This window comes from Rahnella sp. PD12R (assembly GCF_019200965.1).
Taxonomy (GTDB): Bacteria; Pseudomonadota; Gammaproteobacteria; order Enterobacterales; family Enterobacteriaceae; genus Rahnella; species Rahnella laticis.
On the sequence record NZ_JAHTMS010000017.1, the window covers coordinates 1 to 57,671 of the forward strand.

The following is a 57,671-nucleotide window of genomic DNA, read 5'->3' on the forward strand; positions in this document are numbered from 1 at the left end:
TGGCTAAAGGCAATCTGGCCGGGCGGAAGCAGGTGGAAGCGTCCGTGGAATGATTGATTTGAAGGTGGGGTATCCATTGTTTTATTCATCAAATAAATACAACAAAATCAGAGTGATGACAGAAGCTAAACCTTAAAAGGCGTGCGCGTTGTGAGGCGGTTCACAGGTATGAGGAATGCAGAATAAGTGAAGCACATTAAAAAATGTTCACCGGCGCACGTTCGGACTGGTTTCACCACGCTTTGAGATGGTGGGAAAGAAAGGCTGATTGCCATGAAAGTTCGGATGTAATCAATTAAGAGTAAAAACAAAAAAGCCCTGACGGCAACGTCAGGGCGGTGGCCATTACTGCACCAATTTTTTTGAATCTGACGGCTACCGAACCAGACAAGGTTTCTTCGGATCAAACTTCCAGTCCGGCACCAGGAACTGCATGCCCTGAGCATCATCGCGCGCGCCCAGCCCCATCCCTTTGTAGAGTTCGTGAGCTTTCATCACCTGATCCATATCCAGCTCAACGCCCAGCCCCGGTTGTTCCGGCACGCGCACTTTACCGCCTTTGATTTGCAGCGGTTCTTTGGTCAGACGCTGATTGCCTTCCTGCCAGATCCAGTGCGTATCGATGGCGGTGATTTTGCCCGGCGCAGCGGCGGCAACCTGAGTGAACATCGCCAGCGAGATATCAAAGTGGTTATTGGAGTGAGAACCCCACGTCAGGCCCCATTCGTGGCACATCTGCGCCACGCGCACCGAGCCCTGCATGGTCCAGAAATGCGGATCCGCCAGCGGAATATCCACAGATTTCAGCTGGATGGTATGGCCCATCTGACGCCAGTCGGTGGCGATCATATTGGTCGCAGTCGGTAAGCCGGTGGCCTGACGGAATTCCGCCATCACTTCACGGCCTGAGAAGCCCTGCTCTGCGCCGCACGGATCTTCCGCATAGGCCAGCACGCCACGCAGTTGTTTGCCGAGCGCGATGGCTTCATTCAGCGACCACGCGCCGTTCGGATCCAGCGTGATGCGCGCCTGCGGGAAGCGTTGCGCCAATGCGGTCACCGCTTCGGCTTCTTCACTGCCGGCCAGCACGCCGCCTTTCAGTTTGAAATCATTGAAGCCGTATTTTTCATACGCGGCTTCGGCCAGACGCACCACGGCAGCAGGCGTCAGGGCTTCTTCGTGGCGCAGACGATACCAGTCGCAGTTGTCGCCGGGCTGGCTCTGGTAGCCGAGCGACGTTTTATTGCGGTCGCCAACGTAGAACAGGTAGCCAAGCATTTCGACTTCGTCGCGCTGCTGACCGTCGCCGAGCAGAGACGCGACGGTGACGCCCAGATGTTTGCCGAGCAGATCCAGCATCGCCGCTTCAATCGCGGTCACGACGTGGATTGTGGTGCGTAAATCGAAAGTTTGCAGCCCGCGGCCGGAGGCATCGCGGTCGGCAAATTTTTCGCGCACGGCAGTCATGACATTTTTGTATTCGCCCAGCGTTTTGCCGATCACCAGTAAGGAGGAATCATCCAGCGTCTGGCGGATTTTCTCGCCGCCCGGGACTTCGCCCACGCCGGTATTCCCGCTGCTGTCTTTGAGGATCAGGATGTTACGGGTGAAAAAAGGTGCGTGCGCCCCGCTGAGGTTGAGCAACATGCTGTCGTGCCCGGCCACCGGGATCACCTGCATGGAAACAATTTTTGGTGTAGATGAAGAGGTCATGCTAACTCCTTAGTGAATTCGGATTCCGTAATCAGCGGCCCATCGCCGGGCGCTTGCGATCGAATGTCCAGCCGGGGATCAGGTACTGCATCGCCGCCGCATCGTTGCGTGCGCCGGTCGGCAGCTTTCTGTGCAGCTCATGGGCGCGGTGGATCTGATCCATGTCGATCTCAATCCCTAACCCCGGTTTCTCCGGCACTTTTATTTTCCCGTTGACGATTTGCAGCGGCTCTTTGGTCAGGCGCTGATTGCCTTCCTGCCAGATCCAGTGCGTATCAATCGCCGTCGGTTTACCGGGCACGGCCGCGCCAACGTGGGTAAACATCGCCAGAGAAATATCGAAATGGTTGTTGGAATGGCAGCCCCAGGTCAGGCCCCACTCATCGCACAGATGCGCCACGCGTACCGCGCCGTGCATGGTCCAGAAGTGCGGATCCGCCAGCGGAATATCGACGGACTGCAACATCACGGCGTGCTGCATCTCGCGCCAGTTGGTGGCTATCATGTTGGTGGCGACCGGCAAACCGGTGGCGCGGCGGAACTCGGCCATCACTTCGCGGCCTGAAAAACCCTGCTCCGCGCCGCACGGATCTTCCGCATAGCTGAGGATCCCGTGCAGGTTTTTACACAAATCAATCGCTTCATCGAGCAGCCACGCGCCGTTCGGATCGACGGTAATCCGCGCATCCGGGAAACGTTTTGCCAGCGCTTTCACCGCGTCAATTTCCTGCTCACCGGGCAGTACACCGCCTTTGAGTTTGAAATCTTTAAAGCCGTAGCGATCCTGCGCGGCTTCCGCCAGCTGCACCACGGCGTCGCTGTTCATCGCTTTCTGATGACGCAGGTGATACCAGTCGTGAACGCCGCGCGCGCCTTCCTGATACGGTAAATCTGTTTTCTGCCGGTCGCCGATATAGAAGAGATAACCGAGCACCGTCACTTCGTCGCGCTGTTTGCCCGGCCCGAGCAGTTCGCACACCGGCACGCCGAGGAATTTGCCCATCAGATCCAGCAGCGCAGCTTCCAGCGCCGCCACCGCATTGACGCGCAACTCGAACGTCCACGCGCCTTTACCAAACGAATCGAAATCCGACGACTGATTACCCACGTGAATCTGATGCACCAGCCGGTTCATCCGCGCCACTTCCTGGCCTTTGACCTGCGCGATAGCTTCCACCAGCGTGTTGTAAATCACTTCACCGCCCGGCGCTTCGCCCACGCCGGTGTTCCCGGCGCTGTCCGTCAGAATCACGATGTTACGGGTGAAGTAAGCGCCGTGTGCGCCGCCGATGTTCATCAGCATGCTGTCGTGCCCGGCCACAGGAATAACCTGCATATCAGTGATGACCGGAGAAGATTGCGTACTCATCGTGAGGCTCCTTTTCCTGCGGTGGCAGATACGAGAGGTTTCAACTGGATACGTTCAATTTTGCCGACAATGAAGACGTAGCTGATGACGGCGAGCAGGGCGTGGATCCCGACGAAAATCAGTGCGCCGTTAAACGAACCGGTGGTACCGATAATGTAGCCGACCGCAATCGGGGTGATGATGCCGGAAACGTTACCGAACATGTTGAACAACCCGCCGCTCAGCCCGCTAATTTCTTTCGGTGCGGTATCGGCCATAACCGCCCAGCCCAGCGCGCCCAGCCCTTTGCCGAAGAAGGCGAACGCCATAATTCCGACGACCATCCATTCGGTATCGACGTAGTTGCAGGCAATCATCGACATCGACAGCAGCATACCGATAACGATCGGCGCTTTGCGTGACAGCGTCAGGTTGTTGGTTCTGCGCATCAGCCAGTCGGAAATAATCCCGCCCAGCACGCCGCCGAGGAAGCCGCAAATGGCCGGAACCGACGCCACCATGCCCGCTTTAAGAATGGACATTCCGCGTGCCTGAACCAGATAAACCGGGAACCAGGTGATGAAGAAGTAAGTCAGCGCATTGATGCAATACTGGCCGATGTAGATGCCGATCATCATGCGCGATTTCATTAACTGTTTGAGCTGTGAGGCTTTCTCGCCTTTGACTTTCGCCTTTTTAGTAGCTTTCTGATCCATATTGATCAGCGCGCCACCGGCTTCCATGTAGTCGAGTTCGGCCTGATTGACGCCCGGATGATCTTTCGGATCGTGGATCACTTTCAGCCAGATAAAGCTCAGGATGATCCCCAGTCCGCCCATGAAGAAGAAGACGTGTGACCAGCCTACGGCCTGTGTCAGCCAGCCCATAATCGGGGCAAAAATCACAGTAGCGAAATACTGTGCGGAGTTAAAAATCGAAACCGCTGTTCCGCGTTCCTGTGCCGGGAACCATGCCGCAACAATCCGGCTGTTGCCCGGGAAAGAAGGCGCTTCAGCCAGGCCGACCAGGAAACGTAATACGAAGAGGGAAACTACGATGCCGAAGCCGCTGAATATATCGACGAACCCTTGCAACAATGTGAATAATGACCAGATGAAAATACTGTAGAAGTAAACTTTTTTGGAACCGAATTTATCCAGTAACCAGCCACCGGGTATTTGTCCGATAACGTAGGCCCAGGAAAATGCCGAAAATATATATCCCATCCCGACAGAATCGAGACCGATATCTTTCGCCATTGCCGACCCTGCAATAGATAACGTCGCGCGGTCGCCGTAATTAAATGATGTGACGATAAATAACATCACCACGATCCAGTAGCGCGCATTAGTTCTTTTTTTCACGGCACTGGCTGATGAAACGATTGTTTCCATGATGTTCTCCGGAATTGAGAGTGATGCAAATACCCCAAGGTATAAGTCATTCCAGCCAGCCACAGAACTGTAGGGTTCAGAGAGGAAGGAAGAATGCCAGTATAAGAACAACCGGAAACCAACTCATTAGGCAAAGTGACAAGCATGGAAAGCGGTTTGCATTTATCTTGAGGCGAATGCCCAGTACCATGCGAGTCAGTTCACGAAAAGAGAATGGCTTGTGATTGACGTCACGTTTAATTAAATTCGGCAATTTCGTCCTGAAAATATCCGCTAAAGAAATACTTTCAGGACGCACAGATTAATTAAACCTGATCGTTATCTAATTGAAGTGCCACATACAACAACAGGCGATCGTCAAAATTTCCCAGATCCAAACCGGTTAATTCCGAAATACGGTTTAAACGATATTCCAGCGTATTACGGTGAATATAAAGTGCCTTAGACGTTGCCGTGGGTTGCACATTATTATGAAACCACGACGCCAGTGTACGCCGCAGTAATCCGTTGCCGTCGGTGGCCTTCAGACGCGCCAGCGGCCGCACCAGTTCATCGGCCTGCCAGCCGCCGCGAAGGCTGTCGAGCAGCACCGGCAAAATCAGATCCTGATAGAAGTAGCAACGCTGCTCGGGCATGCGCTGTTTGCCGACGGTCATGGTGGTTCGCGCGGTGCGATACGACCGGGCAATACTGCCGGGGCCGCTGAAGAAGTTGCCGAGGGAAATACGGACGCGCAGACGACCGGTTTCGGTCATGCGCGACAACAGATGATCGATTCGCTGCCGGTGACCGTCCGGATCCCAGCGATCGTAGCTGTTCAGCGCCGGTTTCAGCACCACCATTTCGGTGAGCGAAACAATCGCGATCAGGTTATCGCGCTCCGGCGTGGTCAGTAAGGTTTGCAGCTGTTGCAGCTCCGCCATCGCGGAATCCACGCCGAGCTGACCGCTGTCGACTTCGACCACCGCCGCCACGCGCGGGCGGTTCAGGTCAATGCCCAGACGCTGCGCCCACTCCATTAATGCAGGAGAAAGTTCGTCCACGCGGATCAGGTTCAGCACCAGTTCTTCGCGCAAACGGCTGTCCTGCGCGAGCATATGTAACAAACGCGCCTGCTCAAGCATCATTTCGGCGGTCATGCAGACCAGTTCGCCGTACTGACGCAGCTGCGACGGATTGCCTGTCAGGCCAATCACGCCGACAATCTGGCCATCTATGCGCAGCGGCAGGTTGATCCCCGGACGCACTCCGTGCAAATGCCGTGCAACACCTTCATCGATATCGACAATACGTTCCTGCGAAATGGACAACAGCGCACCTTCGTGCAATTCGCCAAGACGCTGATCGTCACCGCTACCGATTATTCTTCCCCGTCCATCCATGACATTCACATTACTATCAATGATTTGCATTGTTCGGGCAACAATCTGTTGCGCCAGCTTTGCATCGAGATGATACGCTGACATGATCCCCTGCCTTGCCTGTTTTATCGTTGTCAGACCAGCATACCCAGCGGCTTACGCCGACACATTATGCAAATGCCCAAAGAGCGAAAGCACCTATTGAAGTTGCGGGTAAGGTCACATTTTTAAGCAAATGCCCAAGAAAATTCAGGCGCGGATCGGGAGAAAAAAGCATAAAAAAAGGCACGCCGGAGCGTGCCTTGTGAGGACTGCCTGCGGATTATTGCGCCAGCAGGTAGATTGAAGAGTCACCACGCTGAATATCCAGCGCCAGTACAGACGGCTTGGTATCCAGAATTTTACGCAGCTCGCCTAAGTTAGCGACTTTCTGCTGGTTCACGCCCAGGATCACATCGCCTTTTTTCAGGCCAATGCTCGCAGCTTTTGAACCCGGTTTCACTTCGTCAACTTTCACGCCTTTCTGGTCGCCCGCGGTGCCATTGCTCAGCTCAGCACCTTCAATGCCGGTGAAAATGTTGCCGGATTCCACTTTAGGCGTTTGCGTGCTTTGCTCAATGGTCACGTCAACGTTCACCGGTTTGCCTTCACGCAGCAGACCCAGCGTCACTTTGGTGCCGATTGGCATGGTGCCGATATCCGCACGGAACGACGCGAAGCTGCTGATTGGCTTGCCGTTCATGCTCAGGATCACGTCGCCCGCTTTGATGCCCGCTTTTTCTGCGGCAGATTTCGGCATGACCTGGCTGATGAATGCGCCGCGCTGTGCGTCTACTTTCATCGCTTTCGCCAGCTCGGAGTTAAGCTCGGTACCCATGATGCCCAGTTCGCCACGTTTCACCTGGCCGAATTCGATCATCTGTTTGGACAGGTTTTTCACCATGTTACTTGGGATCGCAAAGCCGATACCGATGTTGCCGCCGTCCGGTGCCAGGATCGCCGTGTTCAGACCAATCAGTTCACCGTTCAGGTTAACCAGCGCGCCGCCGGAGTTACCGCGGTTAATCGCCGCATCCGTCTGGATGAAGTTTTCATAGTTTTCGATGTTCAGGCCGGAACGTCCCAGCGCAGACACGATACCGGATGTCACGGTTTCGCCTAAACCATACGGGTTACCAATCGCCACGGTGTAGTCACCCACGCGCAGCTGCTCGGAATCGGCGATTTTAATCGCGGTCAGGTTTTTGGCGTTTTGCAGCTGAATAACCGCGATGTCAGAACGTGGATCTTTACCGATCACTTTCGCATCGAACTTACGGCCATCGTTCAGCTGTACGCTGATTTTTGTCGCGTTATCAACAACGTGGTTGTTGGTCACAACATAACCTTTATCCGCATCAATAATTACGCCGGAACCCAGCGCACGGAAATCTTCTTTCTGTTCAGGTGCTGGCTGACCGTCAGGTCCCTGACCGCCGCCCTGACAAACCGGGGAGCCCTGGAACGGCGAACCGTCCTGGCACAGCGGAGAGTTCTGACCAAAGAATTGCTGGAACTGCTGGCCCATACGCGGTGTTTTCACCGGCGCGCTGCCTTCCACGTTCACACTCACCACGGACGGCATCACTTTTTCAAGCATCGGTGCCAGGCTTGGCAGCTGTGTGGTGCTCGAAGATGCGGTTTCGGCAGCCAGAGCAGACGAAACCGGGGCCATTGCCATACCAACACTTAACGCTAAAGCGCTGAGGAATAAAGTCGATTTTTTCATTTTTCAGGATCTCTTAAAATTATTGTGGCAACCAAAATAGTCGCGTTGTTTGGTAGTCGTGATACTGAGATGGTATTAATAGCGTGAAGTTCATCAGGGTCATACTGACAATGGTAAAAAAGTATTGTCATTATTTACAAATGGCGCTTTTTCGGACAGTTTCGTAAAGAAAATAAAAGACGTTTAAATTTAACCCTTAACTTTTACCCTAAATAATTCGTATTGCAGGAAGGCGGCAATTGAAGAAGTCCCGATGAGCTGACTGTAGTCAGTGATTTGGGCGACTGAATGCGGCCAACGCATCTGCAATGCAAAGTATGACGGGTAAATTATTCTGCCGCCATCAGACGTCTATATTCATCGTACGCATAAAGATCTGTCATGCCGCTGATATAATCCTGAATCATTCTCGCCCGGTAATAGAACTCCTGCGCGGAAAATTCCGAAACACCTGCGCCTTCGAGCGCCACGACGGCATTGTTATACGCCAGACGGTGTTTGGCAGAAATCTTATGCAACAGACGGGTTTCTATAGGATATTTCCTGTGCGTATCCTCTTCAACCAGCTGGCTAAAATCAGACAATGGCATATCCAGCAACGGGCTGTAAATATCCAGTAATCCGCTGATCACCCGGTAACCCTGTAATTCCAGCTCCTCGACTTCTGGGTGGTTGAATACCTGTTTGAATGCGACGGATTTATAAATCTCTAACAAACGGTTCGCCTGACTGTCATCTTCGAGCAGCGCATGATTAAAGGTTCCCTGATAAACATCTTCTATATTATCAATGAATCTGCGCGCCGCGTGAGGCACCAGCTGTTTAACCGTCTGAACGCGAAGTTCCATAAAGAAATAATCCACCGGATTACGGAATGTTTTCGCTTTATCCATTTTTTCATACGCGGTGCGAACCACTTTATCGAAGATGTCATTCTTCTCAATGTCGCCCCATTCACGCGTCAGGTATTTATAGAGTTCTTCGACGCTGAAAATATTTTTCTCAACCGCATCTTCCAGATCGGCGATGCAGTAAGAAATATCGTCTGCGGCTTCCATAATGTAGGTCAGCGGGAAACGGTTGAACTCCCCTAATCCGAGTTCACTGCGCAGCTCTTTGATGAACGTTTCTTCAGCCAGATAAAAACCGGGCTTTTTCATCAGATAATCGTGCGAAGGCAGGCGGTTCATTGAGTACGCCGGACGGGTATATTTCAGGATGCAGGCGGTCTGGCTGTAAGTCAGATTGAGTTTGAGCAACGTAAACACCAGGCGAATGGCCTGAGCATTGCCTTCAAAATTGCTTAGGTCGTAACGGATTTTACTGCGCAGCTGATTCAGCTCCGCCTCGTCCGGCGTCAGCCGCAAACAGGCCACCAGACAGGAATCGGTTTCAGGCGGCGTTTCGCCACAGCTTTCGATATCCATGCGCTTTTTGAACCAGTTATTAATTGCCGACTCGCCGAAATGCCCGAAAGGCGGATTGCCGATGTCGTGCATCAGGCAGGCCATTTCAACCACGCTTTCGAACGGATCGGTCACGTCGTCCAGCCCGTAAACCTCGAGCTTGCCCTGACGGCGCAGGCGGTGCAGGATTTCTTTCGCAATGTGGCGGCCCACCTGCTGAACTTCGAGGGAATGCGTCAGGCGGCTGCGGACGGCGGCGTTTTTCTCCAGCGGGAAGACTTGTGTTTTTTGTTGCAGACGGCGGATGGCGGCAGAATTGATAATACGTCCCCGGTCGCTCTCAAACTGCCGGACGACGTCATATGCATCCCGCGCCTCAATCGGGGCGCTAAACGGGCGCTGAAAATTGAATTTCGCTTTAAAATCGATCCCGGACATGATTTCCCACCTTTTCAGCCACTCACGCGCCCGGCCAGCCCGCGTTTTGCGTAACAAAACCCACGGCCCAAACGCATTATCTCTTCCCTTTAGCCATGATAGACTATCGCACATTGTTTTCGTTATTAAACCGTCAATTCCGCACCTGCTGCGGTTCATTTCACCCCAATCTGCGAGTATTCATATGAAAGTAGGCATTATTGGCGCAATGGAGCAGGAAGTGACCCTGCTGCGCGACAAAATCATCAACCGTCAGACTATTGAGCGTGCTGGCTGCGAAATTTATACCGGTCAGCTGAACGGTGTGGACGTCGCGCTGCTGAAATCAGGCATCGGTAAAGTGTCTGCGGCGATGGGTACGACGCTGCTGCTGGAACATTGCCGCCCGGATGTGGTGATCAATACCGGTTCTGCCGGTGGTCTGGCGAAAACGCTGAAAGTCGGCGATATCGTGGTTTCCGATGAAGTTCGCTACCACGACGCGGATGTGACCGCATTTGGTTATGAGCCGGGTCAGATGGCGGGTTGCCCGGCAGCTTTCGTGGCGGCACCTTTCCTGATCGAACTGGCTGAAACCTGTATCCGCGAGCTGGACCTGAACGCCGTGCGCGGTCTGGTGTGCAGCGGTGACGCATTCATCAACGGTGCAGCGCCTCTGGCCCGCATTCGTGCCACCTTCCCGAACGTCGCTGCCGTGGAAATGGAAGCTGCCGCAGTCGGCCATGTTTGCCATCTTTTCGACACGCCTTTCGTGGTTGTACGTGCCATTTCTGACGTCGCAGACACCGAATCTCACCTGAGTTTTGAAGAGTTCCTGGTGGTTGCTGCACAGCAATCCACGCTGATGGTTGATGCCATGCTGAAAGCACTGGCTGCTTCCGAAGAGTGATGATGCGCCGGTTCTGTCTTTTACTGATTTGCCTGTCGCTGCCCCTGATGGCGACAGCGGCACCGGCGCAGCGGGTGATCAGCCTCGCGCCTAATCTGACAGAACTGGCGTTTGCTGCGGGCATGGGCGATCGGCTGGTCGGAGTTAGTGCTTACTCCGACTTCCCGCCGCAGGCCAGCAAGCTTGAGCAGGTTGCGAACTGGCAGGGAATCAATGTCGAGCGCATTGTGACGCTAAAACCGGATCTGGTGCTCGCCTGGCGCGGCGGTAATCCGCAGCGTCCGCTTGATCAGCTCACGTCTCTGGGCATCAGGGTCATTTATCTCGATCCGCAGAATGCGCAAGATGTGGCAAAGGCGCTGGAACAGCTGGCAGCCTACAGCCCGGAGCCTGCAAAAGCTCAGCAGGCAGCCCGTGGTTTTCATCAGCAATGGCAGACTCTGAAGCAAAAGTATCACCGCGAAAAGCCGGTTCCGGCATTTATCCAGTTCGGCACTCAGCCGCTGTTTACCGCCTCATCCGCAACAATGCAAAGTGAAGTGCTGGAAGTCTGTGGCGCAAAAAATGTTTTCGCCGACAGCCGTGTTCCCTGGCCTCAGGTCAGCCGGGAGCAGGTTTTAAGCCGTCAGCCACAGGTTATTGTTATATCGGGAGGAAAATCGCAAAAAGCGATCATTGAAGCCTACTGGCATTCCCTGCTCAATGCGCAGGTTATCGCACTCGAACCGGACTGGTTCAGCCGCGCGGGGCCACGTATTTTGCTGGCAGCACAACAGCTCTGCCCTCAGCTTGCTGCCTTGCCTTAAAGGTGAATGCTTACTAACAAAACGTTTCCCCGCCAAAATCTGTGCGCTGTGGCACTTTTCCGAATTGTTCTTTTATTAACCAAAATCAATAATGCAGCCCTGTCATCTGGTAACATGCCTGTCGTAGAATTATCCGGTTCGTGCACTTTCCCCGCTTGAACGTTATCTCTTTGTTGTACAGACGAAATAATAAAAGTCACGCCAGAACGTTAAAAATAACGTCACTAAAAGGCATGACTGGCATCCAAATCATAAGAATTTTGGATTAAAGGCCACGAAAACATTACCGATAACCTTCTCAGCCCCTGGCTGATTTTTATTGTGATTACACCAGCAGGAAAAAATATTAATGAAAGTACTCCTCCTCAGCGTGCTGCTGGCTTTGAGCCCGCTGGTCGCGGTCGCGGGCATGACAAGTGGCGAGATCCACATCAGCCTGACCATTTTACCGACCTGCAAAGTTGATGTGGCGCACTCCGGCACGTCCGTAACCTGCGCCAGCCGCACAATGATGCAGCCGCACATCAGCGAAATGATGCTCGCTTCCGTTCCGGGCATCAGCACGGATTCCAAACTGGTGACGGTGGAATGGTAAGTTGCATGTGAATGCTTACTTACCTCAGCGTCCGCCATCAACCATTAAAAAAGCCCGTCTGCATCAGCAAACGGGCTTTTTCTTTTAAGGATGAAGGGTAATCAGATGCTGAAGGAGGAACCGCAACCACATGTAGTCTTCGCGTTCGGATTCGTCACCACGAAACGTGAACCTTCCAGACCTTCGGTGTAATCCACGGAGCCGCCTACCAGATATTGCAGACTCATTGGATCGACTACCAGCGCCACACCTGATTTCTCAATGGTCATGTCGCCGTCGTTGATTTTGTCATCAAAGGTAAAACCGTACTGGAAACCGCTGCAACCACCACCGGTGATATAAACACGCAGTTTCAGGTTCGGGTTTTCTTCATCAGAAATCAGGTTCTTCACCTTCTTCGCTGCGTTTTCAGTAAACTGTAACGGCAACGCAGCAGTTTCATTCAACAATGCTTCGCTCATAATCTCTCGCTCCCAATCCGCATTTGTTCAGGCCGCCGGATTGACTGTCTGAATAATGTACTCATTATCTTATACATGAGTTAATGCTTCAAGTATGGGATGTTTTGGTCGCGCTGTCCTGACTATTGGTGCCTTTCGCCTCAGATTCTGCCTGCGCTTTTTCGGCATTTTCACGTTCCTGCCGTTGCAGGGTGCGGGTAAGAATGGCGGAATACAAGGGCTTACCTCCCAAAAACTGCGCCAGCAACGTTGCGCCGAGACAGGTGATAATCATCGGTAAAATGAGCTGATAGTTATCGGTCATTTCCAGCACCAGCACAATTCCGGTGAGCGGCGCACGTACACTGCCCGCAAATAACGCGCCCATTCCGGCAATCGCAAAAGTCGCGGGCTCAATACCGTATTGCGGGAAAAAGTACATCGCCGCGGTGCCGAATGCGGTGCCCAGCAAAGTGCCGAGCGCTAACATCGGCGCGAAAATCCCGCCCGGCGCACCGGAGGCGAAGCACAATAACGTGGTCGCGACGCGGACAACAAACAGAAACAGCAGCATCAGCAGGCTGTATTTCCCGGCCGCCGCCAGCGGGATCAGCGCAAAGCCGCCGCCTGCCGCTTCCGGCTGAACCAGCCCAAGCAACCCGCAAAAGCCGCCCAGAATGCCGCCGATAATCAGGATTTTCTTCAGATTGCCGCCGTGAATGCGCGCAAACATATCCTGTGTACGGAAAATCAGCGCGTTAAAGCTGACACCTACCACACCAAAAACCATGCCTAACACCAGATAGAGCCACAGCGTGTTGAGGGGTGCGTTCGCCAGTTTCCCGACTTCAATCACCGCGCCATCTCCGTTGAAAATGCGAAAGACGATGCTCGACATAATCACGCCGATAAACACCGCTTTGATGGAAATCAGGCTGTACCGGAATTGCAGGCGCATCTCTTCGAGAATGAACAGGATCCCCGCCAGCGGTGCGTTGAAAGCGGCCGAAAGCCCCGCCGCCGCGCCGGTTGCCAGCAAAGAATGGCGCGCTTCGGCGCTGCGCAGCCGGAAGATATCCACCATCATTTTCCCGACGTTTGCGCCCATCTGCACGGTCGGCCCTTCCCTGCCCAACACCATGCCGGCGCCGAGCGTGCCCATCCCACCAAAAAACTTCACCGGGATAACGCGCCACCAGCGAACGGGCCGTAATTCTTCCAGCGCGCCCTCAATTTCAGGGATGCCGGAGCCGCCCGCTTCCGGGGCAAAACGCCGCACCAGGTAATAGCCCAACATCGCCAGCACGGCGGAAACCACAAAGGTCAGCGGCCACAGCAGGATCCAGTAATCGCTGAAAAATCCTAAGCCGGTGAGGCGCAGGTGCATTACCCAGTTCACCGCTTTTTCGAACGCCACGCCGAGCAGCCCGGCGACGGTACCGGCCACCGCCGCGACCATCAAAATCGTCACCGGTGTCTTATCGCGGCGCAGGAAAAGGCGCAGCACTTCACTGCGTTTACGCGGACCGCGCAGGCGCGGATTATCTAAATGTTCAGAGTCTGATTCATTCATTAGGTGAAAGGTTATGTGGAAAGAGTTGGGAAAGATTGATGGATTTAATCATACAAAATGCCCGCCTGACAGGATCTGCAACAATATGCCGCACGGTTTACGGTTTGATAACGCCGCTCACTTCTCTAGAATGGGCGCATCAACATTCTTATTACATACAGAACCCAGCAATTCAGGAGCCGAATAATGAGTAAGTCAGAAAGTCTGTTCACGCAGGCGCAAGCGCTAATCCCGGGCGGTGTTAACTCGCCGGTACGTGCCTTCTCCGGCGTCGGCGGCGTCCCCTTATTCATTGCGCGCGCAGACGGCGCGTTCCTGTTTGATGCCGATGGCAAAGCCTATATCGACTACGTCGGCTCGTGGGGCCCGATGGTCCTCGGCCACAACAACGCGGAAATCCGCAATGCGGTGATTGAAGCTGCGCAACGCGGCCTGAGCTTTGGCGCACCGACTGAAATGGAAGTCAAAATGGCCGAGCTGGTCACCGGACTGGTGCCAAGCATGGACATGGTTCGCATGGTGAACTCCGGTACGGAAGCGACCATGAGCGCCATCCGTCTGGCGCGCGGCTTCACGCATCGCGATAAAATCGTCAAATTCGAAGGCTGTTACCATGGCCACGCCGACTGCCTGCTGGTGAAAGCCGGTTCCGGCGCGCTGACTCTCGGCCAGCCAAACTCGCCGGGCGTGCCCGCTGATTTCGCCAAACATACCCTGACCTGCACCTATAACGATCTGGATTCTGTCCGCGCGGCGTTTGAACAGTTCCCGGACGATATCGCCTGTATCATCGTTGAGCCGGTCGCGGGCAACATGAACTGCGTGCCGCCACTGCCGGAATTCCTGCCGGGCCTGCGTGCGATTTGTGATGAGTTCGGCGCACTGCTGATTATCGACGAAGTGATGACGGGTTTCCGCGTCGCGCTGGGCGGTGCTCAGGATTATTACGATGTAACGCCTGACCTGACCTGTCTGGGCAAAATCATCGGCGGCGGTATGCCGGTGGGCGCATTTGGCGGACGCCGTGACGTGATGGAAGCGCTGGCGCCAACCGGCCCGGTGTATCAGGCGGGTACGCTTTCCGGTAACCCGATTGCGATGGCCGCCGGTATCGCCTGCCTGACGCAGGTGGCACAGCCAGGCGTTCATCAAACCCTGACCGAACGCACCACACAGCTGGCTGAAGGTTTACGTGAAGCCGCAGCAGAAGAGAACATTCCGTTTGTGGTGAACCACGTCGGCGGGATGTTTGGCCTGTTCTTTACCGATGCCAAAACCGTCACCGGCTATCAGGATGTGATGAAATGCGACGTTGAGCGTTTCAAGAAATTCTTCCACATGATGCTGGAAGAAGGCATTTATCTGGCACCTTCCGCGTTCGAAGCGGGCTTCATGTCTCTGGCCCACACGCAGGAAGACATTCAGCGCACCATCGACGCCGCACGCCGTTGTTTCGCTAAGCTTTAAGCCGCTATTTGGCAGAAAGCACAAAGGGGCCATCTGGCCCCTTTATGCTTTCTGCAATATCTGATTTTATATAATCTTATTTAACTCCTGCTTCATCATTATTTATTTGCGACGCACATCTCACCTGATTCTCCGATACAACGTTACATTCCGCTAGTACTTAAAAATGAATACCATCAATTAATATTTAATATAAATATCAGTGAACATAGTTTTCAAATCAATAAAGAAACTTATCGTTAGTTAAAGGAATAACAACATGTCAGAACCCTCATCTACAGCCGGTAAGGCATGTGCAGAATGCGGAATGCCAGATCCCTGCCTGCATAAGATTGAAGCAAACTTCCCTAAGGCCAAAGAAAATCATATCTGGCCAATAGAATCCCCGGTTACCTTTGATCTGTTGGATAAAGGAACTGGATGCGAAGGAACCATCACAATTATTAGTAAATGCCAAAAAATCGGTTGTCCGGAATCGATGCTGAACAACGTTGATGAGAATACTTCGACTCCATTGAAATCAGACAGCAGTCCCAACCCTGTCATTTTACATTATAAAAACAAAGACAACGATGAAGATATAATAGATATTCTTCATTCACCATGGGATTACTTAAACACTATCACATCTCCCGCTGATTTATACGACAATCCGGCTCATTACATTGTTAAAACTAAGGGATGCTGGGAGACAGGAAACCACATAAAAATAGATGTTTACCCTACTATTGAAATGCGTTTCACCGTAGGTTTGAGTTATGAAATCATACCCTCGATTAGGGAAAGGACGACTAAAGAGCGCCGCGATGAACAAATAAAATCCCGAATGGCGATGGATGATACTAAACCTAAAAACAGCAATAAACTTCGCGATGGTTGGAAGTATCATACCGATCAGTTTGAGTTGACAAGAAAAACAGCACTTACCGTCGATTTTGGCGTCAAAATTGCTGACACAGAATACTCAGAAAAATATGCCCAATCAGTTAAAAAAATAAAAACAGTTAAATCACTCGAACAGTTAAAGAGAGTCGATACGTTGGTTGATAATATTAATAAATTTTTCACCCCTGATCCTGACAACCCGGGAAATACGAGGGGGTATAGTCTATTCAGTATGAAAATAGAGCCTGTGAAATTAGGTATTTCCTATGCCTATCAATATATAGACACTCAACAAGGCCCTTATCATTACATGGGGTTATACGGCAGTCCATTTTTATCCGGCTCATTAAAATTTGATATAATTCAATTTATTTGTGCGTAATGTAAGATTGAAACACTGGTTGGAAAGTGTCGGGATTACCTTAAAAAAAGAGGAGCCAGTATAGATTGTTATCTTCAATTTTTACCAGGCGTAAATATCAATATTGGTGCAGCTTACAGTAAAAAAGAAAATGAGTGGTCTTTTAATATTCTCAAAGGTAATCAGCTTAAATTAGGCCTGGAAGGCGTCATCAGTGCCGCATTTAAGATGGAAGTGTTTTGGGCTGACATAGCACTTAATACGTCCGGAAAACTTGCTACCGCGGCAGGGTTCGAACTGGATCAATATGATGACGGGCTTGATTTGGCTGGATATCATGATGGAATAAAGGGCTATTTCGAGTTTGTAGCGGATTTTAGGGCTAAAAGAGGTGATAAAGAAGAACAACAGGCAGGAGAAAAAATAAAAAAAGAATGGCTATTAGCGGCGCCGCTAAAAGCAAGTGACTCGCCTTTAAGAATAAACTTATACGGGAAGGTTCGTTCTGTTCCACAACCCACGATAACAGTACCTGTTCACGCAGAACCCTGGGCAATGGGATCTAATCCAAATAACAATAAAAAAGATGATAAGCCTTACGGTTACAACGGAATCCCCCAACTGTAAAAATCACTGAGGATGACATGAGATTATTCTACAAAATAGCGTTAACCATATTAACAGGAAGTATTACAATGACAAATGTTCTTGCTAATGAAATCCCTTTTAAAATTCGTAGCGTGTTCGATATTAAGTATGCATTTTGCACCATTAAGACCAACGACGTCGTCGGCTCAGATAATCGTACATCTTCAATGCAGGGTAGAGGTATGGGTTCATCCAGTACAAACTCATTGCTCATGTTAGAAAATGGCGAGAATGATGTTACTCTTGAAATCGGTGCTCTGGCCTGGTTTTCTCAAGAAGACATCGACAATAAGACACGTGCAACATTCAACCCGGAAGCAAGTTGTAAATTGGATGTCATAAAATTCGAAAAACAAAAAGAAACAATACTCACTTCAATAAACATCTCAATAGATAAAGAGGGAATCCCTCAGTCACTCATTACCAATGAAAATGAAGACGATAAAAAATATTTAAACTACAATAAAATCCAGGCAGAACAATCAGAAATCGGACATATCAGGGCCAAATCTTATAAGACTTATAGATTCCCGAAAGGAATGGAGATATTCCAGTTCACAAGAATAATTGAGGTTCATGGACTCCCAACATGGGCTTGGGTCAATGCTACTCCATTCACAGGATCAGAGGAACAAATTCAGAAATTACAAATGGCCTATTCAGAATTTGCTGATGCAATAAATGACCAGGACAGGTCAAAAATAAAAAAATTATACAAAATATCACTTGACGTATGGTCAAGGTCAATGGGGGATAGCGAAGATGATATTTTGGAATCACAATTCACGAAAGATGAGATTGAAAATGGCAAAGCCAAAATAGGGAAAATTAGCTGGGAAGACTATGCTGTTCGGGTCATGAATAAAGGCAGAATGGTTCAATTTTATAATAAATCCATCCCGACGTACTCACCGTTAACGTATTTTTATAACGAAGATGGTGAGACATATTCAATGAGCTTCGCGCCGATATTTTCTCTGATTGATGGGAAATTCGTCGTAGTAATTTAAACGTTCACTGATAAGTGAAAATTGAATTCTTTATCCCCACAGCATAAAGGGGCCATCTGGCCCCTTTTTTATTAGCAAAACACGTTAACTCGCCTGCTTTCTCAGCAGATAGATAAAGTACGGCGCGCCGATGAAGGTCGCGAGCAAACCGGCGGGGATCTGGTTTGGGAAGATCACCATACGGCCACACCAGTCCGCGAAGACCATCAGCAGACCGCCGAGAATACTCGCCACCATCCACTGCGGAACGGCGCGGCGGAATCCCATCATGCGCGCCATATGCGGTGCCATCAGCCCGACAAAACTCAGCGGCCCGACGGTCAGCGTTGCGGCAGCCGTCATCACGGCGGCCAGCAGCAGGATCGCCACACGCGTTGGCGTCAGCGCCAGTCCGACGGATTTCGCGGTCACGCTGCCGAGCGGCAAGATGTTTATCCAGCGGCGGCAGAACGGCACGATGACCATCAGCACGGCGGCCAGCGCCAGCGTTCGCCACGCCATCGGCGCAGTGACTGAATAGGTCGAACCGGAAAGCCAGGTCAGCAAACCGCCCATACGCGGATCACCGCTGGCCAGCAGCAGCGTCATCAGCGTGGTGAAAGCGGTACTCAGCGCAATGCCGGTCAGCAACATCCGTTCCGCCGAGAAACTGCGCAGGCCGGAGGCGACCATAATCACCAGCAACGTTAACGCCGCACCGGCACTGCCCGCAGGCAGCAGCCACACAAACGCATCGCCGGGAACGATAAACATCATCACCACGACGCCGGTCGCCGCACCGGAGCTGATCCCCAGCACTTCCGGGCTCGCCATCGCGTTACCGGTCAGTTTCTGAATCAGCACGCCGGAAGATGCCAGCATAATCCCTGCCGCCAGCGCCGCCAGTACGCGCGGTAAACGCCACGGCAGCAACGCCTGCAAATCTGCGCCCGTCGCCCAGCTCCAGCCTGTTGCATTACGCCCGACCATCAGCGCGATCACCAGCCCGGCGAGAAGCACCAGTAAAGCCAGCGCAACCCAACGCACCAGATGGTGACGTTCATTGGGCACATTGTCGCCCTGATTCATCGGAGGCGGTGTCATGCTGTTTCGCAGACGCGGCAGCAGCCACAGCAGCAGCGGCGCACCGACTAACGCGGTCGCGGCACCGGTCGGGATTTCCATCCAGATTTGCGTCACATATTGCATCACCTGATCGGTGAACCACAGCAGCAATGCGCCAATCAGCGGGGCCATCACCAGACGCGCAGTCAGGCGACGTGCGCCGAGCATTTTCGCCAGAAGCGGCGCAAACAGGCCGATAAAACCGATTATCCCGACGGCGTTGACCAGCTGCGCACTCATCAGGATCGCCAGCGCCAGCACCGCCAGACGCGCCGCCGATAGGCCTAAACCCAGGTTTTTCGCGACGCCGTCATCCAGCCCGAGCAGGGTCATCGGGCGCTGTAACAGGAACGCCAGCAGCCAGACGATAATCACGCGCGGCAATAAAAACGTCGCGACGTCCCAGTCCTGCTGTGTCAGCGAACCGCTGCTCCACATATACAGGCTTTGCAGGCTCTGATAGTTGAAGATCCCAAGCAGGCCATTCACCGCGCCGCAGTACAGGCCGAGTACCAGACCGGCGAGGATCAGCGTCACCGGCGACATGCGTTTGCCCCAGGCGATCCCGAACACCAGCCCGCCGATCACCACCGCACCAGTCATCGCGGCAAACTGCTGCGTGATCATGCCGCCCGGCAGCGCCCAGAGCGTGGCGATCGTCAGGCCGAGCTGTGCGCCCGCCGAAACCCCCAGCGTCGCGGGTTCGGCCAGCGGATTACGTAATACCTGCTGGAACAACAAACCGACCAGCCCCAGACCGGCACCGGCCAGCAGCGCGACGGCGATACGCGGCAGTGAGCTGTAATGGAAAAGCATCTGCTGAACATCGTCGATGTCCGGCTGCCAGAGCGCGCCGCGCCATAAGTGATAAGGCAATTGCTGGTGCAGGTTGTAAATACTGAGCGCACCGGCTGCCAGCGCCAGAACTAAAAGTAGGATCAGCGAAACGCTGAGTGAACGGCGGTTCATACCGGTTTCCCCAGTGTGCTGTTCAGGATTTTACAGAAATGCATGGCGCTGAACGTTGCGCCGTAGAACCAGACGGCGGGGACAACGCTGAACTGATTTGAACGGACAAAAGGCATCGATTTCCACAGCGGCGTCTTGGCAACCGCATCCATGATGTCTGCGCTGCCGTGATCAAAACACAGCACGCGGGCATTTTTAATGCGGGTCAGGCGCTCAACGCCTACCGACACGCTGCCCCAGAAACTGCCTTCGCCGCCCCACGCGTTGGTCAGCCCGACATCGCCCATGATTTCATGGAACATGCTGCCCTGACCAAACACCAGAACGTGGCGCGGGTCGATAAAGGTCATCAGCAGTACCGGTTGCTGCGCGACCGGTTTCATCAGCTCACGCGTTTTCGCAATGGCGTCGTTATACACCCGCAAATGTTGTTCAGCGCGATCCTGCAAACCGAGCGTATCCGCCAGTTTATGCAGAGATTTGATCGCCAGCTGCATCGGCTTCGCGCTGCCATCATTGGCTTTCACACCCAGCACCGGCGCGATAGTTTCCAGCTGTTGGGTGTCCGGGCCATAACCTTGCGTTATCAGCAACAAAGAAGGTTTCAGTTGCTGGATAAGCTCCATGTTAGGCTCGGTGCGCTGGCCGACATCGATAACGCCGGGTGCCAGCGGCGGTTCCGCCACCCACAGGTTGTAATTGGGAATATCAGCAATCGCCAGCGGCATCACGCCGAGCGCAATCAGCAGCTCGGTAGGTAACCATTCGAGGGTAACGATGCGGCTCAGATCAGGGCGCGAGGCAGACAGCGCTGGCAGGGAAGTCAGTAACGGGGACAGCGCCATCATCTGTAAAAGACGACGGCGCGTCAGCCCTGAATAACGTTGAATATCAGACATATCAGTAAACGAAGCTTACCGGCGCACCGCCCGCAGGATGCGGAAGAATGCCCATCGGAATACCATAAATTTGTTCGAGAACGTCACCGCGCATCATGTCTTCCGGCGCGCCCTGCGCGATCATCTCGCCGCCGCGCAATGCCATCAGTTCATCGCAATAACGCGCCGCCATATTCAGATCATGCAATACCGCGATCACGGTTAAGCCTTTCTCACGGCTCAGGCGCTGGATCAACGCCAGCACATCTTTCTGATGCGCGATATCCAGCGCGGAAGTCGGTTCGTCGAGCAACAGGCAACGGCTGTCCTGTGCGACCATCATCGCCAGCCACGCACGCTGACGCTCGCCGCCGGAGAGGCTGTCGACCAGGCGCTGGGCGAACGGTTTCAGGCCCACCAGCGCAATGGCTTCTTCGACTTTTTCTTTGTCCTGATGTTTAAAACGCCCCAGCGCGCCGTGCCACGGATAGCGGCCAATCGCCACCAGTTCCTGCACCGTCATGCCTTCTGCGGCCGGAAGTTGCTGCGGCAGATACGCAACCTGACGCGCAAACGCTTTGCTGTCCCACTGGGCCAGTGGCGTTTCATTCAGATAAATCGTTCCGGACGTCGCCGGCTGATGCCGTCCCAGCATTTTTAACAACGTTGATTTCCCGGAGCCGTTATGGCCAATCAGCCCGCACACTTTTCCCTGCGGGAAGGTCAGTGACAGCGGCGCGAGCAACGTTCGCCCCGGCACTGAAAAGCTGACTTCTTGCAGGCAAAAGACGCTGTCAGGCAGCGATGAAGACGGGTGTACGTTGTTATCAGGCATAAGATTTTCTACGTGACGTCTGGAAGTGAATTGGAAACGGGCACGACCAGCGTGCCCGGATTTAACTTCTTAAAGCTTTTAGAAACGGAAGGTGGCTGTTGCCACAACCTGACGTTCCGCGCCCCAGAAACAACCGTACGTCTGGAAGCAGCTGGCAACGTAATCACGATCCAGCAAGTTATTGACGTTAACCGCCACGCTGGAACCGTTCAGGCCGAAACGACCCAGATCGTATTTCACGACCGCATCCATCACTGCGGCGCTGCCGACTTTGAAGGTGTTCGCCGGATCGCCGTAGCTTGAACCGATATAACGACCACCGGTACCCACGGTAAATCCACTCAGAATACCTTCATAGAAGGTGTAATCGCCCCACAGGGAAGCCATGTGCGTAGGCACCTGCTCAGGCGTATTGCCTTTCAGCGTGGTGTCTTTGGTGTATTGCGCATCGGTATAGGTGTATGACGCCGTCATGTTGATGTTGGCGTTCAGGGCCGCTTTCGCTTCCAGTTCCACACCACGTGCACGAATTTCACCCGCAGGAACCTGCGCCAGTGGATTCGATGGATCAGCGGTCAGGTTGTTCGTTTTGGTCAGCTGGTAGATAGCACCGGTCAGCACAACCGGCATATTTTTCGGCACATACTTCACGCCCGCTTCGTACTGCTCCCCCTTAGACGGTGCGTAGGAAACGCGCGGCTGGCTCCACAGGTCAAAAGCGCTCGGCTCGAAAGACTGGCTGTAGCTGATGTACGGGCTGATACCGTTATCAAACAGGTAGTTCAGACCACTGCGCCAGGTAAATTTCTTGTCGTTACGTTCAATGTAACCACCGCCATCACCGCGTACAGTCGTTGCCTGCTGTGACCAGTCGTAACGGCCACCCAGGGTCATGACCCACTTATCCCATTCCGCCTGATCCTGAACATACAGACCAGTCTGCTTGCTTTCGTTCATCTGATACGGAGCGGCATCACCGAAATCGAAGTGTTCCCGCGTTGGATGATAGAGATCCAACTGCGGCGCAGTGCCGAATGTCGCGTTGATATCGTTACGCATGCGCATGTAATCAACACCGGTCAGCAAGGTGTGATCAATATCGCCGGTAGAGAATTTACTTTGCAGCTGGGTATCTACACTGAAGTTTTGCAGACGTTCGTTATCAACCACGGTACCGCGGTTAAGCATGTGCCCGTTGGTCGCGTCGATCCCGGTTCCGTAAACACTCTGCTGTGACGTTTTCATCTCGTTGAAACGGAGATTCTGGCGCACGGTGAAGGTGTCGTTGAATTCATGGTCAAAACTATAGCCGACCATTTTCTGGTTACGGGAATAGCTATTGTTGGTCGCGCCTTCGTTGAAACTGGTCGGCAGACGGGAACCGTTTGGCAATGGCTCAACCGTGCCTTCTTTCGGCAACCAACCGTAATAACCGGTTTCCGGTTCGTTCTGGAAATAGGAGAGGAAAGTGAAGTTCGTTTTGTCATCAGGGCGCCAGGTGAATGACGGCGCGATGGTGTAACGTTTTTGCTTCGCATTTTCCTGCTGCTCGTTGTTCGAGCGGGCCAGACCGGTCAGACGGTAAGAGAACTCGCCGTTATCATCCAGCGCATCGCTGAAGTCAAAACCTGTCTGGAACAGATTGTCTGTACCCATCTTGAACTGAACTTCATGCAGTGGCTCTGTGGTCGGACGCTTGCTGACCATAGAGATAATACCGCCGGGATTGCTCTTTCCGTACAGGACGGAAGTCGGGCCGCGCATCAGTTCAACACGTTCGAGCATGTACGGGTCGATCGCCGCATCGTTATAGAAGTTGCCCTGCAGCTTCAGGCCATCCAGATAGTTATTCTGGTTAAGACCCACAGATGAGAAGCCGCGAATAATCACGAAGTCATAGGTGCTGGATGCGCCACGGCTGTTGACCGTCACGCCCGGCGTGTAGCCCAGCGCTTCTTTAACAGACTTCGGCTGGTGCATATCCATTTCTTCGCGGGTTACCACGGAAACAGACTGTGGCGTTTTTTCGATCGCGGTGTCAGTTTTGGTCGCCGTCGCGCTGCGTTTTGCAGCAATCGTCGGAGCCGGGCCCCACGCAGATTCAGTGGATGCCTGAGTCGCGCCGGTAACATTAATCGTATCTTCTTTCGCGGTTGCTGTGGTTGCTGCACCTGCGTAAAACGCGGTGGAGCCCAGAACGGCGGTAATGGTAAACGCGAGCGTCCGACGCTTAAATGCGCCTTTTTGGACTGAGTTTGAAAGCGAGCATTGAGAAGCCATTGCATTATCTCTGGAGTGGTAATGGGAATGTAAACGATAATTATTATTATGACCGTCGCATAATATGCGCATTGCGCGGGGCTCTGCAAGCCTATTTGACTCATAGATTGGCTGAATGAATAAAAAGTATCCCCATGTTAAACATGGGTAAAAACGCCTATGAATTATACGGACTGAGTTGTGAAAGACCTGACGGGAATGTAAAACACGACGGGGAAATTTGAGTTAAGAATAACAATTAAAAAGGGCGCGATTCTCATCGCGCCCTTTAATGTTTCTGAAATCAACAATTTGTTACTGGCCGGAACCGAACATGTCCTTGATCCAACCGGCAACACCGTTGCTGTCTTTCTTCTCGTCCTGCGCCTGAGGTTGCTGGCCCTGAGGCTGTTGTTGTTGCTGCTGTTGCTGCTGAACGGCAGAAACAGAAGCCTGGCACATAGCATCCGGTGAATCGGTCCAGACCGGAATGGAACGTACGGTGCCACCGCCCATCATACCGCCACCGCCGCCACACACAAAGTTACCTGCGCCGTCGATATTCATCGGGCTGATACCTTCCGGCATTTGCAGATCCAGCGGCTGAGGCGTGCCGTTTTCCAGATAGCGGCCATACAGCACCAGCGCACCGGTAGAACCCCACAGCTTAGACGGACCGTTGTTATCGCGGCCAACCCAGGTGATTGCAACCTGATTGCCGTCGATACCGGCAAACCAGCTGTCACGCAGTTCGTTCGATGTCCCGGTTTTCGCGGCCAGATGCAGTTTCGGGAATTTGTTCGCCAGCGCGCGCGATGTCCCTTCCTGAACCACCTGCTGCATTGCGTACAATGTCAGATAAGCGGCCTGAGAAGGGATCACACGTACTGCCTGCGGGAAGCTCTGGTACAAGACTGTGCCGTCTTCCGCAATCACCGAACGCACCGCCGACAGTGGCGCTTTGTTACCGCCGCTGGCAATGGTCTGGTATTCCTGCGCCACTTCCATCGGCGTCAGCGCGATTGCACCGAGCAACATCGACGGCGTCTGGTTCAGGGATTCTTTCGGGATCCCCAAATCAATCAGCGTTTTGGTGATGTTGTCGAGACCCACCGCCATACCGAGGTTAACCGTCGGAACGTTCATGGAACGCGCCAGCGCATCCACCAGCAGAACCTGACCGCGGAACTGATGGTCATCGTTTTTAGGCGACCAGATCTGGCCGTTCGCCAGTTTCAGGTTCAGCGGCTGGTCGGCAAGAATGGTGTTCAGGCGGTATTTATCCGGCTGCGACAGCGCTGTCAGATAGGTCGCCGGTTTCGCCAGAGAACCGACCTGACGGCGCGCCTGCATGGCGCGGTTGAAACCGGCAAACTGCGTTTCCGCCCCGCCGACCATCGCACGCACTTCACCGGTATAACGGTCAACAATCACCATCGCCGTTTCGATGTCGTTCAGGCCGCTTTTCTTGCGAAGTAACGGAATGCCTTCTTCAACCGCTTTTTCCGCCGCATCCTGAGAAATCGGATCCAGCGTGGTGAAAATTTTCACCCCGGACATGTCCTGAACTTTATCGCCCAGCTTGGCCTGCAATTCCTGACGCACCATCTGCATGAACGCAGGCTGCGGTGAAATCACCCCGCCTTTTGGCTGAACGCCCAGCGGACGCGCGCTCAGCATGTCATACAGTTCCTGATCGATAACTTTCTGATCGACCAGCAAACGCAGCACCAGATTACGACGTTGCAACGCCATCGTCGGGTTACGCCACGGGTTGTACAGCGATGCGCCTTTCACCATACCGACCAGCAATGCCTGCTGATCGAGGCTCAGTTCGTTCACCGGACGGCCAAAGTAATACAGGCTCGCCAGCGGGAAACCGCGGATCTGATCGGAACCGCTCTGGCCGAGATACACTTCGTTCAGATACAGCTCAAGGATGCGATCTTTGCTGTAGTCGGCGTCGAGCAAGACCGCCATCACCGCTTCACGCGCCTTACGGCTCAGAGAGCGTTCGTTGGTCAGGAACAGGTTTTTGACCAACTGCTGGGTCAGCGTAGAGCCGCCCTGTACCGCATGACCGGCTGTCAGGTTCGCCACCACCGCACGACCGATGGAATAGAAGTTAATCCCGTCGTGCTCGTAGAAATGGCGGTCTTCCGTTGCCAGCAAGGTATCAACCAGCAAGTCCGGGAAGCCGGAACGCGGCACGAACAGACGCTGTTCGCCGTTAGCATTGGACGCCTGCAACATGGTGATCAGACGCGGATCCAGGCGGAACAGCCCGAAATCACGCTGATTATCCAGGTTTTTAATTTCTGACAGGCTGTTGCCATCAAACATCAGACGCGCGTTAACCTGCCCTTCTTTGCCTTCCGGGAAATCAAACGGACGGCGCAGTAAATCAATGTAATTCGCATGGACGGTAAATTCGCCCGGACGGGTGATGCGCGTCACTTCGCGATATTGCGTGCCTTCCAGCAGCCCGACCATTTCAGCTTTGCTGATGGACATATCCGGCTCAAGGTTTACCTGACGACCATAAACGGCCGCCGGTAATTGCCAGACTTTACCGCCGTCGATGCGGCTGTGGATTTCACGGTTCAGATAGACCGCATAAATGCCCAGCAGAATGGCAAAGACGATGAACAGCTTGACCAGCAGCCAGAAAATACGGCGTTTCAGGCTCTTCTTGCCGCCTTTTTTCGCTTTACGCGGCGGTGCTTTGCGGCTCATGCGAGATCCCCGTTCTTCTTCGTAATCATCTTCATCCTCATACTCGTCATCGAGTTCCTCTTCTTCGTATTCGTCGTAGTCGTCATCCCGACGGCTGCGGCGAACCGGACGAGTCCGCGCAGGCTTGCGCCCGGCGGGTTTACCTTTACGGCCAATTGGCTCGCGATCATCGCCAGACATCAGTCATTCTCCCCACGTACTGCTGTGTTCGTCATAAAGTTATTCTGCATAATGATTCTGTTTAGCTGAGTCATTTTCATATTCGATTCAAACGGATACTTTTTTATCCCGCAACGCGGGCAGCAAGGCGCTTACTCTGTGCCCGGCTTTGGTTTACTTCCAGAAGAAAGGTCTGAAAAAAAGCGACCTTTCCTGAACAATTTCGTCGCCACGCTTATTGCGCGGAATACTTCTTGGTTCGCCGCGTCGGCGCTGCTTCAGCCGGGTTGTCAGGCCACGGATGTTTCGGGTAGCGCCCTTTCATTTCTTTCTGCACTTCGCGGTACGAGCCCTGCCAGAACGCCGCGAGATCGGCGGTAATTTGCAAAGGCCGCTGCGCCGGAGACAGCAATTCCAGCACCACGGTCACGCGCCCTTCGGCAAGCTTAGGGCTGCGTTCTTCGCCAAACATTTCCTGCATCCGCACCGAAAGCGCCGGTGGCTGGTCTGCATGATAGCGGATCGGCAGGCGACTGCCAGTCGGGACGGTGTAATGCGTCGGTAAAGCGGCGTCAAGACGCTGACGCTGTTGCCAGTCACAGAGCCTTAATAAGGCATCATGCAAATCAACCTGTTGCAGCGACTTTAACGAACGCACACCCTGTAAAGAAGGCTGTAACCAGCTTTCCAGCCCGCCGAGCAGGGCGTCGTCGTCCATCGCTGGCCAGTCAGCCTCCGGCAGCCATTTTGCCGCACAGGTCAGGCGCAACCGCAATTGTTCGGCGGCCACCGACCAGGTCAGCGCCTGCAAACCCTGCGTGCGGATCCAGTCGATCAGCGCCTGTTGCAGCTCGGCATCTTCCGGTTTCGCCAGAGGATTCGCTTTCAGCACCAGACGCCCTATTTGCCAGCGCCGCCACGCGCGCAGCGTCCCTTTTTCTTCATCCCATTCGACCGCCGTCTGCTCTTCCACGACGTCCGGCAACCGCGCAGGCAGTTGTGTGATATCGAGCGAAATTGCCAGCAAAATTCGGGCGTCCGGGCTGTTGTTGCCCTGCAATAATTGCGGCGCAACCAGCCACGGCGCGCGGGTTAATCCGTCGTCCTGCGGCAAAGACGCGCCCAGCCCGTTAGCCAGCAGATAACGGCCATCTTCACCGCGTCGCTGGGCGATACGGTCGCTGAATGCGCGTGCCAGCAGCCACGGTGCGAGCGACGCATCGGCATCACCGCTTTTCCCGCCGGTGCGCTGCGCCAGCTGTTTTGCGCGCCGCTGCCAGTTTCCCTGCGGACGGCTGAACCAGTAATCAATATCCGGCAACCCGCCGCGTGGCGGTTCTTCGAGCATGGCCGCCAGCAGCGCTGCCGTCGCCAGCGCGTCCGGGCTTTGCTGCGCCGCAGAAATCAACATCGCCGCCAGCCGGGGCTCACAGCCGAGCTGCGCCATGCGCTGTCCGGCGGCGGTAAGTTTGCCCTGCGCGTCGGTCGCGCCAAGCTGATGTAAAAGGTGTTTTGCCGCCGACAACGCCGCCGCGGGCGGTACATCGAGCCACTGAAGCTGCGCCGGATCCTGACAACCCCACTGCAACAACTCCAGCCAGAAACTGCTCAGATCGCTTTGCAGGATTTCCGCTTCGGCCTGCGCACTGGCGCGTTCCGCCTGCTCTTTGCTGAACAGATGCCAGCACAATCCGGGCTCCAGACGCCCTGCGCGGCCTGCGCGCTGGGTCATGGACGCCTGACTGATGCGCTGCGTAACGAGACGCGTCAGGCCGCTGCGCGGGTCAAACTGCGCGCTGCGCTCCAGACCGCTGTCGACCACCAGCCGGATACCTTCAATGGTCAGGCTGGTTTCCGCAATATTGGTCGCCAGCACGATTTTGCGACGTCCGGCGGGTGAAGGCTGAATGGCTTTTTGCTGCTGCTCTAAAGAGAGCGCGCCGTAAAGCGGGCAGAGATCGACATCGTCTGCCACCTTGCCCGAAAGCAGATTTTGCACGCGGGTAATTTCGGAAACGCCGGGCAAAAACAGCAGCATCGAGCCGTGATTTTCACTCATCAGGCGGCTGACCACGCGGGAAACGCCTTCGTCCAGCCTTTCGTGGGTGGCGAGGGAAAGATACTGACGGTCAACCGGAAAACTGCGTCCTTCGGAAACGATCACCGGCGCATCAGGCAGTAACGGCGATAAACGCAGATTGTCGAGCGTCGCGGACATGATCAGCAGTTTCAGATCATCGCGCAGCACATTTTGTACGTCGAGCAGCAGCGCCAGCGCCAGATCGGCCTGCAAACTGCGCTCATGGAATTCATCGAGGATCACCAGAGAAACGCCGGTCAGATCAGGATCCGCCTGCACCATGCGGGTGAGAATGCCTTCGGTCACGACTTCAAGCCGCGTCGCCGCGCTGGTTTTGCTTTCGGCGCGCATACGGTAACCGACGGTTTGCCCCGGCGTTTCGCCCAGTTGCTGCGCCAGACGGAAAGCGACATTTTTTGCCGCCAGACGACGCGGTTCCAGCAACAGGATTTTCCCCGGCAGATTGCCCTGTTTGAGCAACTGCAACGGCAGCCAGGTCGATTTACCGGCACCGGTCGGCGCGAGCAGTAACACTTGCGGTGCCTGCTTAAGGGCGATTAAAAGCGGTTCAAGTACGGCGCTGACCGGCAAAGAAGACAATGAATTCTCCATGAGAGTTAACTTTAAACGGCGGGCATTGTAGCATTTAGCGCCAGATCCGGTATGTCGTGATTTTTTTAAACCAGGAAAGAATATGTCTGTCGAGCGCCGCCTGTTTTTCGCCTTAGCGTTACCTGCAAAGTTACAAAAGCAGGTCATCAAATGGCGTGCCGATAACTTTCCGCAGGACACCGGCCGCCCCGTCACGGCGGCGAACCTGCACATTACGCTGGCCTTTCTGGGCGAAATCAGTGAACTCAAAGCGGATGCGCTGACCCGCATCGCCGGGCGCATTCAGGCGCAAAAGTTCAGCCTGTGTCTGGACGATATCGGTCACTGGCCGGGTTCCGGCGTGGTCTGGATTGGCACGAAGCGCGCGCCCAATGCGCTGCTGCAACTGGCTTCGGTGCTGCGCTCTCACGCCGCGCGTAACGGCTGCCATCAGAGTACGCTGCCGTTTCATCCGCACGTGTCGTTGTACCGCAGCGCCACGCGGCCGGTGGCGATCCCACCCGCCACGCCCAACTGGCAACTGGACGCCGAAGAATTCAGTCTTTACGAATCGACTTACGAACGCGGGCGTACCCGTTACCGCTGCCTGCAAAGCTGGCCTCTGGCTGACATTCCAGCCACCTGAATCTCTTTTATACGGAAACTCTCATGCATTTCGAGCCAGCGCTTCAACCCGCTACCCTGATCAAACGTTACAAACGTTTTCTCGCAGACGTCATCACCCCCGATGGCCGTGAACTCACGCTGCACTGCGCCAACACCGGCGCAATGACCGGTTGCGCCACGCCGGGTGATACCGTCTGGTATTCCACGTCTGATAACGCCAAACGTAAATATGCCCACAGCTGGGAGCTGACCGAAACGCAGCAACATCACTGGATTTGCGTGAATACGCTGCGGGCAAACCAGCTGGTGCGCGAGGCAATAGAAGCCGGTCGCATACCGGAATTATCCGGTTACAGTAATTTATCGGCGGAAGTAAAATACGGCACCGAAAATAGCCGTATAGACTTGATGTTACAGGCAGAAAATCAACCTGACTGCTATATTGAAGTGAAATCTGTCACGCTGCTGCACGAAGGTCAGGGATTCTTCCCGGATGCAGTCACGCTGCGCGGCCAGAAGCATTTGCGCGAGTTACAGTCGATGGCAGAACAGGGGCAGCGAGCGGTACTTTTCTTCGCTGTTTTACATTCAGGCATTGAAAGCGTGTCTGCTGCACACCATATTGATCCCCGTTACACAGAATTGCTGACGCAGGTTCAGAAAAAAGGTGTAGAAGTGATGTGCTACGGTGCCGCACTTTCTGCTGAGGGTATCCGCCTCACAGAACGATTACCGCTGGTCACGAAATCATTAAACGGATAAACCCAGTTCGGATAACCCTGTTATTAGCCGTCGGCGGCATAAATACAGGTCGCGAATACGCTTTTCCTCACAGGCTTGTCAAGCACCTGTCAGGAATAATTGCCAACCTCGTTGCCTTCTGTTATTTATAGCGGCCTGATTTTTTCCCCCGTTGGGGATCGAAGTGTTCGAAGCCTCTCATTTGCAGAAAACCTGTAAACGTTAAGGTGGATGAACATAGTGCGTGTTATGTAGGAGAAGCATCATGCAAGAAGGCCAAACCCGTAAGACGTCGTCCTTGAGCATTCTCGCTATCGCTGGGGTGCAGCCGTATCAAGAGAAGCCGGGCGAAGAGTACATGAACGACGCTCAGCTGGCTCACTTCAAAAAGATTCTTGAAGCATGGCGCAATCAGCTCAGGGATGAAGTAGATCGTACCGTTACACACATGCAGGATGAAGCTGCAAACTTCCCTGATCCGGTCGACCGTGCCGCTCAGGAAGAAGAATTCAGCCTCGAACTGCGTAACCGTGACCGTGAACGTAAGCTGATCAAAAAGATTGAAAAAACACTGAAAAAAGTGGAAGACGAGGATTTCGGTTATTGCGATTCCTGTGGCGTTGAGATTGGCATCCGCCGTCTTGAAGCACGTCCGACCGCTGACTTGTGTATCGACTGTAAGACTCTGGCAGAAATCCGCGAAAAGCAGATGGCTGGCTAAGTCCCGGGTTCCACGCGGTGCGTCATGCACCGCGTTCCCTTTAAAAGCACGACCCCATTCTTATGCCACAAAATCAATACACGGGCCGTTTCGCGCCTTCACCTTCCGGTGACCTCCATTTTGGTTCGCTGATTGCCGCACTCGGCAGTTATCTGCATGCGCGCGCCCAAAACGGTCAGTGGCTGGTTCGCATTGACGATATCGATCCGCCGCGTGAAATTCCCGGTTCTGCTGACCGCATTCTGGCCACGCTCGAACGCTTTGGTCTGGAATGGGACGGCGACGTCGTCTGGCAATCCAAACGTCATGACGCCTACCGCGAAGTGCTGGACTGGCTGTATCAGCAACAAAAAAGCTATTACTGCACCTGTACCCGCCAGCGCATTGCTCAAAGCGGCGGCTTTTACGACGGTCACTGCCGTGGCCTGAATTTAGGTGCAGAAAACGCGGCAATTCGCCTGCATCAGACATTACCGGTTTATGGTTTTGATGATGATTTTCAGGGGCATTTACAGGCCGAAAGCCAGCTGGCCGAAGAAGATTTTATTATCCGACGCCGCGACGGGCTGTTTGCCTACAATCTGGCGGTTGTCGTTGATGACCATTTTCAGGGCGTGAATCATATTGTGCGCGGAGCCGATCTCATCGAGCCCACCGTGCGCCAGATTTCGCTTTACCGGCATCTGGGATATCCGCAACCGGGATATCTGCATTTGCCGCTGGCACTGAATGAAAATGGCGACAAGCTTTCGAAACAAAATCATGCACCGGCGCTGCCTGAAGGCGATCCGCGGCCGGTAATCATTAACGCACTGAAATTTTTAGGCCAAACGCTGCCGGAAAACTGGCAGGATTACACTTTGCCTTTATTATTACGCTGGGCGACAACGCACTGGACGCCCTCTGAGATACCGCGTCAGGGCGCTTAATCACCGCTGAACTGACATCGGCATTCTCAAAGAGGCTATCGTGAGCTATGATTAGCCGCTGTTTTTGCGTCACGCCAATTTTTTCAGTCACTATCGAGGTGTACCATTTTTACCCGAGTAGCCAATTTTTGCCGTAAGGTGCTGGTCCGTGAAGATAAAGTCGTTCGTGAAGAAAAGGCTGTTCATGACGAAGCCGCACTTCATGGAGAAGTTAATCGTGAGGACAATTCCCGCCGCGATCCGTCTCCTGTGGCTGAAAACACTGTGAAGGCAAACCATCCTGAACGTCGTGACAACGAGCAACGCCGCGAAAACCGTGGCCGTCGGGATGACAACGCAAACCGGGGCGACCGTCGTAACAACAACAACCGTCGCTCTGCGCCTTATCAGCCGCGTGGCGAACGTAACGACAATCGCGGTGAACGTACCGACAACCGTGGCGAACGCAGCGAACAGCGTGCTCCGCGTACCGAGCACGTCCAGAAGCCACGCCCGTCATTTGATTACGCGGGCGAAACCCGTGCGATGACCATTATTCCCCGCGATGAGCACAATATTTCCCGTCGTGATATCAGTGAAAACGCCCTGAAAGTCCTGTACCGCCTGAATAAGTCTGGCTATGAAGCCTTCCTGGTCGGCGGTGGCGTGCGCGATTTGCTGCTGGATAAAAAGCCAAAAGATTTCGATATCACGACCAACGCAACGCCTGATCAGGTGCGCAAACTTTTCCGTAACTGCCGTCTGGTTGGCCGTCGTTTCCGTCTGGCCCACGTGATGTTCGGCCCGGAAATCATCGAAGTTGCCACATTCCGTGGCCATCACGAACAGTATGAAGAAACCGACGATAAAAACGTTTCCCAGCAGGCCCAGAACGGCATGCTGCTGCGCGATAACATCTTCGGCACGATTGAAGACGACGCCCAGCGCCGCGACTTCACCATCAACAGCCTGTATTACGGCGTGGCTGATTTCACCGTCCGTGATTACACCGGCGGCCTGCGTGACCTGGAAAACGGCATCATTCGCCTGATTGGCGATCCGGAAACCCGCTACCGTGAAGACCCGGTGCGTATGCTGCGTGCGGTGCGTTTCGCTGCAAAACTCGACATGAAGATCAGCCCGGAAACCGCTGAGCCGATCCCACGTCTGGCGACCCTGCTACAGGAAATTCCGCCTGCGCGTCTGTTTGAAGAATCGCTGAAATTGCTGCAAGCCGGCTACGGTTATGCCACGTACAAAAAACTGTGTGAATACCAGCTGTTCCAGCCGTTGTTCCCGCTGATCGCCCGCCAGTTTACTGAGCATGGCGACAGCCCGATGGAACATATTCTGTTGCAGGTTCTGAAAAATACCGACTACCGTTTGCAGAACGATCAGCGCGTCAATCCGGCGTTCCTGTTCGCGGCAATGTTGTGGTATCCGGTGATTGAACATGCACAGAAACTGGCGCAGGAAGGCGGTCTGACGTATTACGACGCCTTCGCGCTGGCCATGAACGACGTGCTCGACGAACAATGTCGCACGCTGGCAATTCCAAAACGTATTACCACGCTGGTGCGTGATATCTGGGCATTGCAGCTGCGTCTGTCCCGCCGTCAGGGCAAACGTGCGCACAAGCTGATGGAACATCCTAAATTCCGTGCCGCTTACGATTTACTGGTTCTGCGCGCTGAAGTTGAACAGCATCGCGAACTGCAAAGTCTGGCGCAGTGGTGGGGTGAATTCCAGGAAGCCACACCGGCCTCGCAGAAAGCCATGCTCGGTACGCTCGGTGACGATGCAACGCCTGCGCGTCGCGCACGGACACGTCGTCCGCGTAAACGCGCTCCCCGTAAGGATGGCGGTCAATGATCCGCGTTTACCTGGCTCTGGGAAGCAATCTCTCACGACCTCTCGACCAGGTAAATTGCGCGCTGGAGGCGCTGGCACATTTGCCGCGCACCCGCTTTGTGGCTGTCTCTCCGTTTTACCGCAGCAAGCCGCTGGGGCCGCAGGATCAGCCTGATTATCTGAACGCCGTGGTGTCGCTCGATACGTTGTTACCGCCGGAAGAGCTGCTCGATTGCACCCAGGCCATCGAGCAAAATCAGGGACGTGTCCGCAAAGCCGAACGCTGGGGCCCGCGGACATTAGATCTGGATATGCTGTTTTATGGCGATCGGGTGATCGACACGGAGCGTTTAACTGTGCCGCATTACCATATGAAGAACCGCGAGTTTATGCTGTACCCGCTGGCGGATCTGGCACCGGATCTGGTGTTCCCGGATGGCGAAACACTGCAAAGCGTACTGGATCGCGTTCCGCTGAATGGCCTGACAAAATGGTAGGCCGCTCAGCGACTTACCCGCACCTGTAATCCCCCTTCTGTTTTGTTCCGGTACTCTACCCGCAACTGATGTAACTGTGCGATCCTCTGTACGATCGAAATCCCCAGACCGCTGCCGGTTTGCTCCTGACCCGGTGGCCGGTAAAAACGTTCGCCAAGCCGCGCCAGATGCTCTTCCGAGATCCCCGGCCCCTGATCTTCTACCGTTAATCCCTGCGCATTCAGCGTGACCGAGACGGTGGTTCCCGCCGGAGAATAACGAATCGCGTTATCCAGCAGATTACGCACCATCAGCGAAAGCAGAAGAGATTGCCCGCGCATTTGCGGCGGCGTTCCCTGCTCTTCAAAACGTAATTCGATGCCTTTGCTGTGCGCACGATAATCCTGTTCGGCCAGATTATGTGCCAGCAGCGAAGGCCAGTCGATGATCTCCAGTTCTTCCGGTTCTGAAAAACTTTCCAGCCGCGACAGCGTCAGCAGCTGATCCACCAGCCGCGTGGCGCGATCGATACTGGTGGTCAGGTTTTCCAGCGCATGCTCGCGCATTTCGGTATCGTCACCGGACAGCTGCACCACTTCGGTTTGCACGCGCAATGCCGCCAGCGGGCTGCGTAATTCATGCGCGGCATCGGAGGTAAACCGGCGTTCGCGGACCAGCATTTCACTGGTACGGTCGAACAGAGAATTCAGCGCGTTTGCCAGCGGCAGAACTTCACCGGGCAGACGATCGGTGACAATCGGCGTGGCATCTTCCGGTGAGCGGTGACGCAGCCCTTCCGCTACGCGACGCAGCGGGCGAAGTTCCAGCGTCACCATCACAATCAGCGCCAGCAGCAATACCGGCAATGAAGCCAGCCACGGCGTCAGTTGCCCGCTGACTAAACTCCAGGCCATATCATTGCGGTAGTCGTATTCCTGACCGACAGCCACGCGATATTGCCCGTCTGGCGACGTCAGCCAGACCACACGCCAGTCGTCGTTGTCTCCTTTAAGCTCGTCATCTTTAAAGCCCTGTGTGTTGCCGTCGAAGCGGATGCGTTTGCCGTTTTCGCCGTCGTTGAGCAGCATGTCGCCCTGCTGATTAAAAATGGCAAACGTCAGCGCATCGTCATCGGTATGGCCGCGTGAACCTTTGCGCACCATCTTTTTGGTGTCCGGCAGCTCGGCGTCTTTTTGCATATTCAGGCGGTCGCCCAGCCCGGTGGCGGCCAGACGTTTGGCGAACAACATCTGTTGTGTATCAAACACTTCGTTGATGTGTTTACGCGTCTGGTGCCAGGCCACGCCGCTGGCACTCAGCCACGTCAGCAGCGCCAGCACGGTAAACAGCAGGATCAGCCGGAGACGCAGACTCAGGTTTTTCAGCTCCTTCACGCACTCTCCCCGGACGGCACATCGCCCAGCGTATAACCCACGCCGTGAACGGTGCGGATGAAGCTTTTGCCGAGTTTGCTGCGAAGATGGTGGATATGCACTTCAACCGCGTTGCTGCTGACTTCATCGTCCCAGTTGTACAGTTTTTCCTGAATCAGGGTGCGCGCCAGCACGCGGCCTTTGTTATTGAGAAACAGTTCCAGCACCGCGACTTCACGCGGTGTGAGCGTGACGGTTTCGCCGTTGCGCGTTACACTTCGGGCGGCCGGATCGAATTCCACTGCGCCGTGCGTCACTTTTGGCGTAACCACCCCATGACGGCGGCGGATCAGCGCCTGTAAACGCGCGGCCACTTCCACCAGCGCAAACGGCTTACACAGATAATCATCCGCACCGGCCTGCAATCCGCTGACGCGCTGTTCAAGCGCATCGCGCGCCGTAAGGATCAGCACCGGTGTGTCGCGACCGGCCTTGCGCCATTCACGTAGCAGCTCCATGCCGTCCATTCCCGGCAGGCTTAAATCGAGGATCACCGCATCGTACGGCGCGCTGTCGAGCGCGGCTTTGCCGGTCAGCCCGTCGGTAAACCAGTCGAGCGTAAACCCCAGTTTTGTCAGCCCGGCTTTGATGCCGTCGCCAATCATTTTGTCGTCTTCAACCAATAGAATTCGCATGGTTCCCTCCGTTTTTTTCATTATAGGCGAAGCTTCTTAATCACTTCTTAAGACCTGGATCATGGAGTCCGTTGCTGATCTTGCTGTCTGCATTTCGGCTCATACAGTAGAATACTGGCATCATATTCATCCGATGAATTATTCAAAGGAAAGTGTTCATGAAACCAACAACGCTGAGCCAGCTTCGCCAATGGAAGCAGGAAAAACATAAATTTGCGACCATTACCGCCTATGACGCCAGCTTTGCACAGCTGTTTGCTGAGCAGGGCATCACCGTCATGCTGATTGGTGACTCCCTCGGGATGGTCGTTCAGGGGCAGGATTCCACCCTGCCAGTGACGGTTGAGGAAATTGCTTACCATACGCGCTGCGTGCGCCGTGGCGCGCCTCACGCTTTATTGCTGGCAGACCTGCCGTTCATGAGTTACGCCACGCCGGAACAGGCGTTCGAAAGCGCGGCAATCCTGATGCGTGCCGGCGGCAATATGGTGAAACTCGAAGGCGGCAGCTGGCTGTGCGATACGGTTAAAATGCTGACCGAGCGCGCCGTTCCGGTGTGCGGCCATCTCGGCCTGACGCCGCAATCGGTGAACATTTTTGGTGGTTACAAAGTGCAGGGGCGCGACGAAGTGGCCGCAAACCAGCTCATCAAAGATGCGATGATGCTCGAAGAAGCTGGCGCGCAGCTGCTGGTGCTGGAATGTGTGCCCGTTGAACTGGCGCGCCGCGTGACCGAAGAGCTGAGCATCCCCGTGATCGGCATCGGTGCCGGTAACGTGACCGACGGACAGATTCTGGTGATGCATGACGCGTTCGGCATTACCGGCGGCCATACGCCAAAATTTGCCAAAGACTTCCTCGCGGAAGCGGGCGATATCCGCAGCGCGGTGCGTTTGTATGCGGATCAGGTCGCGCAGGGCGTGTATCCGGGCGAAGAGCATTCCTTTAAATAATCGGGAGAAGAAGTGTGCTGATAATTGACAGCGTGGCGCTGCTGCGTCGCGAGATCCGCGATTTCCGTAAGAATAACAAACGTATTGCCCTGGTGCCGACCATGGGGAATTTGCACGAAGGCCATATGACGCTGGTGGAAGAAGCGAAAGCGCGCGGCGACGTGGTGGTGGTGAGTATTTTCGTGAATCCGATGCAGTTCGAACGCCCGGACGATCTCGAGCGTTATCCGCGCACGTTGCAGGAAGACTGCGAAAAGCTGAACAAGCGCGGCGTGGATCTGGTGTTCGCCCCGTCTCCGGCGGAGGTTTATCCGAAAGGCCTGACAACGCAGACGCAGGTCGATGTACCGGTGATTTCTACCATTCTGGAAGGCGCGAGCCGCCCGGGGCATTTCCGTGGTGTATCGACGATTGTCAGCAAATTGTTCAATCTGGTGCAGCCGCAGGTGGCCTGTTTCGGCCAGAAAGACTTCCAGCAACTGGCGCTGCTGCGCACGATGGTGGAAGACATGGGCTACGACATTGAAATTATTGGCGTACCGATTGTGCGCGCCAAAGACGGTCTGGCACTGAGTTCGCGCAATGGTTATCTGACTCCTGAAGAGCGTAAAATAGCGCCACAGCTGAACAAAATCATGAACGCGCTGGCGGAGCGTCTGAGCCAGGGCGAGCGTCACGTTGAAGAGATGTTGCAGGAAACCGCGCAACAGCTGCGTGAAGCCGGATTTACGCCAGATGAGTTGTTTATTCGTGATGCCAAAACCTTGCAGGAATTGTCCGTCGACAGCACGTCTGCGGTGATCCTGATGGCCGCATGGTTAGGGAAAGCCCGGCTGATTGATAATCAAGAGGTTGATCTGACGCAGTAGACAGCGCAGCTCAAATCGGCAACTATGTTGGCCGCCGGAAATATCGGAATTTTATTATCTCCGCCCGGCGGGTTCCCTGATTTTTTACGCAAGTAAGGTATATGTGATGATCCGCACTATGCTGCAAGGCAAACTGCACCGGGTTCACGTGACTCAGGCAGATTTGCACTATGAAGGTTCCTGCGCCATCGACCAGGATTTTCTCGATGCTTCAGGCATTTTAGAGTACGAAGCGATTGATATTTATAACGTTGATAACGGTCAGCGTTTCTCAACTTACGCCATCGCGGCAGAACGCGGTTCGCGGATTATTTCGGTTAACGGCGCTGCGGCGCGCTGCGCCTGTGTCGGCGATCTGCTGATCATCTGTTCTTACGTGCAGATGTCTGACGCTGATGCCCGCCAGCACAAACCGAAAGTGGCTTATTTTGAAGGTGAAAACCAGCTGAAACGCACCGCGAAAGCCGTGCCGGTTCAGGTGGCTTGATAAAACGCCTCCCCCTGCGAAGGGGGAGGATGGGAGGGGGTTTAGCCGCTGACTCAGTCGTTTATGATGACCTGGTTAAACCAACACCCCATCCCAGCCTTCCCCTCGTGAGAGGGGAAGGAGCAATAAAATTAACTTCTCAGACCACGCCCGCGCTCAATCAAGTACCACGCCAGCAGATAAAACACCGCGATAAACGCCACCAGCACGCTCATCGTGAAGATCAGCGGAACGTCACTGACGCCAAGGAACCCGTAGCGGAAACCGCTGATCATGTAGACGATCGGGTTCAGCTTCGAAATCGCCTGCCAGATTGGTGGCAGCAGCGACAGCGAGTAAAACACGCCGCCCAGATACGTCAGCGGTGTCAGTACAAACGTCGGGATCAGACTGATATCATCAAATGTGGTGGCAAACACCGCATTCAGCAAACCGCCCAGCGAGAACAGGATCGCAGTCAGCAGCAGCGTCAGCGCAATCACCCACCAGGAATGGATCACCAGCGGCACGAAGAACAACGAAATCGCCGTGACCAGGATCCCCACGCAGATCCCACGCGCCACGCCGCCGCCGACATAACCGGCGATCACCACGTGCGTTGGCACCGGTGCAACCAGCAGCTCTTCAATATTGCGCTGGAATTTCGCGCTGAAGAACGACGACGCCACGTTGGCGTAAGAGTTGGTGATTACCGCCATCATAATCAGGCCCGGCACGATGAATTGCATGTAAGTAAAACCATGCATGCTGCCAATTTGCGAACCGATCAGATTGCCGAAGATGATGAAATAAAGCGTCATGGTGATCACCGGCGGAACCAGCGTTTGGATCCAGATCCGGCCAAACCGGTTGATCTCTTTCATCCAGATACTTTTAAGTGCTACCCAATACAGTTGCGACATTATTTCTTTTCCCCGCTGCCGTTCACCAGCGTGACAAACAGCTCTTCCAGACGGTTGGCTTTGTTACGCATACTCAATACCTGCACGCCCTGCTTGCTCAGCTGGCTGAACAGGGAGTTCAGGCCCTGTTCACGCATGACTTCAACTTCCAGCGTTGACGTATCTGTCAGCTGGCTGCGGTAACCCTCCAGCACCGGCAGCGGGCTTTTCGCCCCTAAATCCAGAATAAAGGTTTCGGATTTCAGCTTGGACAACAGCGCTTTCATGCTGGTGTTTTCCACCAGTTCACCGCCCTGAATAATGCCGATATTGCGGCACAGCATTTCGGCTTCTTCCAGATAGTGCGTGGTCAGAATAATGGTCGTGCCCTGCGCATTCAGCTCTTTCAGGAAGCCCCACATCGAGCGACGCAGTTCGATATCCACACCGGCGGTCGGTTCGTCGAGGATCAACAGTTTCGGTTCGTGCATCAGCGCACGGGCAATCATCAGACGACGCTTCATCCCGCCCGAAAGCATGCGGGAACGCTCATTGCGTTTGCCCCACAGATCCAGCTGGGTCAGATATTTTTCGGCACGCTGAAGCGCCAGCGGACGTGGCACGCCGTAGTAACCGGCCTGGTTGACGACAACCTGCATCACGGTTTCAAACGGGTTGAAGTTGAATTCCTGCGGCACCAGCCCGAGCTGACGCTTAGCGTTGACGATATCTTTGTCGATGTCGTAACCAAATACCTGAACCTTACCGGCGGTTTTGTTCACGAGTGAACTGATGATGCCGATGGTCGTCGATTTACCCGCACCGTTTGGCCCCAGCAGGGCATAAAAATCGCCGGCTTCGACGCGCAGATCGATACCGCGCAAAGCCTGTACACCACCGGCGTAAGTTTTGGTTAACTTTTCCAGTTCCAATGCATAATTCATAAAGGAAGCGTACCTTGTTGTGAAAACCCTGTTGTAGGAATGCGTAAAAGGAGATGTTGAATCGGTTTTAAAAGACGGAGCATTGCCCTATATTACTCCATCGCTGTTGGCTCGTTACAGGCTATTAACCTCAATGAATGATATAGAAAAGCTCATCAGTAATAATGCCAACTGGTCCAAGACCATGATCGACGAAGATCCTGGCTTCTTTGAACGACTTTCCCAATCTCAAAAACCCCGTTTTCTGTGGATCGGTTGCTCCGACAGTCGCGTTCCCGCTGAGCAATTGACCGGGCTTGAACCGGGTGAACTGTTTGTTCACCGTAACGTCGCCAATCTGGTTATCCATACTGATCTCAACTGCCTGTCCGTTGTGCAATATGCTATCGACGTACTGGAAGTGGAACACGTCATCATTTGCGGTCACTACGGTTGCGGTGGCGTACAGGCAGCGGTTGAAAACCCTGAACTGGGTTTGATTAATAACTGGTTATTGCATATCCGGGACATCTGGTACAAACACAGCTCCCTGCTGGGCGAACTGTCACCGAATCAGCGTCTCGATAAATTGTGTGAGCTGAACGTCGTGGAACAAGTGTACAACCTCGGCCACTCCACCGTGATGCAATCAGCCTGGAAACGCGGCCAGAAAGTCACCCTGCACGGCTGGGTTTACGGCATTCAGGACGGACGACTGCGCAATCTCGAAGTCGACGCCACCAGCCGCGAAACGCTGGAACAGCGCTACCGTCAGGGCGTCTCCGCCTTACTGAACGGCAATCCGCAATAACAAGCCGCCCCACTCTACAGAAAATCAAAAAACAAAAGGCACAAAAATGTGCCTTTTTTATCATTTATTTTTCCTGTACTTACAACGCGATCACTATAAATCAATGAGTTATAAATACTGTAAGCAGCTATAAAACTTACAAAGAAGCTTAGGTGTGGACACTATGTGGACACTCCAGCCCTGCTTTTCCCCTCAGTGGATTGAAGGAAATGGCGTCCTGAAGAAAATCCGGAGCAAAGTGAGCATAGACCATTGTTTGGTTAATGTTCGCGTGTCCAAGGATCCTTTGTAGGGTGATTATGTTCCCGCCATTCATCATGAAATGTGTCGCAAACGTATGGCGCAACACATGCAATGATTGCCCTTTCGGTAAGTCTGGCTTCACCGATTTCAACAGCAGCCGGAAGGTCAAATAATCGGCATCAGGAAAAAGTAATCCAGACTTCTGATTTTTAACTGCCTTACATACCTCATCCGAGATCGGGACTGTTCTGGGTTTGCCGTTTTTGGTGTTGAGAAAAGTCACTCGGTTATTAATGACGTTCTCAACCTTCAAACTGCTTATTTCTCCCCAGCGGCCTCCTGTACTCAGGCTCAGGATCGCAATCCTCTTATTGTCCCCTTCCAAAACTGACAGCAACTTTTCAATTTCATCAGCAGACATAAAAGTCATGGATGATAGCTGCCCTTTTAGCAACGTTACGCCATGCAACGGATTTTCAGCGTGGAACAAACCGGCTTCGTTCAGGTAGGTAAACAGGCCGCTCAGTAACATCAAGTTGCGGTTAACTGTGGTTGCCTTAACACCCTTTGCCAGTCTTAAAGACTTAAATTTTGTAATTGCCAGGCTATCAATTTGGAAAGAACACGGGTCATCCATCAGGTTACAGATGAACTCCAGTTTGGCTTTGTCGAGCTTGCCGTGCTTCACGTTCTGCCCGTGATAGAGCCACCACAGTTCTATCAACTCGGATAAAGGCCGTTTGTCTGCCGGTTTAGATAGCCATTCTTTGCCGTGATAATTCACCGTTACATATTTTTCGTAGGCGGCTGCTTCATGTTTCTTGTCGAACCTACGCCGGAAGCGCTTTCCGTTGCGCCCCTGCGGTCTGATGTCCACTTCATAACGACCATCATCGAGCTTCTTAATCGACATATTGAAGCCCTCCGGAATCGTGGGTACTGCAAAGACTCTGTGATTCTATAAAACGTAAAAAATCGAAATGTAGCGTTAACCAGTCTTTTTGTCGGAGTGGGACGACGTTGTTTCGCCCTGCCCAAAGTGTGCGAGAACCGGCGCGATCTGTCCGGCTTCTGGTGCAATTTGATCAGTCATAAACCACATTGTGTATTTTGTGAACTTTGGGTGAGCCAAAATTTTCATGGCGACATCTGTCGGCGGTGTCGATCTACCAGTTTCATAGTAGGTAAGTGAGCCATAAGGAATATCAAGTAAATCAGATAGTTCCCTTCTATTAAGTCTCTCAGACTCTCTCATAACAATCAGCTTATCTGCGAGTGAACTTGACACTTCGTTTAGATCTCCATAATATTTGTTTAGATCTTAATAAAGACCATCTATATTGATATAAACAATTACAAGCAATACGTAGCAATTGATTAGATCCAAACAGGAGATTAGCAGATGAGTAAACAAATCGTAAGTGTGTCGGACGTCCTGCCATATGCGGAATTTGCCAAGGTAATCGGCAAAACACCCGCAGCAGTCAAAGGGATGATTGAGGCAGGAAAACTGCCAGTTGTAGAAATGCGCAATCCCGAAAATCCTACAGCACGTTCTGAAAGCTGGATTTACCTTCCCGCCTGGAATGCAGGGATGAAATTGGCATTTGAAAAACGTCCAAAGGAGATCCGCGACGGTTGGCTGATGTGGTTAGGCTTGGGCGTGCCGCGTTAAGGAGGAAGTAAATGGTTATCTCAGTTGCACCACTTCTGAAAAGACAAAGCCCTTCCCGTAGTTTTGGACACGGCTGGATTGAGTTACCAGGCGGCAAACGCTGGAATCCAGCTAAACCGCAAACATGTTCAACTGTTTTGAGCCGGAAGCCATTCTACAAACGATTATTTGGTTGAGGTGCTTATGCAGTCGCAGACTTTGAGTTATTCGGAAAGCATCCCGAAAGAAAAAAGAGAGGCTTGTTTTCAGCATATTATCGGTATCAGAAAAATGCTGACCAGCCAGAAAAATATTGCGCAGGAAACGTTTGATGAAAGTACGCCGACCATGCGCAAATTGATCTGTTTCCATGCTGGATTGAAAAGCCGTCATATCGAAATGCGTTACTTCGAATTGGCACATAGTGAAAGATTAAAGGTAATTGAAGCACTTAACTCACTCATTGAGTTTGGAAACGCGCTCCCTGCCTTTATTAGTGAAACCGACTCAGTTCTCAACATAGAACACTAATACATTTGAAATTTAATTGGCGTTCAACCCGCACGGCATCCTTTTGCCCAAAAAACAGGATTGGATAATGGAAGAAATGATCAATGAAGCACGTTTTGACGAACGCTTAAATCGTGCAGCCGTATTTTCCGCACGTCTTGAAGCAATCGCATGTTTCATCGTTAAGAAGGCAATGACCGGCACTGAAGCCGCCGAAGCTTTGCGCGTTGAGGCTACCCGCATCCAAAACGAAGCGGGAGAATCTCACTAATGGCTGATGTTATTGATGCCGCACAAGAGCGCGCCGACCTGATTTTAGAATCACAGATTCAAGCAGCCCGTCAATCTGCCAGAGGCGTATCAGCAATGTTTTGCATTGACTGTGATCGCCCTATTCCCGAAGAACGCCGCGCTGCTCTGCCTGGTGTTAGTCAGTGCGTTTACTGCAAGGAACTCGCCGAGATTAACGCCAAGCATTATCGAGGGAATAAATGACTATTCTCTGGTTAGCTTTGTTCGTTCTGGCTGGCATCAATGCCGGTTATCTTGTCGTCGATATCAAAGACGGCATGTAATGCCTGCCAGCCGCTTCACTCCGCAGATTGAAACGCCCGAAGTTTGGGCGTTCCCCTGGAATAATCCCCTCGCCCCTATCGTTCCGTCAGAAAGGCCGAGACCGCTTACCCGTGATGAATACGATCAGGGGCAAGCTGTTTTCATCAAAGTAAAAAACCTTTCGACAGATCTCCGTGAGATTTTCACTGGTCGCCACGCGTACCTTCTCAAAACTCAGGGCATCCACGCGGCTAATAAATATCTGGTTTATACCCTTGGGCGCAGCATTCTGCCGCGTGTCGATGCAGTTAATAAAGCCCATGCAATGAATATCAATGCCTCCATGAAATTCATCTCCGAGGCCGATGTTTATCACCAGTTACCAGGCATGAGCGACAAACCACTACGTCGTTTCGCACAGAATATTGCAGGACAGTTGAAGGCCATTTATGAAGACCGTTGCGATCATCTGTTGGCTGAACATGGTGGTGATCATGGGGTGCTTCTTGAGTCAGATACTCAGTGCACTCTGTATCGCGAGATTGCAGGAATGTCGCGAGCCTTCAATGTTAGCCCGATGTATTGGACAAAATTCAGTAAGGGCAAGCTAGATACGACGTCTGCCATCGCTGGCATGTCTCGACTGGTAAATCCTGACTGGTGGCTAAGTCAGTTGAAAGGTCAGCGTACCCGATGGCGTGAGTCATTGCTGATCGCAATCGGTAAGGTAAACCGTGACGCATCTCCGTATGCCAGTAAGCAGGCTATCCGTGAAGTTCGTTCCCGCCGACTGTCGAATCTGGACTATCTAAAAAGCCGCGACCTGGAGAATGTCGAAACCGGCGAGCGCATCAGTTTGATCGACAAAGTCATGGCGAGTATTTCAAACCCTGAAATCCGTCGCATGGAGCTGATGAGCACTATCGCCGGTACCGAAAAATATGCTGCAGCGAATGGTGACGTCGGGATGTTTCTGACTATCACCACGCCTTCCAAATTTCACCCGACCCGCATGGTTGGTAAAGGTGATAACAAGCGCGTTCAGCTAAATCATGCCTGGGACAAAGAGGCCTACACGCCGAAAGATGCACAGCGTTATCTTTGTGGGATCTGGAGCAAAATGCGCACCGCGTTTAAAGACAGTGGCCTATCAGTTTATGGGATGCGCGTAGTTGAGCCTCACCACGACGCGACTCCGCACTGGCACATGATGTTATTCACCAAACCTGCCATGCGTCAGCCGGTGATCGATATCATGCGCAAATACGCCATGAAAGAAGACGGTAACGAGCGCGGCGCAGCAAAGAACCGCTTTGACTGTAAGCACCTGAACCGCGGCGGTGCTGCTGGCTACATCGCTAAATACATCGCGAAGAATATCGACGGTTACGCACTGGAAGGTGAACGCGACCACGAGACTGGTGAGCTGCTGACCGATTCCGCTGCCGCTGTTACCGCCTGGGCTGCTACCTGGCGCATTCCTCAATTTCATCCCATCGGCCTGCCTACTATGGGTTCATACCGTGAGTGCCGCCGTATCCGCTCTATCAGTCTGACAGAAACCTTTGACGAAGAAGTGGAAGCCGTGCGCGCTGCTGCTGATGTCGGTGACTTTATGGCGTACATGACTGCCCAGGGCGGCGCTAATGTACCGCGTGACAATCAGACGGTACGCGTAGCACGTCGCGTTGCTAATGAGCTGAACGCCTACGATGAAGAAGTGAAAAAAGTTGTGGGCATTTTCGCGCCCCACCTCGGCGAATCACATGTATATGAAACGCGCACCACTCAATGGCGCATCGTTGCTTCTGCCGTTGATTCTGAGGTTTTGACCGCAAAAAGCGCCTCCGGCGCGCCTCGGAGTCCTGTCAATAACTGTGGGTTAGGTGGAAAGAAGCAGGCCACAAATTGGCGTGATAGCCAGGCTGGGCGCGCCGCTACAACGTTCATTCCTGATAACCAACCGGTAATTGACTGGACAGACACAGCCGCCGTGAGGGCGATTGTGGCACGCATACGGGAAGAAACGCCGAGAGTCAGCAAAGCGCAGCGGAGTTTTGACCCAACGAAAGGGCGCGATATTGCACCCTCTGCAAGATTGACGACAGAAGAACGGGCCCGCCTGCCCGAAATTGAACGCGAATTGATGAAACACAGCATTACTGCTGAACGTTGGGAGCTGGAAGCGTTGAGCCGTGGAGCGAAAATCAGCTTTGATGATCAGGTCATGTGTTTTGAACCGTTGCCAGATTGGGGAAAGTTCGACTCTTGATAGCACAACAACACATTCGATTTATCGAATGTGTTGTTGACTCTGCCAGCCATCCTTGTAACATCACCAATATAAAATCAGGAGCACTCATGGCCAAGCTTATACCTCTTCAACTTTTTAAATGTCTCTCGGATGAAACACGATTGAGCATTATGTTTTTGCTCCAAACTACCGGGGAATTGTGCGTTTGTGATATCACCGCAGCTATTATGGAATCGCAGCCAAAAACCTCACGCCATCTGGCAATGCTCCGCGAAGCGGGTTTAATCTCAGACCGTCGTGAAGGAAAATGGATCTACTACAGACTATCTCCACAGATGCCAGTCTGGGCAGCTACGATTCTGACACAGGCTGTAAACAGCCAGCTTTCTGAAGTTACCGAACTTGTAAAGCGCCTGGAGCATGGCAAAGCAGCCTGCCAATAAGTATCAAAAAAATTTGCCTTAACATATTCACTAAATCATATATATTTATTAAGGAAACTGCATTATGTGGCTAGCAGGCGTAATTTTTATTTTTACATTGATACTGGTGATCTGGCAGCCGCGTGGCTTAGGAATTGGTTGGAGTGCTGTACTGGGTGCTGCGTTATCTTTGGGCACAGGTGTTGTTCATATCAGCGATATCCCTGTTGTATGGCAAATAGTTTGGAACGCAACGGCCACATTCATCGCAGTCATTATCATTAGCTTACTTTTGGATGAATCAGGTTTTTTTGAATGGGCTGCTTTGCATGTTGCACGTTGGGGTAAAGGAAAGGGGCGGTGGTTATTCACCTACATAATTTTGTTAGGTGCGAGCGTAGCAGCATTGTTCGCCAATGATGGTGCCGCACTCATACTCACCCCAATTGTGATCGCCATGCTTTTAGCTTTGGGTTTCAGTCGTGGGGCAACATTAGCATTTGTAATGGCGGCAGGGTTTATAGCTGATACTGCAAGTTTGCCTCTTATCGTTTCCAACCTTGTAAATATTGTCTCAGCTGACTTCTTCAATCTGGGGTTCAATGAATATGCATCTGTGATGGTTCCCGTTGATATCGCCGCCATTATTGCAACACTTGCAATGCTTCACTGGTTTTTCCGCAAAGACATTCCAACGTCGTATGACATAACTAAACTGAAGATACCCCGTGATGCGATCCGTGATGTGCGTACATTCAAAATGGGTTGGATTGTTCTTGTTCTTCTCTTGATTGGTTTCTTTGCGCTTGAACCACTTGGCGTGCCAGTTAGCGCAGTTGCAGCAGTCGCCGCGTTTATTCTTTGGATAGTTGCGCGACGTGGGCATGCAATTGATGCAGGAAAAGTCTTGAAAAATGCACCTTGGCAAATCGTAATCTTTTCACTGGGCATGTATCTGGTTGTTTATGGACTTCGTAACGCAGGTTTAACGGACATTTTATCCAATGTTCTTAACGTATTCGCGGTACACGGTTTATGGTCGGCTACGTTGGGGACAGGTTTCCTGACAGCCTTATTGTCATCAGTAATGAACAATATGCCGACAGTTCTTATTGGCGCACTGTCGATAGAAGGAAGTACGGCGACGGGAATTATTAAAGAGGCCATGGTTTACGCTAATATTATAGGGAGTGATCTTGGTCCTAAAATTACACCTATTGGTAGCCTTGCGACTTTGTTGTGGTTGCATGTATTAGCACAAAAAAATATCAAAATAACCTGGGGGTATTATTTCCGTATCGGTGTTGTCATGACTCTGCCCGTGCTCTTTGTCACGCTGGTTGCTCTGGTAATCCGCTTATCCTTAAATTTGGCGTAAAGCCACCTGTTTTTAATAAGAGTGAATTATGACTAATATCACCATTTATCATAATCCCGCTTGTGGGACGTCGCGTAACACACTGGAGCTTATTCGCAATTGTGGTGTTGAACCGACGGTGATTTTGTATCTCAAAACCCCTCCATCTCGTGATGAGCTGGTGAAACTGATCACAGACATGGGAATAACACCTCGAGCCCTTTTACGAAAAAATGTTGAGCCTTATACAATTCGGGGGTTGGATGAAGGTGATTTTTCGGATGATGCGTTGATTGAAGCAATGTTGTCTGACCCGATATTAATTAACCGGCCTATTGTTGTTTCTCCAATTGGAACAAAGTTATGTCGTCCTTCAGAGGTTGTATTAGAAATATTACCCGACCGACAAAAAGGGGCATTTTCCAAAGAAGATGGAGAGAAAGTAATTGATGAAAATGGGAATCTTGTGACTAAAGGAGATAGTTTACATGGAGGATAAAACATTACCGAATATTGTTCCTGAATTGTTCAAACCTCCTAAAACTAACAAAGACATGTCAGGAAATGATATTGATCACCCGCCGCGAATTCTAATGCTCTACGGTTCAGTTCGTGAACGTTCATACAGCCGTTTAGCTACTGAGGAAGGAGCTCGATTGCTGGAGGCTATGGGGGCAGAAGTAAAAGTATTTAATCCGTCAGGACTGCCTTTGCCTGAAGATGTACCTGATACACACCCAAAAGTGCAAGAGCTGCGTCAATTAGTTCGCTGGTCAGAAGGTATGGTTTGGTGTTCACCGGAACGTCATGGGGCAATGACGGCGATAATGAAAGCACAAATAGACTGGATCCCTCTTTCGCAAGGAGCGGTTCGACCGTCTCAAGGTAAAACCCTTGCAATCATGCAAGTCAGCGGCGGTTCTCAGTCTTTCAATGCTTTGAACCAAATGCGAATATTAGGGCGGTGGATGCGTATGTTCACTATCCCTAATCAGTCTTCAGTAGCGAAGGCATGGCAAGAATTTGATGATTCTGGACGCATGCGGCCTTCACCTTATTATGATCGGATCGTTGATGTAATGGAGGAAATGATGAAATTCACTGTGCTGCTGCGTAGCCAGAGTGAGCATCTTTCAGACCGCTATAGTGAAAGGAAGGAAAGCGCCGCAGAACTCTCTGCCAGGATGAACCAAAAGAATATTTGACCATGGCGCAAAATTCACCAGATTCATTCAATTTACAATAACATGTAGATTTTTATGGAAATTCTCACAAATTCATTTAATATACTGTATGTATAAACAGTATTTGTGAGGTGGTATGGAAAATTTACAGACGGTGGTATTGCTGGAGCGTATAGGATTGATTGCAAAGCTTTCTGCTCGCGTTGAGTGCGATAAAGCGGAGAGATAGATTGTCGCTATATGGATTTCAGAACTGGTGTCGGCAGCAAATGAGGAATTACTGAAAGTCGTTTTTGATGTAAACACCCCAGGAAAGATTCACTGAATTCCTAGTAAAATTTATGAGTAAGCGCTGCATGCAGTACGTGCATGTTTTTGCATGATCTCGGAAGGATCAAAAAAAGCCTAACCCAAGGATGGGCTAGGCTTTGCGGCGTTCGGAGACCTGCATTAAAAACAGTAAGCCAAGTCAGAAGCGGGCAGGCGGGTAACATTGCGCGCGTCGAGGTGCAGAACACAAAAAACGGCGCAACTTGTTGCACGCAGATGCGCTCTACATTGCTCTGAGTCTCGTAGACGGTAGGATGTGAGTTGAAAACAGCACGAAGTTAATGAGCTTTTCCAACAAGATTCATTGCGAAGGATAGGATCATATCATGTTGTACATATTTTATGCCGTATACGACAGCCAGGTCGTTGCCAGGATTGGAATTGCAAACTTTCCCTGTATATTAAATATAGAATGAAGATCATACTTAGATTTTATATACGGCTATAATGTTCAATATACAAGTAGTTGTCCAAAAATCTTAGGTCAACAATGGAACTACAACTAATGATGAACACTGATAAAAACTTGCTGGAAGAAATGTCCAAAAAGGCTGATGCATTAATTATGGCAGATAATCGCCATGCATTAAAATTTTATGTAGAAACGTTGCTTGAGAAGCATATTGACTTTGAAGAGAGAATAGATGAAGCGAATTTTTTATATATCATTGGAAATTGTTATCAGGTTCTCTATAAAAAAAGAGAAATGAACTGGTACTCAGACGACCTCAGTAAGGCGGTAATATTTTTTAGGAAAGCTTTGAATGCTGCAAACGACTTAAGGTTTCCGAGTAAAGAGGATCTCTACTTAAAAAGCTGCATTCAAACAAATCTCGCAAATTCATTAAGCGCGCAGGGTAGAGCGTTTTGTAGTATCCCTTTTTGGGATAGTGCGATCAGTCAAAAAAATCCTGTTGCAATGATCTGTAAGGCTCAAAACGAATTATATCTTGCTGCTACTTTGTATGATTCTCGCCATCAACCGTACCATCTTTTTGTAGCTTACAAACTCATCTTGCAGGGAATACAACACAAGGAATATTTATTTGAAGATCAGCTAGTCGCTTTTGATGAAGACGGTGAGTTTATGAAATTTAAAAGTTGGTTTGAAGAGAATTTCAATGAATCATTTTTCGAAATCAACGATGACGAAAACTACGAGTTTACAACAAGAAAGGAGAAATCTTATTTAACATGGTGTGGGGAAAATAAATTATTCATTAATGATTTAAATGATGTTTTTAATTCGACAATTACTTATCAAGATATCATTACTCTCCCTAGTTTCAGGTATCAATTAAATAAGTCTTTATCCATGCATGAAACTCTAATGTACCATGGTAATTTCGACGAATTAAAAAATGAATATTGTTATGCTCGATATCTTTTCTTTACTGCTCTTAATATCCCCTTGGATGCAAAACACATGTTTAACGACACCTACCCCCACGTAGAGGATATGTCACACTCCATAACTAATTTAAAATCAAGTCATTATAAAAGTGCTTTTAGAATACTTTATTCGTTATTTGATAAAATATCTTACTTTCTTCACAGATTCTTGCAGTTAAATGATATTAAAGATGACAGTAAAATTACCTTTGATGCAATTTTTAGAGATATTTCAAAAGATAAATCATGGGTTCCTAACCCTAAATTAAAAACGAGCGATAACTATTTTATCCATGCGTTGTTTTATATTTTAAAAGACATTAGGGATGTTAAGGACGCAGCGCCAATCGCTCGTTGGCTTGATCCCGATGCAAAATCATTTTCTGATATACGAAATGCTTTAGAACATCGATCGTTGAAAATAGTTGACGACTTTGGATACACGTTAACGCAATCAGACAAGGATTACACATCAGCACAATTAGAAATATATAAAGCTGAGAAGGTGCAGTGTGAAATTGATTTAAAGAATGTATATCACGACATTAAGAATATCAAAAATGGAGTAAGTCAAAAAAATATTCAAGAAGCCCTTTCACGGCAGGAAAAGTTAATAAGAAGTAATCAAGATCTCATTTCTTTAATTGATGAGCAACGTAGACTATCTACTCATTCTCTTCTAGTCACAGTGAGTGAATTCGAATCAAGAACGTTAACGCTAATGAAATTAGCGAGAAATTCAATAATGTATTTATCACTGGCGCTTCATGTTGAAGAAAAATCTAATCCAGAAGGAGATGAATTATTCATAGTGACTGAAGTACCATTGAGGTAATGCATTAGTTGACTGAGCCTAATAACTAAAGTTATTACATTAACTCAGAGATGAGCTAATTAAACCTACGTAAGTTAGGATAGTTCAAGCCCCATGTCACGGGGCTGTGCAGTCTTATTCCGAAGTTAACTCATAAGTAGTAAATCTGATCACCTCCTCCCCAAACCACGCATTCAACTCCTTAAACCGTTCCTGCAACGGTGTCAGCTCATTACGAACAAACACCTGAGACGCCTTCACTGAATCCCCAAATCCGCCGCTGTTCTCTGGAATGATACCCATCATCTGCGGTGGCACGCGGTGCGCACACAGCAAATCATTCTGGCTGGCTTTCTTGATATTAAAAAAATCGTCTTTGGTCGCGACTTCACTCAGTGGCAAAATCTTGATCCCGTCCGGCTTGCCGTTCGGTGCATACATGAACAGGTTGCGGAAATTGCCCAGCCCTTTTGTGTCGCGCATCGCTTTACGCATCTGATCGATGTCCGAGCTGCTTTGTGCCGCGTCGGTCATGTATAGGATATATCCTGCGTGTGCGCCGTTCTGATAGTACTTGCGGCGGAACAGCGTGGCGGCCTCATTCAGCCAGGCAGAATTCAGGGCACTGAGATATTCCGGCAGGCCGTAGAGCTCCTGATTAATATCCGGCTCAATCAGATGAAACACGCTACCGGCTTCAAACTGATGCGCGTCCTTCCATTGCTGCACAAACCAGTAAGTATCCTGCTCCACGCCCCGGCGTGCGTATTTGGCAGGCACGGTTTTCATCACCACGGCGTCGCCGAGCTGGTTGCGGATCACTTCTAAAAACGCATTCCCGAATACCAGATAATCCAGGGCAAACCGGCTAAATTCCTGCTGTGATAGCAGCGGATGCGGGACAAAGGTCGAGGCCAGGATATTACGTTTCACAAACAGCGATGAGCTGTGATGCACCGCAGCGCGCAGCGTGCGAGCCAGGCCGTCAAAGCTGACCGGCGGCTCGTACCACTGGCCGTTCCCCGTACATTCGATGTAATCCAGAATTTCACGGCGGTCTAAAACCGGCGTCGGGTCGCCAAAGCTGAACGCCTCCGCGCCGCCGGTATGCTGCGCCGTTGCTGTGACTGCTGTCTGTGCCGCCTTGCGGAATTTGCGCTTATTCATAATTAATAAAACTCCAGAATGTTAGGGCTTTGGCCGCCGCTTGCGGCGGTCAGCGGTTCGTTGAGCAGCGCGTGCATGATTGCCCAGGCAACATCGGCGTGACTGGCTTCCTCGCTGCGGCTGGCCTCGTAGGTGGAACGGCTGCCGCTGGCGGTCATGGTTTTGCGGATCGCCATGAATGACGAGGTGATGTCTTTGTGGTTGGTGTCGTACTCCAAGCGTCCGGACGTGATGGTGTCTTTTGCTTTGAGCACCATCTTTGTCTTGGTTTCAGGGCTGTAGCGGATTTCCATCGCGGCGGGGAAGAACTGCCGAACAAGCTGGAAAACGCCCTGACCGATGCCGGTAGCATCAATGCCGATGTATTCCACGCAGTAGCGTTTTGTTAATTCCTCAATGCTTTTCGCCTGGGCGGCAAAGTCCATCCCCTTCCACTGGTGACGTTCCAGCACGCGGAATTTGCCGCCGTCTACCAGCGGAGGAGCCACCACGGCGCAGCCTGCACTGTCGCCTGTGTGCGACGGGTCGTAACCAATCCAGACGGCGCGATAACCAAACGGACGCAGGGCAAACGGGCTGAAATCCTTCCATTCCTCCGCACTTTCCACCATGCATCGTTGCAGCTCGGCAAACGGAAACACGGATGCCTGGTCATCAACAAACTCACACATGAACAGGTTGCGGAAATCCTCCGCGCTGTTTTCCTGTTTCAGCGTGTCGATGTTGAACAGGTTGCAGCCACCGGCTAACGCATCCTCAATGGTGACAATTTGCCGCCACTGCCCGTCTTCACAAAGCCGACCTTTCGCCAGGGCGTGATGGCCGATATCCAGTTCAATCCTGTCGTTTCGGTTTTCCCGCCCCTTGTTGAACAGCTCACCCGACCAGAACGGATACGCGCCGTGCGTCAGCGCTGACGGGGTAGAGAAATAGGTGGTGCGCAGATGTTCCTGCGACGCCATGCCGCTGGCGACCTTGCGCAATTTCTGGAAGTTGGGGATCCAAAAGATTTCATCAACGTACAGGTCGCCGTTGTGGCTTTGGGCGGTGTTGGAGTTGGTGCCTAAGAAAATCAGCTTTGCGCCGTTATTGCCGATCACAATCGGGTCGCCGGTCAGCTCGACATCAACCTGGCGGGCAAACTGAATGATGTACTCTCGAAAGACGTAAGCCTGGGTTTTACTGGCCGACAGGAAAATCTGATTATGTCCGGTTGCCAGGGCGCGCAATAACGCTTCACGCGCAAAGAAGAACGTTGCGCCAATCTGGCGGGATTTGAGGATGTCCCGGATACGGTGTTTAAGCCCCGCGTCATACCACACGCGCTGATACTGGAAGCACTGAGCCAGAAAGATATCCTCCAGCTTTTCCAGGGCTTCGTCGCTGAAATAATTCTTTGTCGGCTTCTTACGCTCGCCTTTGTTCCGGTTGGCAACGTTAGGATTTAAATCCACCTCATTCCCGCTCTGGCCGTAGCGGTTCACCCTTGCCAGGCGTTCCATTAACCGGCCTAGCGCCTCCATTTCCTTGTAATCCGCATTCCCTTTGACGTCTTTGGTGGTGAGCTGGATAAGGCGCGCTTCGAGGCTGGATTCCACGCGGGAAATCGGCGCGACGTTCTCCCAGGCGTCGCGCGTTTTCCAGCTCTGCACCGTCGGTAATTTTTGGGTCAGCGTTTCTGCAATCTGACGGACAGAAAACCCCTGCCAGTAAAGCAGTGCCGCCTGTCGCCGTGGGTCGCTGATGATGATCGAGTTTGTCATTTTCATGACTGCCACGTTAACGAGCGGCCTGCGGATTTTCCTGCTGTCCACGTTGTGCCATCAAGCATCAACCCGCATCGGCTGGCGGTGGCGGGCGTGTGTCTGGAAACTTGGACTTCTCAGAAGCACAACCGACCGGAGTCCAAAACATGGCAGCAAAAGCAAAGCGCTTTCGTATTTGTACCGAAGGGGCAACCACCGACGGGCGCGAAATCACCCGCGCCTGGATTGAACAGATGGCCGCGACCTATGACCCGAAGGTCTACGGCGCGCGCATCAACATGGAACATATCAAAGGTTACTTACCTGATAGTCCTTTCCGTATGTACGGCGATGTCACCGGCGTCTACGCCGAAGAAGTGGCTGACGGCGCGCTCAAAGGCAAACTGGCACTGTATGCCGATATCGATCCAACGCCTGAACTGATGTCGATGGTGAAAGCCCGGCAGAAGGTTTACACCTCCATTGAGGTTAACCCCTCGTTTTCAGATACCGGCAAAGCCTATCTGATCGGCCTGGCCGTGACCGACAGCCCCGCCAGCCTCGGCACCGAGTACCTGCAATTTAGCGCAAAGGCACAGCAAAACCCGCTCGCTGGCCGTAAGCAAAGTGCGGACAACCTTTTTACCGCCGCCGAAGAAACGGTCTTTGAGTTTGAGGAAGAAAAACCGGCTGCCCCGTCGCTGTTCTCCCGCGTGAAACAACTGCTTTCCAGTAAATCCGTTTCGGATGATGCCCGTTTTAAAGACGTGCATGACGCCGTGGAAGTCGTCGTGTCCCACGTCGAAACCGGCCTGCAAACCGGTGATGAAAAGCTGTCTGCGCTGGAAGCCTCGCTGACGGAACGCCTGAACGTGCTGGAACAAACCGCGAAAGATGACCGCGAACAGTTCAGCACCCTGAAAGGCAAGCTGGAGAAATCCGCCCCACAGAACTACACGCAGCGCCCCGTCTCAAGCGGCGGCGGCAAGGGTGACGCAGCCAATTTCACCGACTGCTAAGCACGCAACTCGCTATTAACCCGTAAACAAATTTGGAAAAAAAGCATGAAACAAACAACCCGCTTTCAATTTAATGCCTACCTGTCCCGCATTGCTGAGCTGAACTCGGTGGACACCGGCGACCTGGACAAAAAATTCAGCGTGGAGCCATCGGTGACGCAGACGCTGATGACCCGCGTGCAGGAATCGTCAGCTTTTCTCCAGATGATTAACATCGTGCCCGTGGATGAAATGAAGGGGGAAAAGGTCGGCGTGAGTGTCTCCGGTTCAATTGCCAGCACCGCAGACACCAGCGGCACCGGTGAACGCCAGACGGCTGATTTTAATACCCTGACCGCTGAGGGCTACGAGTGCCGCCAGACGAACTACGATTTCCATTTCCGCTACGCCACGCTTGATCTCTGGGCGCGCTATCAAGATTTTCAGGCGCGTTTACGCGACGCCATCGTGAAACGCCAGGCGCTGGATCGCATTACCATCGGTTTTAACGGCGTTACGCGTGCCGCGACTTCTGACCGCACTAAATACCCGCTGCTCCAGGACGTGAACGTGGGCTGGCTGCAAAAGTACCGCAACAATGCACCGGAACGCGTAATGGATAAGGCTATTGGTAAGGATGGAACAGTAATTTCTGAAACTGTGCGCGTCGGCCTTGGTGGTGACTTTGAGAATCTGGATGCGCTGGTAATGGATGCTACCAATACCATGGTTGATCCAATTTATCAGGATGATACCGGCCTGGTGGTGATCTGCGGCCGTCAGCTGCTGGCAGACAAATACTTCCCGCTGGTGAACAAGGTGCAGGAAAACTCCGAAAGCCTGGCCGCGGATATGATTATCAGCCAGAAGCGCATCGGTAACTTACCGGCGGTGCGCGTGCCCGGCTTCCCAGCCAATGCGCTCATGATCACTCGTCTGGATAACCTGTCCATCTACTGGCAGGACGGCACGCACCGCCGTCACATCGAAGAAGTGCCGAAGCGTGACCGCATCGAA

At 52.3% G+C, this 57,671-nt stretch carries 52 protein-coding genes (1 of these 52 running past the window's edge); 30 read left to right on the forward strand and 22 right to left on the reverse strand.

Annotated elements, in window-relative coordinates:
• Positions 1-375 precede the first annotated feature (375 nt).
• The 6 genes from gudD to dgt form a co-directional block, all read right to left on the reverse strand.
• Positions 376-1,713, reverse strand: a complete 1,338-nt coding sequence (gene gudD, locus KWG64_RS23520; protein ID WP_218523299.1) for a glucarate dehydratase — start codon at positions 1,711-1,713, stop codon at positions 376-378.
• 31 nt (positions 1,714-1,744) lie between these two features.
• Positions 1,745-3,082 (reverse strand): glucarate dehydratase family protein, encoded by a 1,338-nt coding sequence (locus tag KWG64_RS23525; protein ID WP_218523300.1) that lies wholly within the window; start codon positions 3,080-3,082, stop codon positions 1,745-1,747.
• Complete coding sequence (locus KWG64_RS23530) at positions 3,079-4,455, reverse strand: MFS transporter (RefSeq protein WP_195813771.1); 1,377 nt, start codon at positions 4,453-4,455, stop codon at positions 3,079-3,081. The genes KWG64_RS23525 and KWG64_RS23530 overlap by 4 nt, the downstream gene beginning before the upstream one ends.
• Before the next feature lie 305 nt (positions 4,456-4,760).
• Positions 4,761-5,921, reverse strand: a complete 1,161-nt coding sequence (locus tag KWG64_RS23535; protein ID WP_152327672.1) for a CdaR family transcriptional regulator — start codon at positions 5,919-5,921, stop codon at positions 4,761-4,763.
• 217 nt (positions 5,922-6,138) lie between these two features.
• Positions 6,139-7,584 (reverse strand): serine endoprotease DegP, encoded by a 1,446-nt coding sequence (degP, locus tag KWG64_RS23540; RefSeq protein ID WP_195813770.1) that lies wholly within the window; start codon positions 7,582-7,584, stop codon positions 6,139-6,141.
• Between the two features lie 329 nt (positions 7,585-7,913).
• The gene (gene dgt / locus KWG64_RS23545) at positions 7,914-9,428 is read right to left on the reverse strand and encodes a dGTPase (protein ID WP_195823801.1); all 1,515 of its coding nucleotides are present in this window, start codon (positions 9,426-9,428) and stop codon (positions 7,914-7,916) included.
• 184 nt (positions 9,429-9,612) lie between these two features.
• Here dgt and mtnN point away from each other — a divergent pair, with 184 nt between their 5' ends.
• From mtnN to KWG64_RS23560, 3 genes are all read left to right on the forward strand, one after another.
• Positions 9,613-10,317, forward strand: coding sequence for a 5'-methylthioadenosine/S-adenosylhomocysteine nucleosidase (mtnN, locus tag KWG64_RS23550; protein ID WP_152327669.1), 705 nt, complete (start codon positions 9,613-9,615; stop codon positions 10,315-10,317).
• A complete protein-coding gene (gene btuF, locus KWG64_RS23555; protein WP_218523301.1) occupies positions 10,317-11,123 on the forward strand; it encodes a vitamin B12 ABC transporter substrate-binding protein BtuF in 807 nt (268 codons plus the stop codon). The genes mtnN and btuF overlap by 1 nt, the downstream gene beginning before the upstream one ends.
• 349 nt (positions 11,124-11,472) lie before the next feature.
• Positions 11,473-11,718 (forward strand): hypothetical protein, encoded by a 246-nt coding sequence (locus KWG64_RS23560; RefSeq protein ID WP_152327667.1) that lies wholly within the window; start codon positions 11,473-11,475, stop codon positions 11,716-11,718.
• Between the two features lie 101 nt (positions 11,719-11,819).
• Here the strand turns inward: KWG64_RS23560 and erpA are convergent, their stop codons facing one another.
• Together erpA and clcA are read right to left on the reverse strand one after the other, a co-directional pair.
• Entirely contained in the window at positions 11,820-12,179 is a 360-nt protein-coding gene (gene erpA / locus KWG64_RS23565) for an iron-sulfur cluster insertion protein ErpA (RefSeq protein WP_369825840.1), read from the reverse strand.
• Between the two features lie 88 nt (positions 12,180-12,267).
• Positions 12,268-13,731 carry a H(+)/Cl(-) exchange transporter ClcA gene (clcA, locus tag KWG64_RS23570; RefSeq protein ID WP_218523302.1) on the reverse strand — a complete coding sequence of 488 codons (1,464 nt, stop codon included), beginning with the start codon at positions 13,729-13,731 and terminating at the stop codon, positions 12,268-12,270.
• 186 nt (positions 13,732-13,917) lie between these two features.
• Here clcA and hemL point away from each other — a divergent pair, with 186 nt between their 5' ends.
• The 4 genes from hemL to KWG64_RS23585 all read left to right on the forward strand — a co-directional run bounded on the left by hemL (position 13,918) and on the right by KWG64_RS23585 (position 18,102).
• Positions 13,918-15,198 carry a glutamate-1-semialdehyde 2,1-aminomutase gene (gene hemL, locus KWG64_RS23575; RefSeq protein ID WP_195813765.1) on the forward strand — a complete coding sequence of 427 codons (1,281 nt, stop codon included), beginning with the start codon at positions 13,918-13,920 and terminating at the stop codon, positions 15,196-15,198.
• Between the two features lie 259 nt (positions 15,199-15,457).
• Positions 15,458-16,465: a hypothetical protein gene (locus tag KWG64_RS23580; RefSeq protein WP_255562281.1), complete on the forward strand. Its 1,008-nt coding sequence runs from the start codon at positions 15,458-15,460 to the stop codon at positions 16,463-16,465.
• A 207-nt stretch (positions 16,466-16,672) separates the two neighbouring features.
• Entirely contained in the window at positions 16,673-17,071 is a 399-nt protein-coding gene (locus tag KWG64_RS25785; protein WP_255562282.1) for a hypothetical protein, read from the forward strand.
• Between the two features lie 68 nt (positions 17,072-17,139).
• A complete protein-coding gene (locus KWG64_RS23585) occupies positions 17,140-18,102 on the forward strand; it encodes a hypothetical protein (RefSeq protein WP_255562283.1) in 963 nt (320 codons plus the stop codon).
• A gap of 84 nt (positions 18,103-18,186) precedes the next feature.
• Here the strand turns inward: KWG64_RS23585 and fhuB are convergent, their stop codons facing one another.
• From fhuB to hrpB, 6 genes are all read right to left on the reverse strand, one after another.
• Complete coding sequence (gene fhuB / locus KWG64_RS23590; RefSeq protein WP_218523303.1) at positions 18,187-20,175, reverse strand: Fe(3+)-hydroxamate ABC transporter permease FhuB; 1,989 nt, start codon at positions 20,173-20,175, stop codon at positions 18,187-18,189.
• Complete coding sequence (gene fhuD, locus KWG64_RS23595; RefSeq protein ID WP_218523304.1) at positions 20,172-21,074, reverse strand: Fe(3+)-hydroxamate ABC transporter substrate-binding protein FhuD; 903 nt, start codon at positions 21,072-21,074, stop codon at positions 20,172-20,174. Before fhuD ends, fhuB begins: the two co-directional genes overlap by 4 nt.
• Position 21,075: 1 nt before the next feature.
• Positions 21,076-21,888 (reverse strand): Fe3+-hydroxamate ABC transporter ATP-binding protein FhuC, encoded by an 813-nt coding sequence (fhuC, locus tag KWG64_RS23600; protein WP_218523305.1) that lies wholly within the window; start codon positions 21,886-21,888, stop codon positions 21,076-21,078.
• A gap of 78 nt (positions 21,889-21,966) precedes the next feature.
• Positions 21,967-24,168, reverse strand: a complete 2,202-nt coding sequence (fhuA, locus tag KWG64_RS23605; RefSeq protein WP_218523306.1) for a ferrichrome porin FhuA — start codon at positions 24,166-24,168, stop codon at positions 21,967-21,969.
• A gap of 294 nt (positions 24,169-24,462) precedes the next feature.
• Positions 24,463-27,063 carry a bifunctional glycosyl transferase/transpeptidase gene (mrcB, locus tag KWG64_RS23610; RefSeq protein ID WP_218523307.1) on the reverse strand — a complete coding sequence of 867 codons (2,601 nt, stop codon included), beginning with the start codon at positions 27,061-27,063 and terminating at the stop codon, positions 24,463-24,465.
• A 214-nt stretch (positions 27,064-27,277) separates the two neighbouring features.
• On the reverse strand, positions 27,278-29,722 hold the full coding sequence (hrpB, locus tag KWG64_RS23615) for an ATP-dependent helicase HrpB (protein ID WP_218523336.1): 2,445 nt from the start codon (positions 29,720-29,722) through the stop codon (positions 27,278-27,280).
• 94 nt (positions 29,723-29,816) lie between these two features.
• Here hrpB and thpR point away from each other — a divergent pair, with 94 nt between their 5' ends.
• The 6 genes from thpR (at position 29,817) to folK (ending at position 35,058) form a co-directional block, all read left to right on the forward strand.
• Positions 29,817-30,359 (forward strand): RNA 2',3'-cyclic phosphodiesterase, encoded by a 543-nt coding sequence (thpR, locus tag KWG64_RS23620; protein WP_218523308.1) that lies wholly within the window; start codon positions 29,817-29,819, stop codon positions 30,357-30,359.
• 23 nt (positions 30,360-30,382) lie between these two features.
• A complete protein-coding gene (gene sfsA / locus KWG64_RS23625; protein ID WP_218523309.1) occupies positions 30,383-31,102 on the forward strand; it encodes a DNA/RNA nuclease SfsA in 720 nt (239 codons plus the stop codon).
• 244 nt (positions 31,103-31,346) lie between these two features.
• Positions 31,347-31,802, forward strand: coding sequence for an RNA polymerase-binding protein DksA (gene dksA, locus KWG64_RS23630; protein ID WP_095924702.1), 456 nt, complete (start codon positions 31,347-31,349; stop codon positions 31,800-31,802).
• 62 nt (positions 31,803-31,864) lie between these two features.
• Entirely contained in the window at positions 31,865-32,731 is an 867-nt protein-coding gene (gene gluQRS / locus KWG64_RS23635; RefSeq protein ID WP_218523310.1) for a tRNA glutamyl-Q(34) synthetase GluQRS, read from the forward strand.
• A 525-nt stretch (positions 32,732-33,256) separates the two neighbouring features.
• Positions 33,257-34,582, forward strand: a complete 1,326-nt coding sequence (gene pcnB, locus KWG64_RS23640) for a polynucleotide adenylyltransferase PcnB (RefSeq protein ID WP_204902605.1) — start codon at positions 33,257-33,259, stop codon at positions 34,580-34,582.
• On the forward strand, positions 34,579-35,058 hold the full coding sequence (gene folK, locus KWG64_RS23645) for a 2-amino-4-hydroxy-6-hydroxymethyldihydropteridine diphosphokinase (protein WP_195813756.1): 480 nt from the start codon (positions 34,579-34,581) through the stop codon (positions 35,056-35,058). The genes pcnB and folK overlap by 4 nt, the downstream gene beginning before the upstream one ends.
• A 5-nt stretch (positions 35,059-35,063) precedes the next feature.
• Here the strand turns inward: folK and qseC are convergent, their stop codons facing one another.
• Both qseC and qseB read right to left on the reverse strand, forming a co-directional pair.
• The gene (gene qseC, locus KWG64_RS23650; RefSeq protein WP_218523337.1) at positions 35,064-36,422 is read right to left on the reverse strand and encodes a quorum sensing histidine kinase QseC; all 1,359 of its coding nucleotides are present in this window, start codon (positions 36,420-36,422) and stop codon (positions 35,064-35,066) included.
• Positions 36,423-36,427: 5 nt separating this feature from the next.
• Entirely contained in the window at positions 36,428-37,105 is a 678-nt protein-coding gene (qseB, locus tag KWG64_RS23655; RefSeq protein WP_218523311.1) for a quorum sensing response regulator transcription factor QseB, read from the reverse strand.
• Positions 37,106-37,263: 158 nt separating this feature from the next.
• Here qseB and panB point away from each other — a divergent pair, with 158 nt between their 5' ends.
• The 3 genes from panB (at position 37,264) to panD (ending at position 39,414) form a co-directional block, all read left to right on the forward strand.
• Entirely contained in the window at positions 37,264-38,058 is a 795-nt protein-coding gene (gene panB, locus KWG64_RS23660; RefSeq protein WP_195823815.1) for a 3-methyl-2-oxobutanoate hydroxymethyltransferase, read from the forward strand.
• 14 nt (positions 38,059-38,072) lie between these two features.
• On the forward strand, positions 38,073-38,927 hold the full coding sequence (panC, locus tag KWG64_RS23665) for a pantoate--beta-alanine ligase (RefSeq protein ID WP_218523312.1): 855 nt from the start codon (positions 38,073-38,075) through the stop codon (positions 38,925-38,927).
• Positions 38,928-39,033: 106 nt separating this feature from the next.
• The gene (gene panD, locus KWG64_RS23670; RefSeq protein ID WP_101075221.1) at positions 39,034-39,414 is read left to right on the forward strand and encodes an aspartate 1-decarboxylase; all 381 of its coding nucleotides are present in this window, start codon (positions 39,034-39,036) and stop codon (positions 39,412-39,414) included.
• A 131-nt stretch (positions 39,415-39,545) separates the two neighbouring features.
• Here panD and KWG64_RS23675 read toward each other — a convergent pair whose 3' ends face one another.
• Together KWG64_RS23675 and KWG64_RS23680 are read right to left on the reverse strand one after the other, a co-directional pair.
• Positions 39,546-40,316 (reverse strand): ABC transporter permease, encoded by a 771-nt coding sequence (locus KWG64_RS23675; protein WP_152327652.1) that lies wholly within the window; start codon positions 40,314-40,316, stop codon positions 39,546-39,548.
• Positions 40,316-41,239, reverse strand: coding sequence for an ABC transporter ATP-binding protein (locus KWG64_RS23680; protein WP_152327651.1), 924 nt, complete (start codon positions 41,237-41,239; stop codon positions 40,316-40,318). Before KWG64_RS23680 ends, KWG64_RS23675 begins: the two co-directional genes overlap by 1 nt.
• Positions 41,240-41,372: 133 nt before the next feature.
• Between KWG64_RS23680 and can the strand changes: the two genes are divergently transcribed.
• Complete coding sequence (gene can / locus KWG64_RS23685) at positions 41,373-42,029, forward strand: carbonate dehydratase (protein WP_152327650.1); 657 nt, start codon at positions 41,373-41,375, stop codon at positions 42,027-42,029.
• A 148-nt stretch (positions 42,030-42,177) separates the two neighbouring features.
• Here can and KWG64_RS23690 read toward each other — a convergent pair whose 3' ends face one another.
• The gene (locus KWG64_RS23690) at positions 42,178-43,185 is read right to left on the reverse strand and encodes a tyrosine-type recombinase/integrase (protein ID WP_218523313.1); all 1,008 of its coding nucleotides are present in this window, start codon (positions 43,183-43,185) and stop codon (positions 42,178-42,180) included.
• A 75-nt stretch (positions 43,186-43,260) separates the two neighbouring features.
• Complete coding sequence (locus KWG64_RS23695) at positions 43,261-43,560, reverse strand: helix-turn-helix transcriptional regulator (protein ID WP_217217635.1); 300 nt, start codon at positions 43,558-43,560, stop codon at positions 43,261-43,263.
• 114 nt (positions 43,561-43,674) lie between these two features.
• Here KWG64_RS23695 and KWG64_RS23700 point away from each other — a divergent pair, with 114 nt between their 5' ends.
• From KWG64_RS23700 to KWG64_RS23750, 11 genes are all read left to right on the forward strand, one after another.
• Positions 43,675-43,947, forward strand: a complete 273-nt coding sequence (locus KWG64_RS23700; protein ID WP_152327647.1) for a Cox family DNA-binding protein — start codon at positions 43,675-43,677, stop codon at positions 43,945-43,947.
• Between the two features lie 11 nt (positions 43,948-43,958).
• Positions 43,959-44,123, forward strand: a complete 165-nt coding sequence (locus KWG64_RS23705; RefSeq protein ID WP_152327646.1) for a phage filamentation protein Fil family protein — start codon at positions 43,959-43,961, stop codon at positions 44,121-44,123.
• A gap of 7 nt (positions 44,124-44,130) precedes the next feature.
• Complete coding sequence (locus tag KWG64_RS23710) at positions 44,131-44,457, forward strand: hypothetical protein (RefSeq protein ID WP_255562284.1); 327 nt, start codon at positions 44,131-44,133, stop codon at positions 44,455-44,457.
• A 67-nt stretch (positions 44,458-44,524) separates the two neighbouring features.
• Positions 44,525-44,707: a DUF2732 family protein gene (locus KWG64_RS23715; RefSeq protein ID WP_218523314.1), complete on the forward strand. Its 183-nt coding sequence runs from the start codon at positions 44,525-44,527 to the stop codon at positions 44,705-44,707.
• On the forward strand, positions 44,707-44,931 hold the full coding sequence (locus tag KWG64_RS23720; protein ID WP_218523315.1) for a TraR/DksA C4-type zinc finger protein: 225 nt from the start codon (positions 44,707-44,709) through the stop codon (positions 44,929-44,931). Before KWG64_RS23715 ends, KWG64_RS23720 begins: the two co-directional genes overlap by 1 nt.
• A 79-nt stretch (positions 44,932-45,010) precedes the next feature.
• On the forward strand, positions 45,011-47,263 hold the full coding sequence (locus KWG64_RS23725; RefSeq protein WP_218523316.1) for a replication endonuclease: 2,253 nt from the start codon (positions 45,011-45,013) through the stop codon (positions 47,261-47,263).
• A gap of 89 nt (positions 47,264-47,352) precedes the next feature.
• Positions 47,353-47,688 (forward strand): metalloregulator ArsR/SmtB family transcription factor, encoded by a 336-nt coding sequence (locus tag KWG64_RS23730; protein ID WP_217152527.1) that lies wholly within the window; start codon positions 47,353-47,355, stop codon positions 47,686-47,688.
• Positions 47,689-47,752: 64 nt separating this feature from the next.
• Positions 47,753-49,045, forward strand: a complete 1,293-nt coding sequence (locus tag KWG64_RS23735; RefSeq protein WP_217152526.1) for an arsenic transporter — start codon at positions 47,753-47,755, stop codon at positions 49,043-49,045.
• Between the two features lie 28 nt (positions 49,046-49,073).
• On the forward strand, positions 49,074-49,523 hold the full coding sequence (gene arsC / locus KWG64_RS23740) for a glutaredoxin-dependent arsenate reductase (RefSeq protein WP_217152525.1): 450 nt from the start codon (positions 49,074-49,076) through the stop codon (positions 49,521-49,523).
• Positions 49,513-50,229, forward strand: a complete 717-nt coding sequence (arsH, locus tag KWG64_RS23745; protein ID WP_217152524.1) for an arsenical resistance protein ArsH — start codon at positions 49,513-49,515, stop codon at positions 50,227-50,229. Before arsC ends, arsH begins: the two co-directional genes overlap by 11 nt.
• Positions 50,230-51,043: 814 nt before the next feature.
• Positions 51,044-52,765 (forward strand): LA2681 family HEPN domain-containing protein, encoded by a 1,722-nt coding sequence (locus KWG64_RS23750; RefSeq protein ID WP_255562285.1) that lies wholly within the window; start codon positions 51,044-51,046, stop codon positions 52,763-52,765.
• A 114-nt stretch (positions 52,766-52,879) separates the two neighbouring features.
• On the opposite strand, the gene KWG64_RS23755 is transcribed toward KWG64_RS23750, so the two are convergent.
• Positions 52,880-53,911, reverse strand: a complete 1,032-nt coding sequence (locus KWG64_RS23755; protein ID WP_218523318.1) for a phage portal protein — start codon at positions 53,909-53,911, stop codon at positions 52,880-52,882.
• Positions 53,912-53,913: 2 nt separating this feature from the next.
• Positions 53,914-55,680 (reverse strand): terminase ATPase subunit family protein, encoded by a 1,767-nt coding sequence (locus tag KWG64_RS23760; RefSeq protein WP_218523319.1) that lies wholly within the window; start codon positions 55,678-55,680, stop codon positions 53,914-53,916.
• 143 nt (positions 55,681-55,823) lie between these two features.
• Between KWG64_RS23760 and KWG64_RS23765 the strand changes: the two genes are divergently transcribed.
• Positions 55,824-56,675 (forward strand): GPO family capsid scaffolding protein, encoded by an 852-nt coding sequence (locus KWG64_RS23765; RefSeq protein ID WP_218523320.1) that lies wholly within the window; start codon positions 55,824-55,826, stop codon positions 56,673-56,675.
• 45 nt (positions 56,676-56,720) lie between these two features.
• Positions 56,721-57,671 carry the 5' portion of a phage major capsid protein, P2 family gene (locus KWG64_RS23770; protein ID WP_218523321.1) on the forward strand. It continues 114 nt past the right edge of the window, so the window shows 951 of its 1,065 coding nt (coding positions 1-951); its start codon is at positions 56,721-56,723; its stop codon lies beyond the right edge, outside the window.

Bases quoted from the DNA above. Each gene is read 5' to 3' on its own strand.
- KWG64_RS23705 (WP_152327646.1), top strand. From the start codon at position 43,959: ATGGTTATCTCAGTTGCACCACTTCTGAAAAGACAAAGCCCTTCCCGT.
- thpR (WP_218523308.1), top strand. From the start codon at position 29,817: ATGTCTGTCGAGCGCCGCCTGTTTTTCGCCTTAGCGTTACCTGCAAAG.
- dgt (WP_195823801.1), bottom strand. From the start codon at position 9,428: ATGTCCGGGATCGATTTTAAAGCGAAATTCAATTTTCAGCGCCCGTTT.
- KWG64_RS23730 (WP_217152527.1), top strand. From the start codon at position 47,353: ATGGCCAAGCTTATACCTCTTCAACTTTTTAAATGTCTCTCGGATGAA.
- panB (WP_195823815.1), top strand. From the start codon at position 37,264: ATGAAACCAACAACGCTGAGCCAGCTTCGCCAATGGAAGCAGGAAAAA.
- pcnB (WP_204902605.1), top strand. From the start codon at position 33,257: ATGACCATTATTCCCCGCGATGAGCACAATATTTCCCGTCGTGATATC.
- KWG64_RS23690 (WP_218523313.1), bottom strand. From the start codon at position 43,185: ATGTCGATTAAGAAGCTCGATGATGGTCGTTATGAAGTGGACATCAGA.
- KWG64_RS23710 (WP_255562284.1), top strand. From the start codon at position 44,131: ATGCAGTCGCAGACTTTGAGTTATTCGGAAAGCATCCCGAAAGAAAAA.
- dksA (WP_095924702.1), top strand. From the start codon at position 31,347: ATGCAAGAAGGCCAAACCCGTAAGACGTCGTCCTTGAGCATTCTCGCT.
- gudD (WP_218523299.1), bottom strand. From the start codon at position 1,713: ATGACCTCTTCATCTACACCAAAAATTGTTTCCATGCAGGTGATCCCG.
- KWG64_RS23755 (WP_218523318.1), bottom strand. From the start codon at position 53,911: ATGAATAAGCGCAAATTCCGCAAGGCGGCACAGACAGCAGTCACAGCA.
- KWG64_RS23585 (WP_255562283.1), top strand. From the start codon at position 17,140: ATGACAAATGTTCTTGCTAATGAAATCCCTTTTAAAATTCGTAGCGTG.
- fhuA (WP_218523306.1), bottom strand. From the start codon at position 24,168: ATGGCTTCTCAATGCTCGCTTTCAAACTCAGTCCAAAAAGGCGCATTT.
- fhuB (WP_218523303.1), bottom strand. From the start codon at position 20,175: ATGAACCGCCGTTCACTCAGCGTTTCGCTGATCCTACTTTTAGTTCTG.
- arsH (WP_217152524.1), top strand. From the start codon at position 49,513: ATGGAGGATAAAACATTACCGAATATTGTTCCTGAATTGTTCAAACCT.
- panD (WP_101075221.1), top strand. From the start codon at position 39,034: ATGATCCGCACTATGCTGCAAGGCAAACTGCACCGGGTTCACGTGACT.
- arsC (WP_217152525.1), top strand. From the start codon at position 49,074: ATGACTAATATCACCATTTATCATAATCCCGCTTGTGGGACGTCGCGT.
- KWG64_RS23560 (WP_152327667.1), top strand. From the start codon at position 11,473: ATGAAAGTACTCCTCCTCAGCGTGCTGCTGGCTTTGAGCCCGCTGGTC.
- hemL (WP_195813765.1), top strand. From the start codon at position 13,918: ATGAGTAAGTCAGAAAGTCTGTTCACGCAGGCGCAAGCGCTAATCCCG.
- folK (WP_195813756.1), top strand. From the start codon at position 34,579: ATGATCCGCGTTTACCTGGCTCTGGGAAGCAATCTCTCACGACCTCTC.
- KWG64_RS23675 (WP_152327652.1), bottom strand. From the start codon at position 40,316: ATGTCGCAACTGTATTGGGTAGCACTTAAAAGTATCTGGATGAAAGAG.
- KWG64_RS23580 (WP_255562281.1), top strand. From the start codon at position 15,458: ATGTCAGAACCCTCATCTACAGCCGGTAAGGCATGTGCAGAATGCGGA.
- KWG64_RS23715 (WP_218523314.1), top strand. From the start codon at position 44,525: ATGGAAGAAATGATCAATGAAGCACGTTTTGACGAACGCTTAAATCGT.
- degP (WP_195813770.1), bottom strand. From the start codon at position 7,584: ATGAAAAAATCGACTTTATTCCTCAGCGCTTTAGCGTTAAGTGTTGGT.
- sfsA (WP_218523309.1), top strand. From the start codon at position 30,383: ATGCATTTCGAGCCAGCGCTTCAACCCGCTACCCTGATCAAACGTTAC.
- KWG64_RS23765 (WP_218523320.1), top strand. From the start codon at position 55,824: ATGGCAGCAAAAGCAAAGCGCTTTCGTATTTGTACCGAAGGGGCAACC.
- KWG64_RS23525 (WP_218523300.1), bottom strand. From the start codon at position 3,082: ATGAGTACGCAATCTTCTCCGGTCATCACTGATATGCAGGTTATTCCT.
- KWG64_RS23735 (WP_217152526.1), top strand. From the start codon at position 47,753: ATGTGGCTAGCAGGCGTAATTTTTATTTTTACATTGATACTGGTGATC.
- KWG64_RS25785 (WP_255562282.1), top strand. From the start codon at position 16,673: ATGGAAGTGTTTTGGGCTGACATAGCACTTAATACGTCCGGAAAACTT.
- qseB (WP_218523311.1), bottom strand. From the start codon at position 37,105: ATGCGAATTCTATTGGTTGAAGACGACAAAATGATTGGCGACGGCATC.
- KWG64_RS23750 (WP_255562285.1), top strand. From the start codon at position 51,044: ATGATGAACACTGATAAAAACTTGCTGGAAGAAATGTCCAAAAAGGCT.
- mtnN (WP_152327669.1), top strand. From the start codon at position 9,613: ATGAAAGTAGGCATTATTGGCGCAATGGAGCAGGAAGTGACCCTGCTG.
- KWG64_RS23700 (WP_152327647.1), top strand. From the start codon at position 43,675: ATGAGTAAACAAATCGTAAGTGTGTCGGACGTCCTGCCATATGCGGAA.
- KWG64_RS23680 (WP_152327651.1), bottom strand. From the start codon at position 41,239: ATGAATTATGCATTGGAACTGGAAAAGTTAACCAAAACTTACGCCGGT.
- can (WP_152327650.1), top strand. From the start codon at position 41,373: ATGAATGATATAGAAAAGCTCATCAGTAATAATGCCAACTGGTCCAAG.
- mrcB (WP_218523307.1), bottom strand. From the start codon at position 27,063: ATGTCTGGCGATGATCGCGAGCCAATTGGCCGTAAAGGTAAACCCGCC.
- fhuD (WP_218523304.1), bottom strand. From the start codon at position 21,074: ATGTCTGATATTCAACGTTATTCAGGGCTGACGCGCCGTCGTCTTTTA.
- erpA (WP_369825840.1), bottom strand. From the start codon at position 12,179: ATGAGCGAAGCATTGTTGAATGAAACTGCTGCGTTGCCGTTACAGTTT.
- KWG64_RS23720 (WP_218523315.1), top strand. From the start codon at position 44,707: ATGGCTGATGTTATTGATGCCGCACAAGAGCGCGCCGACCTGATTTTA.
- fhuC (WP_218523305.1), bottom strand. From the start codon at position 21,888: ATGCCTGATAACAACGTACACCCGTCTTCATCGCTGCCTGACAGCGTC.
- KWG64_RS23535 (WP_152327672.1), bottom strand. From the start codon at position 5,921: ATGTCAGCGTATCATCTCGATGCAAAGCTGGCGCAACAGATTGTTGCC.
- KWG64_RS23530 (WP_195813771.1), bottom strand. From the start codon at position 4,455: ATGGAAACAATCGTTTCATCAGCCAGTGCCGTGAAAAAAAGAACTAAT.
- gluQRS (WP_218523310.1), top strand. From the start codon at position 31,865: ATGCCACAAAATCAATACACGGGCCGTTTCGCGCCTTCACCTTCCGGT.
- clcA (WP_218523302.1), bottom strand. From the start codon at position 13,731: ATGAATGAATCAGACTCTGAACATTTAGATAATCCGCGCCTGCGCGGT.
- KWG64_RS23725 (WP_218523316.1), top strand. From the start codon at position 45,011: ATGCCTGCCAGCCGCTTCACTCCGCAGATTGAAACGCCCGAAGTTTGG.
- btuF (WP_218523301.1), top strand. From the start codon at position 10,317: ATGATGCGCCGGTTCTGTCTTTTACTGATTTGCCTGTCGCTGCCCCTG.
- KWG64_RS23760 (WP_218523319.1), bottom strand. From the start codon at position 55,680: ATGAAAATGACAAACTCGATCATCATCAGCGACCCACGGCGACAGGCG.